This is a genomic window from Paenibacillus sp. plas6 (assembly GCF_057221655.1).
Genome location: NZ_CM170151.1, coordinates 3,179,558 through 3,237,228 on the forward strand (window position 1 = coordinate 3,179,558; position 57,671 = coordinate 3,237,228).

Sequence of the window (57,671 nt, forward strand, 5' to 3'; positions counted from 1 at the left end):
TTGCACAACTTCGACTTGCCAAAAACGTTATTTATTAGCTTTTTAAGTGTAATTGCAGTGCTTATTTTATGGTTTGTTTGCATTCTATTGTTTGGTCTTGCCAATCAGTTTGTAAACTTCCTGCTCGATATTGTAAAAGAATTAAGGCTAAGAGGATAGGAGGACTACGTAATGAAATCATTCAACATTAACTGGAAAAAACTGCTGTTCATGTTACTCCTCGCCGTTGTCCTTCTAGGTCAGTCGTCTGGACTTAATTCATTGGGCGGGATTTCTGCCCAGCAGGCTGACACTGGAGAGACTGTACAGCAAGCAGAGGAGCAAAATGCAGATGCTGCTGCTAACATAGCTAATCCAGAACAAGCAGCCGAAGCAGAAAATAATCTAGAAGCTGAAACAAGCGGAGGAACGGATAGTTCTGCGGAGCAAGCTGAAGCAGATAACCCAACTGCTAACAATGCCTCTGCAGCAAATGGAGCAGCAGGGGGAGAAGCTGAAGTTACACTGTCTGCGATTACTGCGACAACAAAGGTTCTGCAAAACGAGCAATTCACCCTGTATATCGATGAAAAATCGGGAAATGTACGAGTCGTTAGCAATAAAACGGGAACAGAATGGTTAGGGGCACCGCAAGTGCCTTCTACGCTTCCGCCAAATAACAAAAAGTTTGTTGATTCACCGCTGCATCTTCGTTATACGGAGGGGTCAGATGTGACAACTACGTATTCTTTAAAGGATGCAACGACAACGACAAGCTATAAAGTTGATGGAGATCGCGTAGTATTGGATTTTAATTTTGCTGCTGAAGGTATTTCATTGCAAATGATTTATACGTTAACGGAGCGGGGCTTGCAGGTGGATATTCCATTTGAGAGCATTGTGGAAAGCGGTACCGCTCATTTAACAAGTCTAGAGCCGCTGCCATTTTTCAATGGAGCGTTAGAAACGGATGAAGGGGCAATGCTGCTTCCAGATGGTTCAGGTGCGCTGCTTCATTTCCGTACTAATCATGAGCAGTATTTGAAAGGCTATTCCGAGTACATTTATGGTAATGACCCAACCTTTCAAACTCAAACGCATGATATTTTAATGACTGATTATAAACGCGCTAATACAATTCGAGAAAGCATTGCTTTGCCTGTATTTGGGATTTACCGCAATGGAGTAGGAACATTGACAATTGTGAAGGACGGACAGTTTGAAGCAAAAATTAACGGCAACCCGGCAGGGATTCGTGCAGTTCCAATTTACCGTAGCTCAGTAGAATTTATGTATCGTAAAAACGATACGATATTTATTGGCAACTCGGGTCAAATTCCTTATTTCCAAGGGCAAATGATTCAAGGAAATCGCAGTGCAGAATATGTGCTGCTCGAAGGGGATGCAGCAAATTATGTTGGCATGGCTCAAGCCTATCGAGATTATTTACTTAATGTTCAAGGGATAACGCCAGTTGCCGATCAAACGCCTTATTTATCGCTTAGTCTTTTCGGCGGAATTTTACGAGAAGAAATTATCGGGAACACATTTATTAAAATGACGACGTTTAATCAGGCGCAAGAGATTATCGGCAAGCTTAAAGCAAGCGGGGTAAATCACATTGTAACTACTTTTGACGGTTGGACGAAAAATGGGCTTTACGGTAACCAGCCGCAGCATAAAGCAGCTCGCCAGCTCGGCGGCAAGTCAGGGTTAAAAAGCTTAGTTGAATATGCTAATGAACAAAATGTCGCGCTCTATTTGAAGGCGAATTATGTAAAGCCGTTTGAGGAAACAGGCAAATATAATGAGCGTAAGGATGCTGTGCGCGGCTTAGACCGTGAAGTCGTTGTTGGTAATTTATATTGGCCAAGCGATCGCTGGGCGCGTAATGGTTTTACGTTCAACTATTTAAAGCCTGAGCAGGCACTTAACAAATATTTGAAAAAGCAAGTGGATGACTTTGCTGCTTTTGGAGTTAATGGCTTACAACTGCAATATATGGGTGAGCTTATTTATACTGATGAGGATAAAGACTATTTAACTGATCGTTCAGTAGCAGCAAATGCGTGGATTGAAAGCATGAAGCTTGTAAAGGAACAGCTTGGCAGCGTGGCGGTGGAATACGGTAATGCGTATGCGCTTGGCATCGTCGATCGGATTGAAGAAGCCCCGTTAGCACATAGCAATTACACCTACACTGATGAAGCAGTGCCGTTCTACCAGCTGGTATTGCACGGTATTGTGCCTTATTATGCAGCGCCAATTAATTTGCGTGAGGATTCGATTAATGAAAGATTGAAGAGCATTGAATATGGGGCATTGCCAAGTGCACAGCTAACTGGCGAATTAAGCAGTAAGCTGCATCGTACAGCGGCAACGTATTTATTTAGCTCCCATGCAGATGACTGGATTCCGCAAATCGCTAATGAAGTGCAGGAGCTGCAGCCGCTTTATGAAAGCATTGCCGGTGTGCAAATGACTGGACATGAGCAATTGGATAACGGGGTTTATCGCACACTCTATGCAAATGGAACAACCGTTATCGTCAATTATAACTCCTTTGATGTAACGGTAGATGGTACAACGATTAAAGCTCAAAACTATACTTGGAGTAAGGAGTGAAGGAATAAGCATGAAATTCAAATTGAATATTCGATTGAGACATATCCTTGAAGGCTATTCCTTCATTTTAATTTGGATTATTGGCTTTCTTGCTTTTATGGCTATTCCGCTTGGACGTTCGATTTATTTTGCATTCCAAGATTTATCGCCAAGTAAAGATGGATTATTAGCTGAATTTGTCGGCACGAAACATTTTCGTGCAGCATTTACAGTTGATGTACAGTTTTTGCCATTGTTGCGCGACACATTTGCAAATATGCTGACCCATGTGCCGTTAGTATTAATTTTCTCGATGGCAAGTGCGCTGTTGTTAAATCGTACGTTTCGCGGACGCATGTTGTTTAGGGGGATTTTCTTCTTACCGGTTATTATTGCTTCGGGCTCAACATTAAAGAAGCTAATGGAGCAAGGTGCTGCAAATCTACCGATTTTTATGGATTTTGATCTGTATCGGATGCTGAGATTATTTATTCCAAGTGATCTGCTTTTAAATTTATTAGAATATGCAGATGCCTTAACGATGGTTATGTGGGATGCAGGAGTACAGACATTAATTTTCTTAGCAGGGTTACAGACAATATCTCCTCAACTATATGAGGCAGCTAAATGTGATGGCGCAACGAAATGGGAAAGCTTTTGGAAGATCACATTCCCAATGATTATGCCAATGATTTTAGTTAATACATTGTTCACGCTCGTAAGCTCGTTTACTAGAGCAGACAATGGGGTAATGGATTATATTAATCAGCGAGTATTTGCAGAAAATAACTATGGATATGCTTCCGCGCTAGGATGGATTTACTTCGTCTTAATTTTTATTGTCATTGGCTTAGTGTTCCTCTTATTTAGAAGAAGCTTATCCTCGATGGAAGGCAGGTAGCATGATGGCGAATCAAAATCTCTTAGTAGAAAAGCTTAAGATGAGCGATAAAATCGATCCTGCTATTAAATTTTATACCATCAAAAAAAGCAAGGACATTATTAGCAACGTTTTCTATTATTTTGTCTTGCTTAGCATGGCATTTATCTTTTTGTATCCGTTGCTTTATATGGTATCCAAATCGTTAATGCAGGCTTGGGATGTATCTGATGCAACGGTACGCTGGATACCGCATCAATTAGATTTTACAAATTATCGCATTGCCTTCACCGAAATGAAGTACTGGCAAGGTTTTAGCAACAGCGTCATTATTTCGTTAGGCGCAGCGTTGTTGCAAATTGTTTCTTGCTCATTTATCGGCTATGGCTTTGCACGTTATCGTTTTCCGCTTTATGGCTTGTGGTTTGTGCTATTGATTTTTACTTTCCTTGTACCGCCGCAAACGATTGTTGTACCGTTGTATATGTTTTTTAGCGACTTAGGCTGGATCAATACACATTTGCCATTTATTGTTCCGGCAGCGTTTGGGCACGGTTTGCAAGGTTCATTATTCATTTTAATCTTTATTCAGTTTTATCGACGTTTACCTGGTGTGCTAGAGGAAGCAGCGCGTATTGATGGAGCAGGGCCGTTCCGTACGTACTGGCGAATTATGTTCCCGCTAGGTCGACCAGCAATGATTACTGTATTTTTATTCTCTGTTGTTTGGCATTGGAATGATAACTTCCAACCAAGCTTATATTTACGTTTGCCAGTTTATTATAATTTGGCACAGCGGATGAATGGCTTCTACGGTAAAGCAAATATGGCGGCTGAGCAAATGAGCACTAGTGTTTCCTCAGGTGCAATTGGGATGGCGCCAACGGTTATGAATCAAATGATGGCAGGTGTTGTACTGTCGATTATCCCGATTCTTCTGCTCTATTTATTTGTTCAACGCTATTTCGTAGAAAGCATTGAGCGTGCAGGAATTGCCGGAGAATAAAGCATTACGTTTATAGGAGGAATAATGAAAAAATCTTTAGTATATGTGATGAGCTTAACTGCTGCGTTTTTGCTAATTACAGCCTGCTCGAAGGATGAAGCTGCACCTGCAGCTTCACCGACACAGCAAGCGGAGCAGGTTGAAGCTAGCAATCAAGAAGATAGTAAAGTAGAAGAAAGCAATGAGCAAACCGCAGAAAATCGTAACGATGCGGGGCAAGTAGATTCTGCTCCTGCAACTAACGTAGAGGGTGTGCCGGTGTTTACAAATGCTTCTGTGCATGATCCATCAATCATTTATGCTGATGGTATGTTTTATGTTTATGGTTCTCATCTAGCAGCAGCGAAGAGCCCTGATCTAATGAACTGGACACTAATTGGTTCAGGCGTTGTTGATGGCAATCCGCTTATTCCAAATGTTAAGGAAGAAATGGCTGAAGCATTGGAATGGGGACAGACAGATACTTTTTGGGCTGGTGATGTTATTCAACTAGAGGATGGAAAATATTATTTCTACTATAGTGTTTGTAAAGGAGACTCACCACGCGCTGCAATTGGTTTAGCTGTATCAGATTCGCCTGAGGGACCATTTAAAGATTTAGGAATGTTCTTAAAATCTGGAATGTGGGGCCAAAAAAGTCCCGATGGCACAATCTATGATGCTACTGTTCATCCTAATGCAATCGACCCACATGTGTTCTTTGATAAGGAAGGCAAGCTATGGATGGTTTACGGCTCGTATTCTGGCGGAATCTTTATTCTGGAGATGGATAAAGCGACTGGTCTTCCGCTTGAGGGGCAGGGATATGGCAAAAAGCTATTAGGAAAAAACCATGTGCGTATAGAAGGACCATATATCCAATACAGCCCTGAAACCGATTATTATTATTTATTTCTTTCCTTTGGCGGCTTAGATGCGAACGGCGGCTACAATATTCGTATCGCTCGCTCGAAAACACCAGATGGTCCTTATCTTGATTCAATGGGCAACGATTTAATTGATGCTCAAGGACCAGCAGGCTCTTTCTTTGACGATCGGGCAATCGAGCCGTACGGAGTGAAGTTAGTTGGAAACTTTATGTTCCGCCGTGAAGCAGGGGAAAGCGGCGGAGGTGTCGGAGCTGGTTATGTCTCTCCGGGTCATAATTCCACTTATTATGATGAAGCAAGCGGTAAGTACTTTAATATCTTCCATACTCGTTTCCCTTATCGCGGCGAGCAGCATGAAATACGAGTACATCAGATGTTCTTAAATGAGGACGGCTGGTTCGTAATGGCACCGCATCGTTATTCTGGGGAAACGATTGGCACATACAGCAGTGAAGAGATCGCAGGAGCTTATAAGCTAGTCAATCATGGGCGAGAGATTACAGCTGAAATTAAAAACTCGGTTGTTGTTGAGCTTAATGGAGATGGCAGCATTACTGGTGCAGTGAGCGGAAGCTGGGAGCTAGATAGTGAGCATAATGCGACAATCACGATTGATGGAGTTACTTATCGCGGCGTATTTTTACGACAATACGACGAGCTGACCAAACAGGAGGTTATGACGTTCTCCGCCCTATCAGCGGAGCAAGGCGTGTCGATTTGGGGTAGTGCTGTAACGAAAAAAGAGGAGTAAAGCTGGAAATCTATATCGCAATTGACCCGTTTGATGAAAAATTTACAATAGATTATTTCTTATCCCTTCTGAAAGGAAAAAAGACGCAAATAAAATCTTTTTTAATGAATCAGAAAAATGTTAGCGGCATTGGAAATATGTATATGCACGATATTCTGTTCAAGGCGCGTCTTCATCCTCAAAGGAAAATATGTGACATGAGCGAGGAAGAAATTAGCTTGCTTTATAACTCGATCAAAGATGTTTTAAATCTGTCACGAGAAAAAGGTACATTTGCTTATGAAAGTGATTTTTTTGGACTGAAAGGCAACTTTACAACAGATGATTTTCTTGTCGGGTATGAAATGAAACAAGCACAATATGGCTTAGAACCGTCTATATTGTGCTTGTTTTTTTGTGCGCTTGCTACTGTAACAGAAAGCTTAGCGTTTTGTGTCTTATTGATACTTCCAGCAGGAGTGAAACGTTAAGTTTACGTCAATACTAATGCTATAGAGTGACTATTGAGAAAATTACATAAGTTTGTCGGATGATTGATTGCAGAAAGTATTGAGCAGGAATAGTAGTGCTAGAAAGCGAGGGTACATATGAAGCAAAATATTATCGGAATTCATCCTGTACATCGGAAGTTAGCGCATATTTATGAAATGTGTACAGGGATCAATGGTCAGACGATTATTGGTGCAGGGGAGTGGAAGCAAATTATGCCGCTGCTAAAGCAGAACTATGAGCTCGTTAGACAGCTAGATGAGTTGAAGCAACTGTCATTTATTGCCTATGAATTAGGGGATCATGAATGGCTATTGGAAATTAGTGCAAAAATCGAATCGCTTGAGGAAACGATGGAAATTTAACGAGCTACAGCAATATAATGAATAGGGTTAAGCTTAATAAGGACTGAATACAGCAAAGATAGAGATTCAGTCCTTGCAATCATTTACTTCACATATTGTTCATTAAAATTTTTCTGAAGGACGAGAGACTTAGAAGTTAAAATAAAATCGGACCTTGCACGATAATCATTCGCAAGGTCCGCTCAGTTTTTTACTAAGCAAAAAATGGATGAAAGATTGCATAGATTACTGATTAATATATTTTTCAAATACGTAGCCAAAATCTTTAATTTTATATTCCTTATGCTTGGTCGTTAACCAATTAAATACAGCTTCATTGATCGCATTAAATTGCTCTGCAGCATCTGCAGTATTTGTTGTACCGCGACCGATGCTTTCCTTTGCGATATGTACACTTGTGATTGCATAGTCATATAGCTTTTCATTGCTTGCAGTGATTTCAGATATTTTATGAAGAGCTTTATATAAATCTTTCACCTGCTCAATTTGCTTTCTATCTACATCAATGGAAAAGCTAACCCCGCCAATTTGAAACTTAATTTCAACATCCAAATCTACAGTTCCTGCAGTTTCTAGATATACATTGGAAATTTCGTGACTTGCATAGTTATATCGTTTTAACATGCGTTTGCTACTAATCGCGCTTTCCCCATCTAAATGAATAAGTGCGAGATTTGTAAAGCAATACTCATCCTTTTTTGACTTAATAATGAAATAAATCTTTTCTCCATCTTCATGCATAACGTAATCATCGGTATCTACTTTATCGAAGTCACTTGGGGGAATTACTTTGCCAATATCACTTAAGCCAAGAGCCTCTGCTGCGATTTTTTTAAACATCAGCCTCATCCTCTCGATAACAAAAATAAACAAAATTTCCATTTACTTAATTGTAACAGAGCTATAACTAGTCTTACAATAGCCTAATTTTGAAGTTATTTTCTCTATAAGTAATATAAAAAACAACCTTATCTTAAATTTAAAAACTTAGAAAATTAATACATAAAGTGAAAATACCTTTAGTTATTGCCAAATTACCAAAAAATCTCTTGTCTAATTGGGATTTCATAACTATAATGTAGTCAATAAGTCTTAAAATAATACGGGCAAAACTACTGAAAGGTAGTGACGCAAAGTCATGGATCTAAGGTTCATATGAGCTATGATTGCCAGACTGCAAAAAATATGTAGTGATGTTGATTTAAGTGCCCAATAATTTAAGGTTATTGGGCTTTTTTTATTATAGTTGCTTCAATGAAATAAATTGCATTACAGCATGTCATTACATCATGAGGAGGTAAAGAATGTCTACACAGCAAGATGATCCAATTTTGGAAGCGTACGTTACTGAAACCTCTCAGTTAGTTGAACAATTAGAAGATATTATTCTTGTTTGTGAAAGTAATAGCTTTTTTACTAATGAAATGATAAATGAGATCTTCCGCATAATGCATACTATTAAAGGTTCTTCATCTATGATGCACTACCACGACATTGCAACCTTAGCACATGCGATGGAAGATCTCTTTTCTTTTTTGCGGCAACATCCGAATCAAACGTTAGATTGGTCTAAACTGTCTGATTTGCTGTTAGAGGGAGTCGACTTTATTAAGATCGAACTAGAAAAAATTAAAAATGGGGATTCAGTTGACGGGGATGCCTCTGTACTAATTGAAGCAGTGAAAGGTTTGCTGACTACACTAGAAGCGCAGCAAGGTAGCTCCCATATTGCTCAAGAAGAGGCTGAATACATACATTTAAATGACAGCACGTCTCTACTAAACAATGAGCATGCTGAGAGTGTACAAGCTACCGACAGTATGGAATATAAGGTGACCATCTTCTTTACAGAAGATTGTGATATTGAAAGTGTTCGTGCTTATCAGATAATACATACTTTAAAGGATGTCGTTCATGAGCTTGATCATAGCCCTGCAAACTTGGAGGATACTGCTTCGATTGAGCTTATTAAAAATCACGGTTTTCATATTAAGCTGAGAACGCACTGTTCTTATGATGAGCTTCATCATTGCCTAATGCAAACTAGTTTTTTGAAAAGTCTCGATTTACAGCTATTAACTAAGGAAGAGCAAGCTGCTGCTGAGCAAAATAAGCAAGCTAGTTCTTTGCAGACTCCAGTTAATCAAGCAACGGGGAACGAGACGGAAGGAAAAAAAAGTAAACACGCAGGAGGAGCTTATCAAGGCAGCTCGATTAATGTGAATGTACATAAATTAGACGAGCTTATGGATTTGGTTGGCGAGCTAGTTATCGCTGAAGCAATGGTGACGCAAAACAGTGATTTGCTTGGCTTAGAGCTGGAGCAGTTCCATAAAGCAGCCAACCATCTACATAAAATTACGAAAGAAATCCAAGACAAAGTGATGGAAATTCGCATGGTTCCGCTGGCTACAACCTTTCAAAAGATGCATCGTGTTGTAAGAGATATGAGCAAAAAACTCGGGAAAAACGTTCAATTAAAACTGATTGGAGAAGAAACCGAGGTTGATAAAAATATTATTGAGCATATTTCCGATCCGCTAATGCATCTAGTAAGAAATGCGATTGACCACGGGATTGAAGCTCCAGAAGAAAGAGTTGCAAGCAATAAGCCAGCAGTTGGAACATTGACGATTGAAGCGCAGCATGTTGGCGGTGACGTGTTAATCCTAGTTAAGGATGATGGACGCGGTTTAAATAGGGATCAAATTTTGCAAAAAGCAATAGAAAACAAGGTAGCATATGATTATGAATCAATTACGTCAGATAAAGATATTTATAATCTGATTTTCCTTCCCGGCTTTTCCACGAAGGAGAAAATTACAGAATTTAGCGGCAGAGGCGTAGGGATGGATGTCGTCGCACAAAATATAACCGCAGTTGGCGGAATGGTGTCGGTAGATAGCAGCTACGGTCAAGGGACAACGATTATGATAAAGATTCCATTGACACTAGCGATTATTGATGGCATGACAGTTTCTGTTGGCGAAATGAAATATACAATCCCAACAACAGCAATTAAGGAGTCTTTTAAACCCGCAAGTAAAGATATTATTACTGATCCAAATGGCAATGAAATGGTCATGATTCGCGGTGAATGTTATCCAATTGTTCGACTTCATACGTTATTTAATGGTTATACCGAGGTTCAGCAAATCCATGATGGTATTCTCATTATGACAGAGCATGAAAGACATCGAGTATGTCTTTTTGTAGATCAGCTTTTGGGACAACAGCAGGTAGTAGTTAAAGCTTTGCCGCCGTATATTAAGAAGTTTAACAATGTTGAGGGAATCTCTGGATGTACCTTACTTGGTGATGGTGACATTAGTTTAATTTTAGATATTCAAGGAATAATTAAACGATTATAAGGAGGATAGATAAGCATGACCGATGCACTGCAAAAAGAAAATGAAATGCTAGAAGAAGATTCTCAAAGAGATAAGTACTTAACTTTTTTTGTTGATAATGAATGTTATGGCATCGAAATTCGTTATGTAACAGAAATTATCGGTATTCAGAAAATAACGACAGTGCCAGAAATGCCTGATTTTGTTCGCGGAGTCATTAATTTACGCGGAAAAATTATTCCTGTGATGGATGTTAGATTGCGCTTTAAGAAAGCATTTAAAGAGTATCAGGAAAGAACCTGTATTATTGTAATTGATATTAATGATCTGGCAATTGGTTTAATTGTTGATAGTGTTTCAGAGGTAATTACTATACCAAGCAGTGAAGTGGCAGAACCACCTGAGCTTAATAAACGAAGTAATCGCTATGTAATGGGAATTGGCAATGCTGGCAATGAAGTAAAGCTATTGTTAGATTGCGAGAAATTACTGAACGATGACGAGCTAGAATTACTGCAAAACAATTAAATGTTCAAGGGGATGACAGACATGAAATGGTTCACAAATTTAAAAATTTCCTCAAAGTTAATTTCTGCATTTATTGTAATAGCTTTAATTGCAGGGGCAATGGGAACAATTGGTCTTACCAGTATGCAAAAGATTAATAGTAAATACAATGATTTGTGGGTTGATTATGGAATATCCTTTGGAGATCTAGGTTCAATCGGGATTAATATTAACAATCAGCGAGTTCAATTGTTGCGCATGATAATGTCCGTCGATATGGATAGAATAAAAGAGCTAAACGAAGAAATTGAAGCATTAGATAGAAAGGCTGATGCAGGGCTCATTTCCTTTGAAAATTCATTGAAAAGTGAGGAAGCGATTACTGCTTTTGCAGCCTTAGATAAATCTATTGAAGAGTTTAGAGAAGCCCGTGACAAAATGATCCAACTTAAGCTGAATAGTCAGCATGAAGAGGCAGAGAATGAATTGAAACTTGCCACTGTGATTGCAGATGAGCTGCAAAGTAACATTGATGGGATGTTCGATTTACGGAAAACACACGGCAGCAACGTAGCAAGTGATTTGACAAATCAAGTAAAATCAACGATTAGTACAATGATTGTTATTGTAGTCATTACAGTGCTTTTGGCGGTTGTACTAGGAATTTATATTTCGAGATTGATTAGTAATCCAGTGAAAAAGCTAGTTACTGCTGCCGACAAGATTGCAGATGGAGACTTAGATGTCAACATTGATATTCATACGAAAGACGAAATCGGCAAACTTGCTCAAGCGTTTAGAACAATGTCAGACAACCTTAATGATACGATGCAATATATTCAAACGGCTGCTGAGCAGGTTGCTGCGGGTTCAAAGCAAATTTCTATGTCTAGCATTTCATTATCTCAAGGTGCAACTGAGCAAGCAAGCTCAGTAGAGGAATTAACATCATCCATTGAAGAAATTGCATCACAAACGAAGCAAAATGCTAATATTTCTAATGAAGCGAACAGGCTTGCTGAAGCTGCAAAAGAAAATGCGATTCTTGGCAGCAATCGTATGAAAGATATGTTAAATGCGATGGATGACATCAATGTTGCCTCACAAAACATTTCAAAAATTATTAAAGTAATTGATGAAATTGCTTTCCAAACAAATATTTTAGCACTTAATGCTGCGGTAGAAGCTGCTCGTGCAGGACAGCATGGCAAAGGCTTTGCTGTCGTTGCAGAAGAAGTTCGCAACCTAGCGGCTCGTTCTGCTAATGCTGCTAAAGAAACGACTGAAATGATTGAAGGTTCAATTAAAAAGGCTGATTTTGGTACGAAAATTGCTAACGATACAGCTCAAGCTTTGCAAAACATTGTCAATGACGTTGCTAAAGTAGCCGATCTAATCGAGAACATTGCAACAGCTTCAAATGAGCAAGCAATCGGTATTAACCAAATTAATCAAGGAATTATGCAAGTATCTCAAGTTGTACAAGCTAACTCGGCAACTTCTGAGGAGGCAGCAGCGGCAAGCGAGGAGCTGTCCAGCCAAGCTGAACTGCTAAATGAACAAGTAACTCGCTTCAAGCTGCGGAATACAAGCAGTGCTGTCAAACAAGGAATGGAAAGTCTTAGCCCGGAGCTAATGCAGCTTTTCGAAAAAATGTCGCAGAAAAAAGAAAAAGAACAACCAGAATATGAATCTAACAATGCAACTGCATCAAAAATTGTACTAAGTGATAATGAATTTGGTAAATATTAATCTTTGATTAGAGAGAGCATTTGCTCTCTCTGTTTTTAAATAGGAGTGGGATGATATGCTGATTGATATTACAGATGATGAGTTTAGGCGTTTAGCAAACTATGCTAAGCAAAATTTAGGAATCCATTTACGTGAAGAAAAAAAGCTGCTGGTCAGCGGCAGATTAAGCGGAGTATTGCAAGCGTTAAATATAACGAATTTCACCCAATATTTAGAATATATTAGCACAGATAAAAGCGGAGCAGCTGCAACTGTGTTTGCAAATAAATTGACGACCAATCATACCTTTTTTATGCGGGAGGCGGAGCATTTCAGCTTTTTTAGCAATACAGTGCTACCGAAAATTATTCCGAAACTGCAACAAAAAGATTTAAGAGTTTGGTGTGCGGGTTGCTCAACTGGGGAAGAGGCTTACACATTGGCGATGCTGATTGATGAATACCTTGGTGCTGCAAAAATAGAATGGGATGCAAAGCTGCTTGCTACTGATATTTCAGAGAATGTTCTTAATAAAGCAATTCTCGGACGATATAGCAATGAAATGGTTACACCTTTGCCACAAAAATGGCTGAATAATTATTTCACTAAATGCAATGATGAGCAATATGAAGTTAATCGAAGAATAAAAAAAGAGATTATTTTTCGAAGGTTTAATTTGATGAACCCATTTCCATTTAAGGGAAAGTTCCATGTTATCTTTTGCCGAAATGTTATGATTTATTTTGATGCAGAGACAAGAGCGAAACTAGTAGACAAGTTTTATGAAAGCCTTGAGCCTGGCGGATATTTGTTTATTGGTCACTCAGAAACGATTGACCGTAGTAACTCTATGTTTCGTTTTGTTATGCCTGCTGTTTATCAAAAGTAAATGGTGTACAGCAAATGATTATGGAAAAGTCTAGCCTAAATCCTGCGATTTTACTATGAAACAACGAGAAAAATGATATACTGAAATATAACAGTATTAGCCTTCACAATTGATTGTATTAATTTCACAAAAATTAATGTTTTTTAAGAATCACTCTTGTTAAAATGGTATAATATTACTATAATTTGATCATGAGTCCTAATCTAATAACCACAACATGGGTAAAAGCTATTGAAGTGACGCAACTATGGAGTAAAGTTAATTCTAACTATGATTGCCAATCTGCTAATTAAACAATGATTTGTTTATAGAAATGCCCTATATGTTACGGGCATTTTTTCTTTTGTGGACAAATTAGAGTGATACTGAATTACATCATGAGGAGGTAAAGAATGTCCATACAGCAAGACGATCCTATCCTAGAAGCGTACGTTACTGAAACCTCTCAATTAGTTGAACAGCTAGAAGATATTATTCTAATTTGTGAAAGCAGCAATTCTTTTTCAAATGAAATGATTAATGAGATCTTCCGAATAATGCACACGATAAAAGGTTCCTCATCTATGATGCACTACAACAACATTGCAACCTTGGCACATGTGTTGGAAGATCTCTTTTCTTTTTTACGCTCATCAAAAATTCAACTACTTGATTGGACTCAGCTTTCTGACTTAATGCTTGATGGAGTCGATTTCACAAAGATAGAACTAGAAAAAATAAAGAATGGCGATCCAGTCGATGGAGATGCTTCTGCAATTATTGAGGCAGTCAACTTTTTGTTAACGACTCTTGAAAATGAGTGGATAAATGATGAAGGCATGCTAAATGAAACGCAAGACATTCAACTTGCTAATGAGTTCAATAATTTAACTGAAAATGTAAGTTCTAGTGCTGCAGATTGCAATGTATATCGCGCGACGATCTTTTTTACCGAAGAATGCGATATGGAAAATGTTCGCGCTTTTCAAATCGTTCATTCCCTAAAAGATATTGCTGACGAAGTTCAGTATGTCCCAGAGAATTTGGTAGAGAACTCTGATGCGATTGAGCTAATTAAAACGCAAGGATTTCAAATCCTTCTGAAGACTAATCTTACCTACGAAGCTATTCACTATCATCTTCATACCCAAACTAGTTTCTTAAAGGAGTTTGAACTGCAGCTAGTAGATGAAGACGAGTCACAGCAGTTAGATAAACAAGATAAACTAGAGCTGTTTAAGGCGACTGGAGATAAACCAGCTAAGGAACAAGCAGAAAGTAAAAAAATCAAAAATGCAGCGGGTACATATCAAGGAAGTTCAATTAATGTCAACGTCAATAAGTTGGATGAACTGATGGATTTAGTTGGCGAATTAGTCATCGCCGAAGCGATGGTTACGCAAAACAGTGATGTACTTGGCTTAGAGTTAGAGCAATTCCATAAAGCGGCGAATCATCTTCATAAAATAACAAAAGAAAATCAAGATAAAGTGATGGAAATTCGTATGGTTCCGCTGGCTACGACTTTTCAGAAAATGCATCGTGTCGTTAGAGATATGAGCAAAAAACTCGGAAAAAATATTCAATTACAGTTAATTGGGGAAGAAACCGAGGTTGATAAAAATATTATCGAGCACATTTCTGATCCGCTGATGCATTTGGTAAGGAATGCGATTGACCATGGCATTGAAGATCCAGCGGAAAGAGCTGCAAACAATAAGCCGAAAGTTGGAACATTGACGATTGAAGCCCATCATGTTGGCGGGGAAGTATTAATTATTGTTCGAGATGATGGGCGCGGCTTAAATAAAGATCGCATTTTACAACAGGCAATTACAAAGCAAATCATTTATGATGAGGCCGCCGCAGCCGCACTGTCAGATAAAGATATTTATAATCTTATCTTTGTTCCAGGTTTTTCAACAAAGGAAAAGATTACCGAATTCAGCGGAAGAGGCGTCGGGATGGATGTTGTCGCACAAAATATTACGGCAGTTGGCGGTACCGTAACTGTTGATAGTGTATATGGTAAAGGCTCGGCAATTACATTCAAAATACCATTAACACTGGCAATTATAGATGGAATGACAGCATCAGTTGGTGAGATGAAATATACGATACCGACAAATGCAATTAAAGAGTCATTTAAGCCTAGCGACAAAGATATTCTTACTGATCCGAATGGTAATGAGCTAATTATGGTTCGTGGTCAATGTTATCCGATCGTTCGTCTTCATACGCTGTTTAACATTGATACGGAAGTCGAGCAAATCCATGAGGGCATTCTTATTATGGTGGAGCACGATACGCATAGAGTATGTATTTTTGTAGAACAGTTATTAGGTCAGCAACAAATCGTTGTAAAAGCTTTGCCAACTTATATTCGCAAATTTAACAAGATTGAGGGAATCTCAGGCTGTACCTTGTTAGGTGATGGAGATATTAGCTTAATTTTAGATATACAAGGACTGTTAAAGAGAATATAAGGAGGAATGAGCAATGACAGAATTGCAAAAGGAACAGTTGCTGGAAGAAGATTCGCAAAAGGATAAGTATTTAACTTTCGTTGTTGACGATGAATGCTACGGTATTGAAATTCGCTATGTAACGGAAATTATCGGCATTCAAAAAATAACAACAGTGCCAGAGATGCCTGATTTTGTTCGCGGTATTGTAAATTTACGCGGCAAAATTATTCCTGTAATGGATGTAAGGCTTCGCTTTAAAAAGCCATTTAAAGAATATTGGGATAGAACATGTATCGTTGTTATTGAGATCAAAGATTTGGCAATTGGTCTAATCGTTGATAGTGTAACAGAGGTAGTGACGATTCCAAGTAATGAAGTGGCGGAGCCGCCAGATTTTAATAAACGCAGTAATCGCTATGTAATGGGAATTGGTAATGCAGGTAATGAAGTAAAGCTGCTATTAGATTGCGAGAAATTACTGAACGATGACGAGCTAGATTTATTACATCATAATTAAAGTTCAAGGGGACAACAGACATGAAATGGTATACTAACTTAAGAATTTCCTCAAAATTAATTTCTGCTTTTGTAGTATTAGCTTTAGTTGCTGGAGCTATGGGGTTATATGGTATAACCAGTATGAAAAAAGTGGCGAACGAATATGATGGTCTTTGGGTCAATTATGGTATTGCACTTGGAGATTTAGGTTCTGCAGGTATTGATTTTAATAAGTCTCGTGTTATTTTACTTCGTATTCTGGTTTCAGATAACAGAGAGACTATGATTAAGTATCAAAATGAGATTGCAGAACTAGATGTAAGAATTAATGAAAATCTTGTTAAATTTAGAGACTCCATTCAAGTAGAAGAAGTTAAACAGGTTTTTGAGCAATTTCAAGCAAAGGTTAATAGCTTTGAAGAAATTCGTGACAGCTTAATTAACCAAGCTCTTGCTGGTCAGCAGGAAGAGGCACAAGCTAAATTAGCAGCGGAAGGAACACCGCTTGCTGATGAAGCAGAGGTGTTAATGAATGAGCTGTTTGATTTACGAAAAGAAAACGGAAGCAAAATGTCTACAACGTTAATCGCTCAAACAGGCACTACTAGTACAACGATGATTATTGTTGTAGCACTTGTGATGCTGCTATCAATTAGTTTTGGATTTATTATTTCTCGAATGATAAGCAATCCAGTGAAAAAGATTGTAGATTCAGCAAATAGAATCGCAGATGGAGATTTAGATGTAGATATAGATATTTATTCTAAAGACGAGGTTGGACAGCTAGCCCATGCATTTAGAATAATGACGAATAATCTCAACGATACAATGCGCAACATTCAAACTGCGGCTGAACAGGTTGCATCTGGTTCCAAGCAAATATCGATTTCCAGCATTTCTTTATCGCAAGGAGCAACCGAGCAAGCAAGTTCAGTAGAGGAATTAACGACTTCTATTGAAGAAATTGCAACACAAACAAAACAAAATGCTAATACTTCTAATGAAGCGAACAAGCTTGCGGAAGCAGCGAAGGATAACGCTATTCATGGCAGCAATCAAATGAAAGATATGTTAAATGCGATGGATGAAATTAATATGGCATCGCAAAACATTTCGAAGATTATTAAAGTAATTGATGAGATTGCTTTCCAAACAAATATTTTAGCACTAAACGCAGCAGTGGAAGCAGCGCGTGCAGGACAACACGGCAAAGGCTTTGCTGTCGTTGCAGAAGAAGTTCGTAACTTGGCTGCGCGTTCTGCAGATGCTGCAAAAGAAACAACTGAAATGATTGAAGGTTCAATTAAAAAAGCGGAATTTGGTACAAAAATTGCTAATGATACTGCACACGCATTGCAAAATATCGTCAATGATGTCGCAAAAGTTGCCGAGTTAATCGAAGATATTGCTGCTTCATCCAACGAGCAAGCGGTAGGTATTAATCAGATTAATCAAGGAATAATGCAGGTTTCTCAGGTTGTACAAGCTAACTCAGCAACCTCTGAAGAAGCTGCAGCGGCAAGCGAACAGTTGTCTAGTCAAGCTTCATTATTAAATGAGCAAGTAAGCCGCTTTAAGTTGCGCAATTTAAGCTATTCTACTCAGCAAGGAATGGACGGCCTTAGCCCGGAGCTAATTCAACTTTTCGAAAAAATGTCGCAAAAAAAAGAAAAAGAGCATCCAGAACACGAAGCTAGCGGTAAGGCAGAAACTTCAAAAATTGTATTAAGTGATAATGAATTCGGCAAATACTAGGGTTTGACTAGAGAGAGCAAAGCTCTCTCTATTTTTAAACTAGGAGTGAAATGATGATCAAAATTACGGATGAAGAGTTTAGTCGCTTAACAAACTATGCCAAACAGACGTTAGGGATTCATTTACGAGAAGAAAAAAAGCTGCTCGTCAGCGGTAGGTTAAGCGGAGTATTACAGGCGTTAAAGTTAACTAGCTTTACCGAATATTTAGATTATATTGCCTCAGATAAAAGCGGGGCAGCGGCAAGTGTTTTTGCTAATAAATTGACAACGAACCACACTTTTTTTATGCGTGAAGCGGAGCATTTTAGTTTTTTTAGTAATACTGTGCTTCCGCAACTTATGCCGAAATTACACCATAGAGATTTGCGTATATGGAGTGCAGGATGTTCAACAGGTGAAGAAGCTTATACTTTGGCAATGTTAATTGATGATTATCTTGGTTCCGCACGTTCCTTATGGGATACTAAGCTGCTAGCTACCGATATTTCAGAGCATGTTCTTAATAAAGCAGTACTCGGACGATATAGTAATGAAATGGTGGCGCCGTTGCCACGAATGTGGCTGCTTAATTATTTTGATAAATATGATGAAGCTAGTTATCAAGTAAATAATAAGATTAAAAACGAAATTATATTTCGACGGTTTAACTTAATGAGTCAGTTTCCATTCAAGCGAAAGTTCCATGTCATCTTTTGCAGAAATGTTATGATCTATTTTGATGCTGAGACGAAAGCGGAACTAATAGACAAGTTTTATGAAAGTCTTGAGCCTGGTGGTTATCTCTTTATCGGTCATGCGGAAACGATTAATCGAGAAAATTCCAAATTTCGATACGTCATGCCAGCTGTTTATCAGAAATAATAATTAAACTCTGGAGGGTATCATGGTAAACGGTAAAATAAAAGTATTAGTAGTTGATGACTCCCTAGTCTTTCGTAACGTCATTGCAAGAGGAATAACTACGGATCCTAACATAGAGGTTGTAGCAACTGCTGCTGATCCTTTTGAGGCAAGAGATAAACTTTTAGTTTATCATCCGCACATTATGATTTGTGATGTGCATATGCCGAAAATGAATGGGATTGAATTTTTACGCAGGTTGTTGCCGCAATATTCTATCCCTGTGATCATTATTAGTTCAGTTAGTACACTTGTATTTGATGCTTTAAATGCAGGGGCAATCGATTTTATTAAAAAGCCAGATACACAACTAAGCAGCATCGAACTTTTTATCGAAGATTTGATCGCTAAAATCAAAGTTGCTGCAAAAGCAAAAATCGTTCATCATATGAGCCCAGCACATCAAACAAGCCATGTCCATGAAAATGCTCAGCTTAATACGAAGACGAAGCTAATTGCTATCGGAGCCTCCACAGGGGGGACAGAAGCAATTGCTACATTGTTGCAGGGATTGCCTAATGATGTGCCAGGCATCGTTATTGTTCAGCATATCCCGCCTTATTTTTCTAAAATGTTTGCGGAGCGCTTAAATCAGATGTTACCGTTTAAAGTAAAGGAAGCAGAGACAGGGGATCAAGTCGAGCCCGGAACTGTACTGATTGCACCAGGGGATAAGCATCTAAAGGTGATAAGGATGGGTGAGCATTTACAGGTTGAATGCAAATCTGGCAACAAAGTGAACGGTCATTGCCCATCTGTTGATGTATTATACGAGTCTGTTGCTGAGTCAGTTGGCAAGCAAGCTATCGGTATTATTTTAACAGGAATGGGCTATGATGGAGCAAAAGGATTACTTTCTATGAGGCGTAAAGGTGCTCGAACGATCGGACAGGACGAGCAGTCCTCAGTTGTCTATGGTATGCCCAAGGTAGCGTTTGACGTAGGAGCAGTGGAAAAACAAAGCCCGCTCGCCAAAATACCAGACTTGTTAATGAGCTGGTTAAAAGTATGATAAGCCCTGACATTTCGAAAAGTTCATCTGACAATAGTTATATAGATTGGAAAGGTACGGTTTCTGCGTCCAGCAGGAAACGTACCTTTTTTATTATCTTACGTCTTAAATTATTGGGAAGCGGTGAATGTTACGATCGCTTTATATTATAATGAAAACAAGAACTAAAACTGGGAAAAAGTTTATGCTATGGAGGTTGAAATATGGATGTACTGACAGCCATCGAAAAACGAAGAGAGATTACTTCCTTTACTGATCAAGCAATATCAAATGAGCTGCTTGAAAAGTTAATCTTAGCGATGTACTTGTCGCCAAGCGGCAACAATTTGCCATCAAGAGAATTTATCGTTGTAACAGATCGTGCTGTATTACAATTACTTAGTGCAACAACTCCGTATATGAAATGGCTGGAGCAAGCAAGCGCAGCGTTTGTTATCGTTGGTAATGCCGAACTTAGCAAATATTGGCTGCAGGATGCAACGATTGCAGCATCCTATTTATGGCTTACAGCAACCTCCCTCGGTCTAGGCGCAGCATGGGGAGCTGTATATCATTCGGAAGATGCAGAGGAGTCTAACCAACGTGAAAGTTACGTGCGAGAGCAATTAGCTATTCCAGAGCAGCTGCGCGTAGTTGCTATTATTGGTGTGGGTTATGCTGCTGCGGAACCAGCACCTAAGCAGCTTTATCCATTAGATGAAGTTCTGCATAGAGAACGTTTTAATTCCAAAGGACAATAAGTAATGTGAATTATAAGAATGATATATTTGACTTAAAGAAGAGAGGGGGAGGAAGATGGGGAATATTTTAGATTACTTAGATTGGCGTGGCGATCTAACTTTAACACAAGACCCTTTCAATGAAGTTGATAACTTAATTTTAAGTCAGCTTGTTTATATTAATTTTGATTATATCGTTCCTTCGCGCTGGAGTAATGCAAATGTGACGTTGGCAGAGGCGGCAGAGCAGTATTTTGCTAGATACGATGATGAGCAGATTGAGCAGTTTAGTTATGTGATTCGTATAACTGTACCGCTGCTGCGCAAGCTAGCTAGATGCCCGCGTTTTGCTAAAGCAAAACTTAGCAGGTTTGAATCCATTATCGATCTTGATCGGACGAAGCAATTTGCAGCAATGCATATTGAGCTGGAGGATGGTACGCGATATATTGCCTATCGAGGCACGGACAATACGATCGTCGGTTGGAAAGAAAACTTTAATATGAGCATTCATACTCCAGTTGCCGCCCAATATGAGGCTGTGCAGTACTTAGAGGATACAACTGAGGGCGAAGATATGCGCCTAAGATTAGGCGGGCATTCAAAAGGAGGTAATCTTGCGGTTTATGCTGCAACGATGTGCAAGCCTGAAGTGAAGCAACGAATTATTTCAGTGTATAACAATGACGGCCCTGGGTTTAATGAAAACATCTTAAAAAGCGATGCCTATCAGCAAATTCGAGAGCTAGTAATGACGATTGTACCGCAATCATCTATTGTTGGCATGCTGCTGGAGCATGAGGAAGAATATATCGTTGTGCAGAGCCATATGTCGATTTTAATGCAGCATGAGGCATTTTCTTGGGAAGTAATGGGCAACGGATTTGTTAAGGGCAAAAGCTTAGAGAAGAAAAGTGAGCTGCTCGATGTAACGATAAAATCTTGGTTAGGGCAAATGACTAAAGCTCAGCGTGAGCAATTTATTACTGCGCTGTTCCATGTGTTCGAGGCAGGCGATATTCGCACATTTAGCGATTTAAGTCGCGCAAAATGGCAAACGATTAATGATATGATTCGCGCCTTAAATCAATCTCAGGAGTATAAGACGATATTAATTAAGACGTTTCAGCTATTATTAAAGGAAGCGAGAAAGGTGTTTATTACGACTCGAAAAAAGCAAAAGCAGGGAGAAGACATCTATTATTTAGAATAACGAACGGTTAGCCCCGATTTGATGCGGTATGCAGCATTAGATCGGGGCTTTTTATATTTGATGGTATGAAAATTAAAAAATAGGAAATAGTATAGTAATAATTTTACAAATAAGGAGCTGTAATAAATGAGAACATTAGATGCAATTGCTTTAACTTTGCTAATTATCGGCGGGTTAAACTGGTTATTAATAGGTTTGTTTCAGGTAGACTTAGTTGCGTCAATATTTGGTGGACAAGATTCTGTCGTTTCGCGAATCGTCTACACTTTAGTTGGAATTTCAGCGCTTTATTCATTAAAGTTTTTTGGCAAACTAAGAGAAGAAGAAAGAGCAAGCTGATCCAAATTGTATCACAAATTTCAATAATTAAATGATAAGATAGATTGTCAAGCTAAGTGCGACAGCTCTTCCATAATCGCTTCGTGAGAAGTTTTCCAATTCAAACATTTCCGTGGTCTATGATTGATTAAATCCAAGGCACATTCAAGTTCAGCTTGATCAACTGTGGTTAGGTCATACTTCTTAGGAAAGAATTCTCGTAGAAGTCCATTCGCATTTTCGTTACTGCCTCTTTGCCAAGATGAGTAGGGATCAGCAAAATAGACCGTTAAGCCATGCTCTTCTAACAATGCTTGATGGCAAGCGAATTCCTTTCCACGGTCAACGGTAGCTGTAAACATAGGTAAAGCAAGCTCTTCTAGAGCCGTAGCAACAGCTTGCTCCATGGATGCCGCTGAACGATCAGGCATTTTCACAGCGTAGTAATAGCGTGTTTTTCGCTCGACAAACGTAGCCAAACAACCTTTACTTTTACCACGGCTAGAAACGACCGTATCAAGCTCCCAATGACCAAAGGTTTCACGTTGTTTAACTTCTTTTGGACGTTGCCTGATAGATAGCCCAAGATTAAAGCGACCTCTGTTTTCACGCGGCTTTCTACGCTTTCCCTTATGCCGCAAGAAGGTAGTGTTGCCTTGGACAAGCTTACCATGATAAATCCAGCGATAGATGGTTTTGAAAGATACAGCTTGCTCAGGATAGTCTTGTTTCATTCGAGCTTCAATTTGTTCTGGAGACCATGTTGCAGCCAGTGTTTGAGTAAGGTAGTGTGCTCTTTCTTTTGTCCACTTTCCTTTTGGTTTACTTTGCATGCGTTTGTGCTGGTAATCTGCCTGTGCATCGCTAGCCTCATAAGCAGAGGGAAGACTCGTCATGCGATTAAGCTCACGAGATACTGTAGAATGATGACGTTTGATATGCTGAGCTATCGCTCTAGCACTCCATCCTAAATTAAGTAATGTTTCTATTTTTGCACGCTCGTTTATGGTAAGATGTTTATAGCTCATGACGACTTCTCCTTGTAGATGGTGTGTGGTAACTTCATTCTACACGAATTCGTCATGGGTTATTTTTTTAGGTGTCGCACTTCATATTACAATCTATCATAAAGAAAAATATTGATAACAGCAGCTATTGCAACCGACTGGGCTAATTGCCAGTCGGTTGTTTTTGTTCATAAAAAATTAGTTCGATTGAACAAAATGACATAGACTCCCATGTTCATGACATTTACTCGGAACATGCCGCAATAGTATGATGGATGATATAACCAATCCATTTCAGTTGAGAGGAGTATAACAAGATGCAATATACGAAGTTAGGTCGCTCTGGTCTTTATGTTAGCAGACTATGCCTTGGCACTATGAATTTTGGAGTTGATACATCTGAGCAGGAAGCGTTTAAAATTATGGATGCTGCTTTAGATGCTGGAATTAACTTTTTTGATACCGCAAATGTTTACGGTTGGGGAGAAAACTCTGGCCGTACAGAAGAGATTATTGGGAAATGGTTTAAACTAGGCGGTGGACGACGTGAGAAAACAGTGCTTGCCACAAAATTTTATGGAGATATGAGCGATGAGCTTGATGGTCCTAATCGTGAAGCGGGCTTATCTGCCTATAAGCTGCGTCGTCATTTAGAGGGCTCCTTGCGTCGTTTACAAACTGACCATATCGAACTGTATCAAATGCATCATGTTGATCGCTCCGTTTCTTGGGAAGAGCTATGGAGTGGCTTCGAAATCGCACAGCAACAAGGAAAGATTGGCTACGTTGGTTCCAGCAATTTTGCAGGTTGGGATATTGCTGTTGCCCAAGGAGAAGCAAAGGCAAGAGGTCATCTTGGACTAGTTTCAGAGCAGCATAAATATAATTTGCTTTGTCGCTTGCCAGAGCTTGAGGTTCTTCCTGCAGCGCAAGGCTTAGGAGTCGGCATTATTCCGTGGAGTCCGCTAGATTCTGGACTGCTTGGCGGTAATGTGTTAAAAAACATTGGCGTAAGAAGTCAATGGGACAAAGCGCGCATCGAGAAGCTTCGTCCGCAGCTTGAGGCATTTGCTGCGCTAGCTGCTGAGCTTGGTACAACAGAAGATAATTTAGCTCTTGCATGGCTTCTGCATCAGCCTGCAGTAACAAGCCCAATTATCGGCTGTCGCACATTTGAGCAATTTGAGAAAAGCTTAAAGGCAGTTGAATTGAAATTAGATGAAGCAACGTTGCAGCGTCTAGATGAAATATTCCCAGGTCCAGGCGGAGCTGCACCAAAAGCTTATGCTTGGTAATTTTAAGTCATCATTTATATAAACTTTTTGTCATTTGTGAAGTAAAGCGGTAAACAAAAAGCCCTTTGGCTGAACAGGAGATAAGGTGTAGACTGCACTTTATTTGTTTTTGTTTGTGCAAAGGGCTTTTCCATAGCTGTTAATTTCGTTGCTACATTAACTGCTCTTGATCTAGTCCTGCAATTCCTCGAGCAATGCTAGAACTGATTTTGTAGCGAAGGCGCGGGACAAATCTCATAAGAAACATTCCAATCATTTTTCCACTATGCAGCAGCTTGTTCTGAGTAAACACAACAGAGGACATAAAGCTTGAGCGAGCAATAATATTTTCATTAATTGGCTTGCGAATTTGCTCAAATCGTGTGAGCGCATCATCGATAGTAAGTTCATTCTGAAGACTTTTTACAAGCAGAGTGCTTAATACATCAGCATCTTGAATTGCCATATTCATTCCTTGACCAGATGCTGCATGAGTTTGATGAGCAGCATCGCCAATTAATACTGCTTGCTTGGCATGGTACGTACTTGTATGCATTCGAACCATTTTATAAATATGTTCGCCCTCACGATAAAAGTTGCTTGTATTAAGCTGAGGTACACGTTTCCTTAGCTGCTCCATAAGCTCACTATCGCTATATTTTCTCCATTTTGCTGCTTTACCTGCAGGAACGACAACAGTAATCCGCATTTGCTCATTCGGCAAAGGAATAAACACTACAGCCCCATCACGGTGCAATTGCACGACGGTTTTAAGATCATTTTTATAAAATGAAGCGGGGCGAGGCATATGAAGCACGACAAGCTCATGGTTATAGACGTTGCGCTGAGCTTCAATATTAAGCTGCTTTCGCACAAAAGATTGACCGCCATCCGCAGCAACAACTACTTTCGCATGACAAATGACGTTTTTATCCCCTTGTTTAATAACAACGCCGCGTACATTGCCTTGTTCATTATAAAGTAACTGCTCTACTGAACAGCCGCGCAGCAGTTGAATATGATCAAATTGCATAGCCCAATCCAGCAAGCCTTGTTCAATATAACGATGCGGGATATTCAAAATATAATTAAACTTATTGCTGTTTAACGGCTTAAGATCAATATTAAGCAGCCGCTTAAATATGCTGTGGCGGAGCTCTATTCCGTAGGATTTTATATGCGGTAGCTTTTGCAAGTGCTGCAAAACACCCCACTGCTGCAATATTTCTAAGGTTCGCGGCTGTAATCCGTCGCCACGATTCATGCTTCCCACTTCTTTGCGACGATCAATGACTATAACTTTATAGTTATATTTTGCTAAGGCACAAGCAAGAGCTGCTCCAGCTACTGCGCCTCCTACAATGACAATATCTGCTTCTAACATCGGATTCGTTTGTTGACTACTATCATTTACTGCCATATTGCTTTTCTCCATCCTGTTAATTCCCCTCCTTTTACGATTTGCGGCAAACGTAGATTAACCGTTAATTTATCTTTCTGGCTAATTTTTTATTGCTTGCATACGGCTTGGAAAATATCGATTCGATTACGTAGTTATTTTTCGAATGATGTTATCCGCTAATGGGGGGAAGAGGCGAATAAGGGTACTAAGTCGTTTGTTTTGCTTTCCGATAACAACGCGATTACGTTTATTATCCACTGCATGAATGATTTCTTCAGCAACATCATCAACAGCAAGTGAACCGGATTTTCCATACCAATGCGGAATTTGCTCTAGATGAGCACTAAGCCCAGTTGTCATATGACCAGGTGAGGCTAAAGTTACATGTACACCTTTACCACTTACCTCTCGCTGCAAACCACGAGCAAAACTAGAAATGGCTGCTTTCGTTGCGCCGTACGATACCATTTGCGGAAACGCTGCTTCGCCCATAATGGAAGAAATAAAGACAAGATGTCCGCTGCTTCGCTGCAACATATGCGGCAGCAATTGGCGCGTGCAGCGAATGATCCCAATTACATTGGTCTGAAACATTGATTCTACTTCGTTCATATCAAGTTGATCAACGGAATCGATATATTGTACAGCAGAACATAAGTAAGCAGCATCAATGCAGGAGTATTGCTTTATTATTTGATCAACAAGGTTTTTCACCTCTTGCTCAGAGTTAATATTACATGGAAGAACATGACAGCTCCCGCCTATTTTATCGATCTCCATTTTTAACTTGGTCAATGCTTCTTTTGAGCGAGAGGAGAGTATAATATTTGCTCCCTGCTTAGCAAGCTTTAATGCTAAAGCTTTGCCTAAACCGCTTGATGCGCCGACAATTAGAATATTTTTTCGATTCATTAATAGCTCCCACCTTATATCGTTGTTATTGGCCTGAATCCTTGCGCAATATGCCGTCAAGCAAAATGCTGTTAATTAACTGCAATGACTCGGAATATGAAAGTCCATGTTTAGCTATAAAGCTTTCCTTCGTAAAAAATTCGATCGTTATAAGATAATGCTCCACTAGAATCTTCGGAGAAATGTCGATAATTATCCCCTGTGTTTGTGCTGTACGAAATAGTTCCTCATAGCGAGCAATTTTCTGTGAGCGAAGTTCCATCACTTTTTGCCACAGCTCTGGGAAAGAGCGTTGAAGATCAATAACTTGCTCAGAAGTAAAAAACTGCAGATGCTTCGCTACAATTGCTGGCAGCATTTTAAGCTTCTCTAGGATAGATAAAGTAGAAGATGTCATAACTGGCATAATTTCTTTATCGATCTGCTCGAATACATCATCAATACATGCAGAAATGATTTCTTCTTTGCCTGTAAAATATTTATACAGCGTCTTTTTGCTGATTGACAGCTCGGAAGCGACTTGATCAAGCAACACTTTGCTAAATCCTTGTACGGTTCCTAATTGAAAATACATTTGTTTAATTTTGGACTTTAAATCGGTTGCCTCAAAGCCAGGCTCTATCAATTACGTTCACTCCTTATTAATTTTGAAACAAGGAAACTCAAAATTTATTTTCAGTTTCCGTAATCAATATAGCAGTATATACCATGAAATGTCAACAATAGAAATGCAAGAAAAAGAAATAAATAATAAGGGAGGGGATAAATGCTGAAAAAATGAAGAGAGCAAGTGAAGAGGAGAGGGAAAAAAGATAATAAAAAATTTCCAACGATATAGTGCAAATAATGCTTGATAATAATTATCGTTATTGCTACAATAATAAAAGAAAAAGGAATACACGGGGTATTCCTTCATCCTTGGAACATTATTTAGATTCAAAAGTTTTGCAGTCTGTTTCTGCGGAAGTTTTTGCCTCTTTCTTAGATACAATGTAAATTCTTTCCGCACCACATTTATTGCCGTTGTCCCAGTAACGGCATGTGTTAACTTCGCAAAGTACATCTTTTGCCATGTTAAACACCTCCTTAATATGAAGTTGGTGGGCAAACAAATAGCATATAACTTTATTCAAGTTGCAGCTTGAATAGAGCGCTTGTCCTTACTTTGGTAAAAGTAAGGCTATTTGTGCTTATTTATATGATACACCTTGATCCATAAATTGTGCAAGTACAGAAGAGATTCAAAGATTGTTTTTTCAGAAAATTCAATTATTTTATAAGGTTATATTTTTAAAAATCATTATTATTAGGCATAAAATAAGCTCGATCTCCACACAACTAAAGGTAACTAACGGTTGTTATGGAAGGAGATTGAGCGATGACCAGCTTACTATTTAAGTTAATAACATTTCCATTAGGAATGGTGCTTGCTGCTTGGCTATTGCCTAATGTCAGCTTTGAACACTACTATGAACCGATACTAGTTGGTTTATTAGCCGCAGTTGTTGGAGTATTGGTCGAGTACGTCATTTTGCGCCGTGGCACGTTATGGATTAGCACCTTTTCTGATGTCATTATCAATTGGGTGTTTCTCTATGGCGTTGCCAATATGTTTGATGGTGCATATGTTACCGTCTGGGGAGCATTATTTACAAGCATCTTAATTGGTGTCGTCGATTATTTTATTCACTACTATTTAATTAAAAAGAATTTAGTAAAAAAGCATGCCTAGGGGGGAGGAACTGACCCCCGTTTTTGAGACAGGGATCAAAACACCTTCTAAGAAGCCAGTTCTCGATACTCGATCGGGGACTGGTTTCTTAGTTTCGCTTGAATGCGAAACTTGTTATAATAATCAATGTAATCTCTGACTGTCTGCTCTACGATGGCGGTCGTAGTACAGGTTAAATGGTCAAGATAGAATGTTTCACACTTTAGGGTTGCGTGAAACGATTCGATGGGGGCATTATCAGCGGGTGTACCTTTACGGGACATACTCATGATCATGCCTCTTCGTTTAACAGCCTCCTGATATGCTGCAGACGTATAGACAGATCCTTGATCGCTGTGTAATAGGCAGCCAGGCGGAAGAGCTGGTAGTTGTTCTAACGTATCTAGCACGCAGTGTACATCTTGTCGATGACTAAGCGTGTAGGCTAGAATCTCCCCGTTATACAAATCCTGAATACTGGAAAGATACAACATTTGACCACCAAAGGGCAAGTAAGTAATGTCCGTTACAAGTTTTTGCAAAGGAGATTTCGCCTTGAAATCTCGTTTTAATATATGCTCTGCCACTTGAGCTGGTTGTCCTATACGGTGACGTTTCTTTGGCTTTACACGACATTGTAAGCCATACTGTTGCATGATCCGCTGTACCACTTTATGGTTCACACGTTTGGTGCGATTGACGAGTGCTGTGATCTTTCGATAACCTAATCTAAATTTATGAGAGATGCAATACTCACGAATGAGTGCAACAAGTTCATCGTCTTTTTTACAGATGGGACGCTTTTTCCATCGATAATAGGTTGCTCTCGATATGTTTAAGGTTTCACAAACCAGCCTAACCGATAACTCAGGATGTTCGTTGATAAATGAGATAGCTACTTCTTTGTCCACCTCCTTTCCCACGCCTTGAACTTTTTTAGCACCTCTAGTTGTTGTTGAAGAAATCTAATTTCGGCTTGTAATTTTTCTACTTCAGAAGCATATTCCGCTCCTTTTCCATACGAATATTGTTTACCAACAGGCTGTTCCAAGCGATGTAATTCACCGTTACGATACCACTTCATCCATGTCTCAACTTGTGAGTCGTTGCGTATATTCAATTCATCTAGTACCACTTTCATAGGTATTCCTTGTAATCTCATTTCAATAGCTTTCATCTTAATTTCGATTGGATAACTCACTCTAGTTCTCAAAACAAAAACACCTCCAAGTTGTATTCATATCTTACGACATGATTTACATTTCTTAAAGGTGTTTTGATTTTGTCTCACTTTATGGGGTCAGTTCCGGGATTCACTGCCCCAAGCATGCTTTTTTAGGTTATATCATAAAGTACACGGACTTGTATATCTTGCCGATAGTTGCCAAAGTGTTTTCCAAATAAGGTTAATCCGCCCTTATGAGCTGAATGTGGCGGAACAGCAATTTTTAGAACAAGCTCACTTTTATAGTCTAGTCCGATTGTTTGCAAAGAAACATCTGAAATAAGCTGCCCATCAATATAGCTTCCCTGCTCATTTACCCGCAGCAATTTAATCATCCCGTACTGATTAAGAAAAGGCGGCCACCAGTCAGGATTCATGCTGCCGCGCACATCCCCAAAATCTCCAGGGCTTGTCCAACAGCCGAGCTCAACATCATTTAAATAAAAGTAAATATCAGAAGGATAGTTATTGCTATAGCCTGGCGCTTCCGAGCTTAGCTCCAGCGAAATTTGAATTTCTTTAAACTGTTGATTCACTTTTAAATAGTTTGGAATGCGGTATTCTATAAATCCCTCCGCTAGCCAAATAATGCTTGCCTGGAATCGTTCAGGTGCAGCAAAGTATCGTGGATCGTCGAATTCTCCAATAATACTGTCCTTTGTTGCTAAGCCGCAGGTCGGAATAGCAGAGTAATTGCTATAATGCCCTATTTGTACTTCAAGTTCATAAAGATTGGCTTGCTCATTTCCGTTAAGCTCAATTAGCAGCTTATCCTCGTTTAAGTAGCATATCTTTTGAATGCCATGCTTGCCGACGGTTGTATTGATGCCGATAAGTCCACTTTCCTCTAGCTTTTTAATATGCATCGTGATCGCAGCATTGCTTAATTGCAGTTGATTAGCGAGATCATTTAGATTCATTGCTGGATTAGACATTAACAGCTCAATAATTTGAATACGCACCTCTGAACTTAATGCTTTAAATAACGGCAATCCGCTTTTTAGATCTTTGATATGGATCATAAAGCAACCCCTTAGCGTTCTTTTATTTTAATAATATATGAAACAAAAGGAAAAATAAAGCTGTAATATTGAACTATTGTGATTTTATTTAATGTTTTTATTAATTGATTTATATTTATATATTTACAATGTGGGGCAGATGTGCTATTTTAAATTTGTAAACGAAAACATTAATGAATAACCAAAATGTGAACATATGAGAGGAGATGGGCTTAATGTCATCATCTGAATTAAAAGCTAAAATGATCGTTGATAAAGCCTTCAAAATCGATGAGGTAGATCCAAGAATTTATGGTTCCTTTATAGAGCATCTTGGACGTGCAGTTTATGGCGGAATTTATGATCCTGAGCATCCAACTGCTGATGCTGACGGTTTTCGTGGCGATGTAAAGGAGCTTATTAAAGAGCTGCAAGTACCGATTATCCGCTATCCTGGCGGTAACTTTGTATCTAGCTATAATTGGGAGGATGGCGTTGGCCCAGTTGAAGAAAGACCTAGACGTTTGGAGCTAGCATGGCGTGTAATTGAACCAAACTATGTTGGAACGAATGAATTTGCTAAATGGGCAAAAGGGATTGGTTCCGAAGTAATGATGGCAGTAAACCTCGGAACAAGAGGTGTTGAAGCTGCATGCAATTTGCTTGAATACTGTAATCATCCAGGCGGTACATATTGGAGCGACTTACGGATTAAGCATGGTTATAAAGAGCCGCATAAAATCAAAACATGGTGCTTAGGTAATGAAATGGACGGTCCTTGGCAAGTTGGACAAAAAACAGCAGAAGAGTATGGTCGTTTAGCTTACGAAACAGCTAAGGCGATGCGTCTTATCGATCCTGATATTCAGCTTGTATCCTGTGGCAGCTCTAATACAGGCATGCCAACTTTCCCGCAATGGGAGGCAACGACATTAGAGCATACGTATGAAGTTAGTGATTTTGTATCGCTTCATCAATATTATGGTAACCGCGATAATGATTCAGCGAACTTCTTAGCAAGAACGATGGATATGGATCATTTTATTCATACAGTAGCTTCAACTTGCGATTATATTAAAGCGAAAAAACGCAGTAAGAAAAAAATGTACTTAAGCTTTGATGAATGGAATGTTTGGTATCATTCCAACGAGCAAGATCGTAAAATCGAGCCTTGGAGTATTGCTCCTCATCAGCTTGAAGATATTTATAATTTCGAGGATGCGTTGCTTGTAGGCGGCATGCTTATTACGTTGCTGCGTCATGCAGATCGCGTGAAAATGGCTTGCCTAGCACAGCTTGTTAATGTTATTGCGCCAATTATGACTGAAGAAGGCGGTAAGGCTTGGAAGCAAACAATCTTCTATCCGTACCTGCATGCATCAATTTATGGCAGAGGCGTTTCCTTGTTGCCGATAGTTGATTCTCCAAAATATGATGCACAAGATTATACGGATGTTCCATATTTGGATAGCGCAGTCGTATACAATGAGGAGAAAGAAGAAGTAACGATTTTTGCTCTAAACCGTCATTTAACTGAAAATATGCTGTTAACATGTGATGTTCGCAGCTTCGAGGGCTACGGTATTGTAGAGCATATCGTGTTAGCGCATGATGATCTAAAAGCATCAAACTCTGCGCAAGAGGAAAAGGTTAGACCTCATTCTAACGGTGCATCTGAGCTTAAAGACGGCATTGTTAGTGCGAATTTAAGCAAAGCTTCTTGGAATGTAATTCGTTTGAAAAAGATTTCATAATCATTCAATCAATTAGGGGTGTTAGAGCATCATTACTGATGCTGCTAACACCCCTTTAATTATGGTATGGTTTTCTCTAAGCAGATTAACGGAAGCTGCAATCAGATAAGCCGATTAGCGATTCATCCATCCGCCGTCAACGCATAAAATATGTCCGTTTACATAGTCAGAAGCGCTTGATGAAAGGAAAATCGCTGCTCCTTTAAGATCATCATTTGATCCCCAGCGGCCTGCTGGAATTCGCTCTAAAATTTGCTTATTACGCACTTCATCAGCACGTAATGCCGCAGTATTGTCTGTAGCCATATAGCCGGGAGCAATTCCATTGACTTGAACGTTTTTTGCTGCCCACTCATTTGCTAATGCCTTAGTTAAGCCAGCAACTGCATGTTTACTTGCTGTATAAGCAGGAACATTAATGCCGCCCTGGAAAGAAAGCATTGAAGCAATATTAATAATTTTACCGCTGCCTTGAGCGATCATTTCACGACCAGCAAGCTGACTAAGTGTAAAGACAGCATCTAAATTAATGTTTAGCACCGCTTGCCAATCTTCAAAGGAATACTCTGCAGCAGGTGTGCGGCGAATAATACCGGCGTTATTTACAAGAATATCAATCCGTCCAAAAGCTTGCTTTGTTTGCTCGATAATGCCAGGGAGCTGAGCTTGATCGCCTACATCAGCTTTAATAATGATTGCTTTTTTACCAAGCGTCTCGATGACTTTCTTTGTTTCCTCGGCTGGTGTTGTATTTGTGACAAGCGCAACGTTAGCACCAGCTTCTGCTAAACCAATTGCGATAGCTTGACCAAGACCACGCGCCGCTCCCGTTACAACCGCAATTTTTCCATCTAAATTAAACAGATTCATGTTAATCCTTCCTTACTCTGTAGTTTTAGAGGAAATGATTAGTGTTGCACCTGCCTGCTTCATTTCTTGTATTCTTTCTTCGGAAATTCCCTTATCTGTAATAAAGCAGTTAATTTGCTCTAATTGAGCAAAGGTATGCAGCGCGCCGCGACCAAATTTGCTATGATCGGCGACACAAATCACTTCCTTGGAAGCCTGAATTAGCGTTTTTTTAATCGCAAGCTGCTCGTAGGAAAAAATAGACAGTCCAAAGTTAGGATGGACACCTGAAGTTGAAAGAAACAGCTTATATATGTTCAGTTCATTTACCCACTCGATCGGACTAGAAGGAATTAGTAAGTTATGTCTGCTGTAGCCGCCAGGCACAACAAGTTTAATTTGATCCTTCGTCATCACTTCGCGAATAATGAGCAAGTCGTTTGTAATTATCGTAAGCGGAATATTGCTTAATTGCTTCGCAATTTCGAGAGTCGTACTGCCGCTGTCTAGAGCAATAATGTCATGAGCCTCGACAATATGCTTTACTGCGAAGCTGGCAATACACTGCTTTTCATTTTGGTTAACAGTGTTAGGCAGCTTTAAGGCAAAGTCGGGCTGTTCAGATGACTCAACGAATACGGCACCTCCATGAATCCTTTTTAGCCATTGTTGCTTTTCCAGCTTAATAAGATCCTCACGAATCGTTTTTTCCGTAACGTTGAACTGCTGACTTAGCTCGGAAACCTTTACAAAGCCATTGTTTTGTAATTGCTCCAATATTAATTTATGCCTTGTTGCTGCTAACACACTTTAACCTCCCAAAATCATTGTAAGCACCGCTTTAGATATTTAGCCTAATGTGCTGTCCCACTGCTTTCGATTAACGAAGCTCATTCATTGGAACGACGTCCATGTCTTTAAATGTATAGTTTTCTCCAGCCATTGCCCAGATGAAGGAGTAGTTACTTGTACCAGCACCTGAGTGAATCGACCAGTTTGGAGAAATAACGGCTTGTTCGTTAGAAATAACGAGGTGACGAGTTTCATTAGGCTCGCCCATAAAATGGAATACGCGAGCATCGTCCTTCAAATCAAAGTATAGATAAGCCTCCATACGACGGTCATGGATATGTGCAGGCATTGTATTCCAAATGCTTCCCTCTTTCAATATAGTAACTCCAAGCATTAGCTGACAACTTTGCACTGCACCTTCATGAATATATTGATAAATAGTACGTTCGTTACATGCTTCTTTCGAGCCAAGATGATTAGGCGTTGCTTTAGCCAGCTCGATTTTTGTAGTAGGGAATACAGCATGGGCCAGTGCCGAAGTGAAATAAACCTTAGCAGGATTAGCTGCATCCTTACTGGAGATAACTACCTTTTTCGTACCTTTTCCAACATAAAGTGCATCAAGCTTTAATAGTTCAAAGCTTTCACCATCAGCTTCAATAATAGCAGGACCGCCGATATTTATAAAGCCAACTTCTCTACGCTCTAAGAAATATTCGGTTTTAAGTGTTGCTGCTGCTTCAAGCTCTAGCTTCTCATTAATAGGATGAGCACCGCCAATAACTAAACGATCATGATGGCTGTATACCATGTTAATTTTGTCTGCTTCAAATAAATTTTCAATTAAAAAGCGTTCGCGAAGTTCTGTAGTATTCAAACGTTGTACATCAATTGGATTTGTAGCGTGTCTAATTTCCATAAATCACACCTCACAAAATGTTCATTTTTGTACGTTTACACGTTCATTATAGTTTGTTTGGTTTCTTTTGTAAACAATAAAACGGTTACAATTCTTTTGGAATACGTTTGTTAATATTTTTTCAGAATGGATAATCTAAGTAGAAAAAGTAATTGAGCAGATCGGGTTGCGAAACAATCATTTCTTTTCTAAGAAACTTCTGTTATTCTTATCAATGGTCGTTTGCTTGTTTAGAATTTGGGAAAGATGCTAGGAGATGAGACCCGCGGTTCGTGACCATCCCGCGTAACCAAAACTAAGGAGGAATATGATGTTTAATTTAGGCTGGGGAATTTTATTTATTGCAGTCAACTTTGCCTTATTTTTAGCATGTTATCGTTTTTTTGGACGAGTTGGCCTATATGCGTGGATCGGGTTTGCTACGGTAATAGCGAACATTCAAGTAACAAAAACAATCGAGCTGTCGCTGTTATCTTTTGGCATCATTATGACGCTTGGTAATACGATGTATACAACGATTTCCATGAGCACTGACATGCTTAATGAAAAATATGGTCCGCAAGTAGCGCGCAAAGCAGTTTGGTTTGGTTTTTTTACGTTAATTGCTTCAACGGTTATTATGCAAATGGTATTGAAATTTGAGCCGCAAGAAACAGATTTTGCCCAAGAACATTTGCAAGCGATTTTTGGACTTATGCCGCGTCTTGCAGCGGGAAGTCTGCTTGCTTATTTAATCAGTCAATTTTTAGATGTTCGAGTTTATGGTTACTTGCGTCGCAAGTTTGGTGCAAAAAATCAATTTTGGATTCGCACGAATGTAAGTACAGGCATAAGCCAGTTAGTCGATTCCATAGTTTTCTGTACGGTAGCGTTCGCTGGAACAGGCCTGTATACGATGAATGAATTTCTTCAAATCGTCTTTACAACATATATTTTTAAATTCATTATCTCTGTCATTTCAACACCAGTTCTATACTGGGCACGTAGCTTTAACATAAAGGAAGAGTTTTAATCGTTATAACGGTCAGTCTTTAGAGGACTGACCGTTTTTAATTTTTTCAGTTTCGATATGGCGGGCTAAGGTGCATTTAAAATGTTCTATGGTTCATTTGCTTTCCAAGATTCGTTAGCCTTTACTTGCTTATAATATTGGGCAGGTGATAGCCCAGTAAACTGTTTAAACATTTTGCTAAAATAATAAGGATCATTCAAGCCAACTAAATAACTAATTTCATTAAAATTCATATGCGTTGCTCTGATTAGTTCTTGGGCATGTCCGATTCTCACTTTATTTACATATCTAGTAATTGTATAGCCTGTCAGCTCTTTAAAGATTCGATTTAAGTAGTCATAGTTAGAATCAAATTCCTTTGTAATAATCGAGCTGTTTATATTTTCTGAATAATGATGATGAATATACTCTAATAATGCCTGAACTTTAATAACAACCTTTGACCTTTTATTACTGCTTTGCTGTAACGTTTGCACAAAAAAGAGACGAGACAATTCAATTAACATTTCTAATAAATGAATTGGAGCAATACAAGAAGCGAAATGTTGTTTTCTTAAATAAAGATTACAAAGTTCATTAGAGGTATGTAATAGATGACTAATAGTGCTTTTGTCGGACGCAGTATAATATTTTGGAATGTAACAGTGTCTTTGGTGTTCGTTCTCTAACTGTTCAAATAGCATACTTCTAGCTAAGGCAATAGTATCGTTTATTGCTACTTTATTCATTGCAGGATGTTTAAAGTGAAAGTAATAGTAATCACAGGTCGATTTTTTTGTTCCTTCCAAATCTAATCCAGGTTCCAGTAACAGGACATCTCCTCGTTTTAAATGATAATTCACCTTATTCTCGCGTAAATGCAACTCACCATTTTTAATAATATAAAGCACAAATTCATCTGTATTGCGGTAAAAATGAATCCACGGTGTTTTATAAGAAATATAGCCTATTAGAGTTACTGATGGCACTTGTTCGACATCTATTTTTAACATAGTCATCACCTCAATCGTTGTGAAAAGTCGGTTTTATACAAGAACTGTCATTATTATGCATGTTGTCTTTGGGCAAAGCAACCTATAATTTGAGTGAAATGAATTCATGTCCAAGGAGGCAAATTGGTGAAAAAGCTGAAGATAGGCTTAATTGGTATTGGCGATATAGCAAACTTTTATATTTCTAGCTTAAACAATCATAGAGAGGCTGAGTTATGGGCAATTTGCGACAGTAATCATGAGCGATTACAACAGCGAGGGCAGCAACTTAATATTCCCGAAGCTAGACGTTATCTTAATTACAGTGAAATATTGCAAAATCAAGAGCTAGATGCAGTAATGATTGGTACTCCAAACGTTAATCATATAGCAATTGCTAGGGAAGCGTTGAAGTACCGCAAGCCATTTGCTTTAGAAAAGCCGATAGCGCTGTCTGCGGAGGAAGCAGTTGGGATATGTGAAGAGCTGAAAACTTCACCGCTTCCTCATATGGTTTGTTTCTCCTATCGCTATAAAGCAGCAACACGGTATGCAAGAGATTTAATCCAGCAAGGCAAGCTGGGCAAAATATATCATGTGTACAGTCAATATTTGCAGAGTTGGGCAAATAATGAGCAGGTTCCTTTATTTTGGCGTTTCAATAAATCGTTGTCTGGTTCAGGCGCTCTTGGGGATTTAGGATCACATATTTTAGATTTGCATCGTTTTTTAGTAGGAGATACACATCGTGTTGTTGCACATGCAGATACAATTATTCAACAAAGAAAGCTGCTAGTAGGGGATGGTTATGGTGCGGTTGATGTGGATGATTATTGTCATGTGCTAGCAAAAATGGATAACGGAGTTTCAGCTTCAATGCAAATTTCTCGCTTTGCAAACGGACGCGGTAATTATCAGCGTATTGAAATATATGGCTCAAAAGGCTCTCTCGTTTACCATTTAGAAGAACAAGATTCACTCGAAGTTTGCTTTATTGAAGATGGAGATACACAGTTTAGAAAAATTGAAATTCCAGAGCAATATAAAGTAGATCAAGTCCAGTCGTTTATTAATATTGTGAATGGAAAAAGTGACGGTTTGGATGCGACGGTTGAAGATGGTTTTATTAACCAAAAAACATTGGATGCAATTGTGAAATCGTTTGAACAGGAATGCTGGATTACTGTATAAAATTCGGAGGTAATATGATGAAAACAATTAATGTTACGATATGGAATGAATACCGTCATGAACGAAACAATGAACAGGTGGCAAGCATTTATCCAAAAGGGATTCATCATACGATTGCTAGCCATCTCCAAAAACAGGAAGGAATGGCTGTGAAAACTGCGACATTAGACGAGCCAGATCATGGATTGACTGATGAGGTGCTTATGCAAACTGATGTCTTGATTTGGTGGGGACATCTTGCTCATCATGAAGTAAGAGATGATATTGTAGAAAAAGTTCAAAATCGCGTACTGGATGGTATGGGATTAATCGTGCTCCATTCTGGTCATGGATCGAAAATTTTTGAGCGTCTGTTAGGGACGAAAACTGGAACATTGAAGTGGAGAGAAGTAGGTGAGAAGGAGCGGATATGGGTAATTGAACCTGGTCATCCGATTGCTGAAGGCCTAAACGATTACTTTGAAATTCCAAAAGAAGAAATGTACGGGGAGCGCTTCGAAATTCCTGCTCCTGACGAGCTAATCTTTATTTCTTGGTTTGAAGGAGGGGAAGTGTTCCGCAGTGGATGCTGCTATCGGCGTGGCAGAGGGAAAATATTCTATTTCCGTCCTGGACATGAAACTTTTCCAGTTTATCATCAGCCAGAGGTGCTAAAAGTTATAAGCAATGCCGTACGCTGGGCCGTCCCAACAGTTGGCGCATCAAGTGTAGCGGGACGAATAGATGTTCCATTAGAACCAATTGGCAAATAGAGTTAATGTGGGAATGACGCCGTTCTTATATGAACGGCTTCTAGATCCTTTTATTTGGTTGAGAAAAGGTGTCTTATATTACGTTATTGCCGATTATATTACGTTTCCTGGTTAATAGATGTTAACCATACTATAAATATGATTTTATTTGTAGGAGTGATAATATGAAAAAGGCATTTTGGAAGGAAGCTGTAGTTTATCAAATATATCCTCGAAGCTTTATGGATTCTAATGGGGATGGAATCGGTGACTTGCAAGGCATTATCTCGAAGCTCGATTATTTGAAGCAATTAGGAGTCGATGTTATATGGCTTAGTCCTGTTTATAAATCACCTAATGATGATAACGGCTATGATATTAGTGATTATCGAGATATTATGGACGAGTTTGGCACGATGGAAGATTGGGAGCAACTTTTAGCAGCTATCCATGAACGTGGTATGAAGCTGTTGATGGACCTTGTTGTTAATCATTGCTCAGATGAACATAAATGGTTCGTTGAAGCACGCTCATCAAAATCAAATCAATATCGTGATTTCTTTATTTGGCGACCTGGCAGTGCAGACAGAAAAGAGCCGAATAACTGGGTTTCGTTTTTCGGAGGATCAGCATGGCAATTCGATGAGCAAACAGGTGAATACTATCTTCATTTATTCTCGAAAAAGCAGCCTGACTTGAATTGGGAAAACCCAGTTTTGCGTAATGAAGTATATGACATGATGAATTTTTGGCTTGAAAAAGGTGTAGATGGTTTCCGCATGGATGTAATTAACTGTATATCCAAGCATCCTGAACTGCCAAGTGTAGGTAACGAGCGTTATGCATGGGGAGGAGAGTATTTTTTAAATGGTCCTCGTATTCATGAATATTTGCAAGAAATGAACGAGAAGGTTCTAGCAAACAGAGAAATTATGACCGTTGGCGAAATGCCAGGTGTAACGGTAGAGCAAGCTATGCTTTATACGGATGAGCGTAGAAATGAGTTGAATATGGTTTTTCAATTTGAGCATATGGATGTAGATTCCGGCTCAGGAGGTAAATGGGATATTAAGCCATGGACGCTAAAAGATTTACGTAATGTTTTGCATAAATGGCAGGTTGGACTTAGCGAAGTTGGCTGGAACAGTTTGTATCTAAACAATCACGATCAGCCACGCATGGTATCACGTTTTGGGGATGATGGGCAATACCGTCTGGAATCAGCAAAAATGTTAGCGACGTTACTGCATACGCTAAAGGGTACACCATTCATTTATCAGGGCGAAGAATTAGGTATGACTAATGTACGCTTTGAATCGATAAATGATTATCGTGATATTGAAACATTAAATATGTACCGTGAATATTACTTAGAGCAAGGAAAGTCAGAGGATGAAGTAATGGCAGCGATATATGCCAAAGGTAGAGACAATGCTCGTACTCCAATGCAATGGAGTACTGCTCCAAATGCAGGCTTTACGACCGGTACACCGTGGATTGGAATTAATCCAAATTATGCTGAGATTAATGCCGAACAAGCAGTCGCTGATCCGAACTCTATCTTTAATTATTATCGCAAACTAATCTCCTTGCGTAAAAAACATGACATTATAGTTTATGGCAGCTATAAACTGCTGTTAGAAGATCATGACAGCCTATATTGCTATATACGTGAGCTAAATAATGAGAAGTGGATTATTATACTTAATTTCTTTGCCAACATAGAGTTATTTACGATGCCTAGCGAGATTGCAGAGCGGTCAGGAACATTAATGATTAGCAATTATAACGATGCAGAAGAATATACCGATTTAAGCAGTTTAAAGTTACGTCCATATGAAGCAAGAGTATATCGTTTACAATAAGTAGATTTAGTCAATACGATGGGGGAATATATTCACCTCATCGTATTTTTTTGCTCTATTATGCTGCACCTTGATAACTAAAGAGATGAATATTAGACACCAACAGCGTATTGCAAGCGGTTACCATTACGTGCTGATACAGGCATAATTAAACTGAAATTACTCAAAGGGGGAACTGAAGCAAATGACAGGTTTCAAAAAGAAATGTATTGCAGTACTAGCTTTAACCTTGACTGTTATGATGACTGCATGCAGTAGTAATGGTGGCAGCAATACGGTTAGTAATGGAGGAAAAAGTGCTAACCAGAGTAACGCAGGAGCTAATTCAGAAAAAGTTACAATTGAATATTGGCATACGTACAGCGATGCAGAAGAAGTTGTTCTAATAGAAAAAATTAAACCGTTGTTTGAAGCAGAGTATCCTAACATTGAACTTAAGCTTACACGGATGCCATATGAAGGTTTAAAGCAGCAAGTTATTGCTGGGGTAGCTGGAGAAGCAGCGCCAGACTTAATGCGAATGGATATTATTTGGGTTCCTGAGTTTGCAGCGCAAAATGCTTTGATGGATGTAAGTGAGCTAGAAGGATTTGAACAATTAAAATCTGACGTGTTTGAAGCTTCGTTAGCTACGAATTACTACAATGAGAAGTATTATGGGGTACCAGTTAATACGAATACAAAAGTTGCCATCTATAATAAGTCGACATTGGCAGAGGCTGGTTTGACAGAAGCTCCAAAAACGATGGATGAGCTTGTGGCTGCAGCGAGAGTACTAAAAGAAAAAGGCAAATACGGTATAGGAGTATCTGGTATTCATGCATGGGGGCTAGGTCCTTGGTTCTGGAGTTTGGGCGGTTCAATTACAAATGAAGACTATACAGAGGTCGATGGTTATTTGAATAGTGATGCAAGTGTAGAAGCACTTGAAACGATCGTTGAATGGAATAATGAAGGATTAGTACTGCCTGTAATGCTTGGAGGCGAACCTGGTACATGGGATGGCATCATCAGCGGTGAATATTTAATGTCTGATGATGGTCCTTGGTTCTACAGTACAAAAATTGCTGAGAAGGAAGCAACTGGGTTTGATCCGCTAGAGGAAACAGTCAGAGCATTAATGCCAGCAGGCGATGGAGGAAGCCGTTCAATTATTGGTGGAGAAAATCTTGTGATCTTCGCTAATTCTAAACATCCTGAAGAAGCATGGACTTTTGCAAAATGGATGCTAACAGAAGAACCGCAAAAGCTTATGGCTGAAATAGGCTTGATTCCTGCCAATAAAGCGGCAGCAGAAGCGATGAAAGAAATGGATATTCCATTTGTTGATACATTTGTAGCGCAACTTGAAACAGCATTGCCACGTACACCAATTCCGCAATGGGGAGAAGTAGAGTCTATTTTTAATCTAGCATTCGAAAAAGCAATTCGTGGTGAGCAAAGTGCTAAAGAAGCATTAGACGAAGCAGTTAGTCAAATTAGCACAATTTTGAAATAGGCTGCCACGGTATTGAAAATGGGCGTTTGATGAGACATTTGCTCTAAGAAAGCGCCCATTTTTCTCGACCTTTCATTTGAAAATTAATTAACACCGACAGATTATTCATGAATGGAGGACTAGACGAATGTCCAATTCCTTATTAACTTCAGAATTAAAATCGGTTAGACCTTCTAATAAAAATCGATTTAAAACTGGACTTAAGCAGTGGATGGCAGTATTTCCATATGTAATTATCGGATTTATTGGTGTTGCAGTATTTGTTATATATCCGATGATCCGCAATATTATGATTAGTTTCCAAGATTTCAGTATTATGCCCAATGCAGAAAACCCGTGGGTAGGTTTTGATAATTATGCGAAAGCATTTCAAGATCCTAATGATCGCTTTTTAATAGCATTGCGCAATACTTTTTTAAACGTAATTGCGACTGTGCCAGTAAACTGGTTTTTTGCAGTTTTTTTTGCTGTGCTTATTAATGCTAAGTTTGTTAAGTTTAAAATTGCTTTTCGTACGATATATTATTTGCCTATTGTAACATCATGGATTATTATCGCACTTTTGTTCAAATATTTATTTGCGGACGGAGACGGAGGATTAATTAACTTTATTCTTCATAAGCAACTCGGTATTTTGCCTGAGGCGATTTCATGGCGAAGCAACTATTGGTCGGCAATGGTGATGATTTGGCTTTTTCATATTTGGAAAACAGTTGGCTGGGGCGTTGTTATATATCTTGCAGCACTGCAAGGAATACCAAAAGATTTATACGAAGCCGCAGATATTGATGGAGCTAATGAGTATCAAAAATTTTGGAGAATTACGATTCCGTTACTAGGTCCAACTACATTATTTGTTTTAATTAATCTAATAAATGGTGCTTTTGGATTCTTCCCGCAAGTCTATTTCATTACTCAAGGCGGACCGATGAACCAAACCCATGTTATTCCTAGTTTAATTTACATTGAGGCATTCCAAAATCTTAAGTTTGGACCAGCATCAGCGATGGGTGTCATGATGGGAATACTTGTCTTTATATTAACATATACACAAATGAAAAAAATTGGCAGACAGCGAATGTTTTAAGGAGGGGAAATAATGAAAACGCCATTGCTTCAAAAAGTTGTCGTATATGCCATTATTATAGCGGGCGCTCTTTTGTTTGTTTTCCCGTTTATTTACATGATTTTAACATCTTTTTTTCTAGGTACAAATACATTGCCAAAACCTGAGCAAGTATTATCAGTAAAAGTTAATTTTTCAAACTACATCACTGTATGGAACAAAAATAACTTTGTGAACTATTTTATGAACAGCGTCATCGTGACTACTGTTGCGATGATCGGTTCGCTCTTTTTCGGTGCGCTTACTGCTTATGGTTTTGCTAGATTTACGTTTCCGGGAAAAGAGCTTGTGTTTCGAATTTTCTTATTAACCTTGTTTATCCCTGGAGTTATTAATATAATTCCTCAGTTTATTGTGATTAAAGATATGGGGTTAGTTAACACATACAGCGGATTATGGCTTATATATATTGCTGGCGGAGTTATTGGAAATGTCTTTTTCTTAAGAGGGTTTTTCGAGAGTATTCCAAAGGAACTTGAGGAATCTGTACTGATAGATGGCGGAGGAAATTGGCGAATTTTTTGGAATATATATTTACCACAGTCACTGCCTGCGCTAGGAACGTTAGCAATTTTAATCTTTCAAGGTACATGGGAAGAATATTTCCTTGCTTTAACCATTATTAAAAGTGAGGCTATGCGTACATTACCGATTGCGATTCTTATGTTTAACGACAAATATTCTACAAATTATGGTCAAGTGTTTGCTGCTTCAGTCATTGCCTTACTGCCGGTTATTTTGCTGTATATCACATTCCAGAAAAAATTTGTTCAATCTGGTTACAATGAAGGCGGCATTAAGGGGTAAGATTTTCTTTATAGATCATGCAGTGAAAAGGAGATTATGATGAATCTGCGACATAAGAAAACGATATTTACAGGTACAAGTGCATTGCTATTAACAGGTTTATTAACAAGTTGTACAAGTAAGCCTCAACCGATTGATTTAACGACTATAGCCAATTCGGATGTGTTACAGTTCGTTACGACAGATAAAAGCCGTTACAATCCAAAAGAGCAGGTTAAATTTAAATTGCTGCTTAATGAAAGTGATAAAGCAGGAGAAATTATTGTACGTTATAAGCATTTAGATGAAACGGTAGAAGAAGATATATTAGCTTGGGATGGGGAAACGTATGAGGTGACATGGGATTGGTTACCGCCAAGCGAAGATTTTCAGGGCTATTTGGCAGAGATCCTTCTGCGACAAGAAAAACAGCTTGTTGATCAACTGAATATTGCGATCGATGTATCATCCGATTGGGGAAAGTTTCCGCGTTATGGCTATTTAGCTGATTTTATGGAAATGGATGTAACTGAACAACAATCTATTATTGAAAAACTTAATCGTTATCGAATTAATGGAATTCAATTTTATGATTGGCAATGGAAGCATCATCAGCCGTTAAAGATGGATGGAGATCAGCCTGCGGAGAAATGGACTGAAATTGCTAATCGGCTTGTATCATATGACACTGTAAAAAGTTATATTGACTTGGCACATGAGAAAAATATGAACGTAATGAACTATAATCTATTATTTGGCGCGTATGAAGATGCTGAACAAGATGGAGTGAAAAAAGAATGGGGCTTATTTAAAGATCCTCTGCTAAAAAATCAAGATAAGCACCCACTCCCTGATAGCTGGGCAAGTGATATTGTGTTATACAATCCTGCAAATAACGAATGGCAACAGTTTTTATTGAATGAAGAAAAAAAGGTATTTCAATATTTACCTTTTGATGGCTGGCATGTAGATCAATTAGGTGATCGAGGAGTGCTGTACGATGGCAATTCGCAAAAAGTGAATCTTGCTGAAACATATAAACCATTTTTAGAAAGGGCAAAACAAGAGCTTGGGATTGACTTAGTCATGAACGCAGTATCACAGTACGGGCAACCGTATATTGCAAACTCTCCAGTAACATTTTTGTATACTGAGGTTTGGGATGGGCACCCACAATATCGTCATTTAAAGGAGATTGTGGACCAAAATCTAAAACTGAGCAATGGGCAGTTAAATACCGTACTTGCTGCTTATATGAATTATGATCATGCCGATTCTAAAGGAGAGTTCAATACACCAGGTGTATTGCTAACAAATGCAGTTATATTTGCTTCAGGCGGGGCGCACTTAGAGCTTGGGGAAAATATGCTGGCGAAAGAATACTTTCCTAATAAAAACTTAGCGATGACAAAAGAATTGGAGCAAGCACTTATTCATTATTATGATTTCTTAACTGCCTATCAAAATTTGCTTCGCGATAAAACGAGAGATATCGAACTGCAAGTTAGTTCAATAGAAGGAGCAAATTTAACTAAAGTGCCACAGTTAGGTGCGGTTTGGATGTTCTCTAAGCAAAGGGGAAACAGTACGATGCTGCACTTAATCAACTTTACCAATGCGAAAAGCATGAACTGGAATGATGCTGCTGCAACACAGACAGAGCCGCTTGAAATGGAAAATATCACAATTTCTATCGAGACCGAAAAAACTGTAAATAAAGTGTGGATGGCTTCTCCAGACTATTATCAAGCCTCTGCTATAGAACTGCAATTTGAGCAGAAAAATGAGGAACTGATCGTTACAGTTCCAAAGCTTAAGTATTACACGATGCTTGTGCTTGAATATTAGATGAATATTAGAAATGAAAGACGCTTATAGAAGCGTCTTTCTGCCGTTGTGTTTAGTATTTTAAATATATTGTTAATGTTACAATAAGTGATGTAGTTTTAAATAACCTAGTTAAAAAAAGGAGAGCGTTGTTATGTTGGAACGATGGAAAAAGACTAGTCGGGTATCCTTTACTGCAAAGATGATAGGTGCTTTTGTAATTGTTATCCTATTATCAACTTTATTTACCAGTTTCTCTTTTTATATCGTCTCCAACAGAACGGTAAAGCAAAATGTTAGAGAAAGCTCAATTCAAATTGCTAAGCAAGGGGCAGATTCACTTTCCTTTATTTTAAATGCCGGCAGCGATGTGGCTGATATGATTTACATTGATTTGCGTGTTCGCAACGTTCTTGAAGGAGAGCCGGAAAATAAAAATGATCTCGTAAAATGGCGTGAGAATGAAGATTACATGAGCAGCTTTCTAAACAATATTGTGTATTCGAGCTCATTTATTAATATCGTATATGTATTAAAGGACAATAAAACAGGTTGGGGAAGCGGAACATTTTCACGAATAAAGTTAGCGCGTTATTACGTTGAGCAGGAGCCGTGGGGAAAGGAAGCTGCCAAATTAAGAGGCGGACTAGTTTGGGGAGAAATTCAAGCAGATAAGCTCAGCAATGGTGGGGACAATACAGAAATGGTGCTGCCAATTGGCAGGGCAATTCATGATTTTAATAGTAATGAACTGCTTGGGTATATTCTAGTAAATCTGAATGGCAGAAAGATTATTGATAAAATTAATGAGATGAAGCTCGGAGAGACGGGCAAGTTTTTTGTTGTCAATCAAGAAGGAGTTATTATGGTAGCCTCAGATTTTGAGACTATCGGAAAACCAGTTGAAAATCCAAAGTTACTTGCAAATATTGTAGAACAGCCGGATGTTGAATTTGAATTTGAGCAACAGCAAACAGCATATTATGGTGTGAAACAGCAGCTTAGCAACGGTTGGCTCCTTGTAGGGATAGTGCCCGTCTATGAAATAACAGATAAGTTAGCAACGTTACATCGCAATATTCTTTATTCATTTGGGATATTTACGTTGCTCGGCATAGGAATCGGTCTAGTAATTGCAAATCTTGTTACAAAGCCTGTAAAAAAGCTTACTAGAGGAATGAAAAAGGCACAAAAAGGAGATTTGTCAGTGCGAATTGATGTTAATACAAGCGATGAATTCGGGTTAATGAGTCATCAATTCAATAAAATGATCTCGGATATTGATAATTTAATGAACCAGGTGAAAGAAGAGCAAAAACAGAAGCAGGAGGCTGCATTAAGAGCAGCATTGCATCGCATTAATCCGCACTTTCTTTTTAATACGCTAGGAACATTACGCTGGCTTATCAAATATGGACAAGCAGATCGAGCCTATGAAGGAATATCAGCGCTTACTCGTTTATTAGAAGCGAATATGGGAAAAAAAGGTACTTTTGTGACGATTGCTGAAGAAATAGACATTATTGAAAAATATTTAGTTATTTTAGAGCTGCGCTACAATAAGCATTTCAATCTAGTCGTACGTAAAGACCAGCTAGCTGCTGAACAGTTGATTCCAAGAATGTTAATCCAGCCGCTAGTTGAAAATTCGATATTTCATGGAATTGTACCTAAAGGAACTGATGGCACGATTGAAATAGATGTTATTAGTGATGGTAACGCGATTACGATTACTGTAGCAGATGATGGTATTGGAATATTACCTGATCGTATCGAGCTTCTTGACTCACTTGAACAAGAAATTCATGCAGGGCATACAGGCATAGGATTGATGCATGTTTATGATGGGATAAGACTTTACTATGATTTTAGTTCATCATTCACACTTGAACGGCGTCCTCAAGGCGGTACGCTTGCACGAATCGTACTGTATCCAAAAAAAGGGGGAAATAACTGACATGATGTGGCGAGCAATTATCGTCGATGATGAGCCAATCATACGATTTGGGATTAAAGCTTCAATTGATTGGCATCAAGAGGGGATTGAAATTGTGGCAGACTGTGCTAATGGCGCAGAAGCTTGGCAATTGATTCAACAGAATACGATCGATATTTTAATTACGGATATTAAGATGCCGGTAATGGATGGGCTTACCTTATCACGTCTTGCTTTAGATCATAATTCATCCATACAAGTTATCCTTGTAAGTAGTTATAACGATTTTGATTATGTTAGAGAAGGGTTGAAATTAGGAGTTGTTGATTACATTTTAAAGCATACGTTAGAGCCTGAAGAACTATTAACAATTATTCGACACTGCAAAAATCAATTAGAGCAAGAAAAAAGAGGACTAAAACAATTACCTGTTATGGATGAAAATGAATTTTTAGATCAACGTCGTCATTTTGAAAGCAAACTTAAACGGTATATTATTCAAAGTGGGGTAAAATTAGCAGATTCTGACTATCCAGCATGGCTAAAAAGCCGCTACATTGCATTTTGCATTCGTTTAAATGCAGTTTCTGCTATTGAGGAGAAACATGGATACTTGTATAGAGCGATATTGCTAGAACAGTTTGCCGATATTCTCTATCGTGAGGTCCCGCATGGACTTGTTATTCAAACAGCGGAAAATGAGCTGTTCGTTTTAATCCCTTCAACTATGGATCACAAGCTTCCTAATGGAGTGATTGAACGCGTAAAAATGCAATTGTTGGAGGAGGATGGCACATTAAGCGTCATTGTTGGCTATGCTGAAAGTGATGAGGGAATTGATGTCCGTCACATGTTCGAGTACAGCAGGAAAGCATGCAAACGTGGATTTTTTGAAGGAAGCGGGATTTATCGTTATTATGCTGAAACAATTGGTCAGCGGGATGGGGTGAATTTGCCAGAGTTAATTCAATCCGAGACTGCGCACAGTGAAAGTACTATTAACAGTCTAATTGATAAATGGTATTCTGATTGGTCAAATGGTGGATGTGAGCCGCGTGCTCTCAAAGAACAAGCTTGTCGAGTTATTTCAATGAAATTTAAGCATAATCTAGATCCTCACGCTTTAGTTGAGATGTTCGATAGATTGTTTAAGACAGAAACTTTTATTGAGCTATGTGAATCATTGAAGCAAAGTATTGCGGAGTTAAGAAAAACTCACTTGGAAAGCATGGAGATTGGATCTACACATCATCCAATTGAGCAGGCCGTTGATTATATTAATAAAAATTATTTGAATATGATTACCCTTCAGCAAGTTGCTGATGCTGTTCATGTAAGTAAAAATTATTTGTCGCTTTTATTTAAGAAAGTGACAGGACAAAACTTTATAGATTATTTGATTATGCTGCGCATTCAAAAAGCAAAAGAAATGCTAACTGAAACGAACTTAAAAGTTTATGAAGTAGCAGAAAAATCAGGCTTCAACGATGTTAAATATTTCAGCAAATTGTTTAAGAAAATGACTGGCTATAGTCCAATTGATTATCGTGATCATCACATGGATGTTAATGATGATTCCAATGAAATAGGAGGCTAGGTCGAATGCTCAAGTTGGATGATTCATCGATTATGAGATTATGCAGGCTTCTAACATGTTGTCTATTACTCATATGTGCAGGTTGTTCAAGCAGTTCAATTATCGAAGATAAGCGTAATGTTAGAAAAATTGGAGATGAAGAAGAGAAAAAGGTAGTTATATGGCATACGTATAGCGATGAGGAAACGATTATTTTTGAGAAGGAAGTTATTCCTGCATTTGAAGCAGCTTATCCTAATATTAAAATCGAATCAGTTAGACAAAATCATAATCAGGAGTATCACGCAGCATTAATTGCTCGCGCTACCGCAGGCAAGACACCTGATATTATCCGAATGGATTACACATGGATCCCCCTGTTTGTGGAACGAGATTTACTGCAATCGCTTAATCAATTTACTGAGTTTCATAATGTGACGACTGGCTTACAGGAACATATGGTAGAAAGGAATACGTTTCATGGTGAAACTTTTGGACTGCCGCTTAATATAACGACTAAAGCAGCAATATATAACTCGAAATTACTAAAAAAATCTGGTTTAAGTCAACCTCCAGAAACATTTGCTGAATTAGTAGAGCTTGCAAAAAATAATAGTTATATTATTGGAATGAGCGGAACAGAGCTATGGAATAGCTTACCGTATTTTATGGCATTAGGTGGTACAATTACGAATGACTCTTTTACACGCTCAACTGGCTTTTTTGACAGCAGGGAAAGTATCAACGCGATGAAACAACTGTTAGAACTTTATCAGCAAGGAATTATTAATCCATACTTACTAAATGGAAATATTGATTTATGGAAGGAAGTTTACAGCCAAGGGAAAGTGATTATGATTGATGATGGTCCATGGTATTACAGCATTTTGCTTAATTCGTCCAGTGTTGATGTTGATTTACTAAAAAGTACGATTCCAATGCCATTTCCAAGCGAAGCTGGTTCAATTATCGGCGGCGAAAGTCTTGTAATGACTAAACATGCGAGAAATAAGGATGAGGCATGGACATTTATGAGCTGGATGACTTCCTATCAAACTCAGTTAAATCTTTTTAAAGCGGGATTAATTCCTGCAAATGTGTCAGCATTAGAAGCAGGGAAAGCGCAAAATAATGTTACAAATCGTTATTTAAACGCTTACATTGAAGGGGTTAATCGCGCTTTTTACCGTCCTTCAATTTCCCAGTGGACAGAAATTGAAAATATCTACAATGAAACAATTCTAAACATTTTTATAAGCGGACATGAAATTGATCAAACATTAAAACATGCTGCCGAGCGTATAGATATGCTGCTTGAAGAACAAGCTATTTAGCAGGTTAAAATTTTGTATTCTCTCACTAAAACTGATCCTTTGCAATGGCTTTTCGATTTGCTTTTAAAGCAGATGCAACATAATTGGCATCTGCTTTAAACAGCGAAGGAAAGTTCATTCCTCAAGTAAAAGCTTATTTTATTTGCGGATCAAATCGTGCTACAAACCTTTGCGCTGCCGTAGACAGCGGTACATTTCGCAAATTCATAATGCCGACGCGTGATGGCGGAATCGGAACGTCCAATTTAAGCTCAAACAAAGAGCCTTCTTCTAACTCTTTAGAGACAAATTCGCGCGTCACATAAGAGATCCCTGTACCTCGACGCGCCAGCTCAATCAATAAATCAACACTTCCAACCTCAATTACTGGTTTAAGTTCAATATCGTATTTTTGAGCTAACTCGTTAATAGTCATACGAGCACGACTGTTTCGAGAAAATAAAATAATGGGATAGTTATTTGCCAGCTCTTTGAACGTAAGCTCCACACCATTTAATTCTTTATAACGCTCCCCAGCAACAAAGCAATCCTGCAATGTAATTCCTTCACGAAACTCTAGCTGAGGATCTGTAATTGGCAAACGTACGACGCCAAGATCAATTTTGCCTTCTTTCAAATAATTAATAATTTCAGGAGTCGTACCATGAATTAGTTGCAGCTTAATCGAAGGATATTCATAGTGGAATTCCTCCAAATGTGATAGCACATAGTGTTTAAACAAGGAATCACTTCCGCCTATACGCAGCTCGCCGCTTGTTAAATTTTTTAAGGCAGCCATTTTTTCTTCAGCCATCGTAATTAACACTTGCGATTGCTCGATATATGAAAATAGGACATGCCCTTCCTCCGTCAATGCGACTCCCTTCGGTGTACGATAAAACAGTTTCATCTGGAAATGATCTTCCAGCTGCTTAATCGCATAGCTGACGCTCGGCTGGGTTAAATATAGTGTTTTTGCTGCTTTTGTAAGGCTTCCCGTCTTTGCAGCCCAGTAGAAAACTTTGTAAAGCTCATAATTAGTCATAGACATGGTCTATATCTCCTGTCAAATGTATTAATTACTTGTATAGAGGTTATTAGTATTATAGTAGAACTATATGGAATTTAGCTAGTATCTAATTTTCGATATGCCAAAATTGTCGATTTATATATCGTAATTTGAAGGGAAGATGAACATGGAGGCAACAACTTTTGTATTGTTTGGAGCTACAGGAGATTTAGCTAAACGCAAAATTTATCCTGCGCTATATAATTTGTTTATTGATGGTAAGCTTCCTAAGCAATTTCGCGTAATTGGCTTAGGAAGAACACCAAATACTGATGAAAGCTTTCAAGCTAATGTAGAAAGCTCTGTAAAAACATTTTCAAGAAGACCTGCCGAGCCAGTACAACAGTTGAAAGAATTTATCTCTGCTTTTTCTTATTGCCCGCTAAATATTGATCATAAAGAGGACTATAAAAAATTGCTGCAGCTTGTTGAACATTATGAAGCAAGTATGACAGGTAAACCAAATCGCATGTTTTACCTATCTGTTGGTCCTGAGTTTTTTGCTACGATTGCAAACAACATTAAAGAAAGTGGACTTGGTGATGCAAAAGGCTGGAAACGTCTTGTCATCGAAAAGCCATTTGGTCATGACCTTGAGTCAGCAAGACAGCTTAATGCCGAGCTAAGTCAATCGTTCACTGAAGATGAGGTTTATCGTATTGACCATTATTTAGGTAAACCGATGATTCAAAAGCTGGAAATTTTGCAGCAAAGCAATCCAGTACTGCAAGCTTTATGGTCTAACCGTTATATCGCTAATGTGCAAATCACTGCAAGTGAAACTGTAGGGGTTGAGGAGCGTGCTGGTTACTACGACCATACCGGTGCAATTCGCGATATGTTCCAAAACCATATGCTGCAAATTTTGATGATGCTTACGCTTCATTTGCCTGAAAACAGTACTCCAGAGGTTGTCCGCTTTAAGAAAAAGAAAATTCTTGAAGCGTTAGAGCCATTGCATCGCGAAAATATTGCGAAGCATATTGTGCGAGCACAATATTCGGCGGGTTCAATAAACGGCAAGCCAGTTGTCGGATATTTAGATGAGCCAGGTATTCCAAAAGATTCGCAAAATGATACCTATATCGCAGCGAAATTGGAAATTGATGATCCATTCTGGCGCGGTGTACCGTTTTATATTCGTACTGGCAAACGTATGGCAGAAAAATCTACTCGCATTATTGTTGAGTTTAAAGAAGCATTGCGTAATAATAACCAAGCTTTGAATAATAGCAATCAGGTTGCAAACCTGCTTATTTTTGAAATTAGTCCGAATGAGGGCATTACATTCCAGCTTAATTCTAGAGATCCGCAAAATAAAGAGCAATTTAAACCGATTTTTATTGATTTCCATTCAAATGGAGATGAAGTTCCTGAAGCCTATGAAAGCTTAATATATGATGCTTGGAACGGCGACCCAACCTTCTTTGCTCACTGGGATGAAGTTGAGCTGTCTTGGAAATGGGTGCAGCCGATTTTAGATGCCTTCGCTGAAGGTTCAATTCCGCTTCATTATTATCCAGCTGGCTCTAATGGTCCTGCTGCAGCTGATGAACTGCTTGCACAACATGGCCATCACTGGTGGCTGGACGCTAAGCCAGAAACTATAAAACAAGAACAAGGAGAGCAACAATATGTCTACTCAAGCAATTGATCAATTATCGATTACAACGCTGCGCACATTATCTATCGATGCCATTAACGCAGCAAATTCAGGTCATCCTGGGCTTCCAATGGGAGCAGCCCCTATGGCTTACACATTATGGGCAAAGCAACTAAATCACAATCCAGGAAATGCAAAATGGTTTAACCGTGATCGCTTTATTCTTTCTGCAGGTCATGGTTCTGCTTTGCTTTATAGCTTACTTCATGTATCTGGCTACAATGTAACGATTGAAGACTTAAAACAATTCCGTCAGTTAAACAGTAAAACACCTGGTCATCCTGAGTTTGGTCATACAGACGGTGTTGACGCAACAACAGGACCGCTTGGCCAAGGTATCGGTATGGCTGTTGGTATGGCAATGGCTGAGGCGCATTTAGCAGCCGTATTTAACAAAGAGAATTTCCCTGTAGTTGATCACTACACATATGCACTGGCTGGTGATGGCTGTTTAATGGAAGGTGTTGCTTATGAGGCAATGTCCATGGCAGGTCATATGAAGCTAGGTAAACTAATCGTTCTTTATGATAGCAATGATATTTCGCTTGATGGAGAGTTAAATCTTTCCTTTAGTGAGGATATTAAAAAACGTGCTGAATCTGTAAATTGGCAATATATTCGCGTTGAGGATGGCAACGACATTGCAGCAATTAATGCTGCGATTGAGCAAGCTAAAGCCAATAAAGAACAACCATCGCTAATTGAAGTTCGCACAATTATTGGCTACGGCAGCCCGAAAGTGCAAGGTACTAACAAAGCGCACGGGGCTCCGCTTGGCAAAGAAGAAGCCATCGCAACTAAAGCTCAATATGGCTGGGAATATGATGACTTTACTGTACCAGCAGAAGTAAAAGCTCATTTCGAAGAGCTTAAAAAACAAGGTGCAGCTAAGGAGCAAGCGTGGAATGAATTAGTTAGTGCATATAAAGCGCAACATCCAGAGCTTGCTGCTAAGTTTGAACAAGCGGTTGCTGGTAAAGTAGAGCTTAGCGCAGCTGATGTGTTAACATTCGATACTTCAAAGGCAATTTCTACCCGTGTTGCTAGCGGTCAAGCAATTAATCATTTTATTAAATCTGTACCTGCGATTTTTGGCGGCAGTGCCGACCTTTCCGGTTCTACAATGACTGATATTAATGGTGAGCCTAAATTTGCAATCGATACTTATGCTGGCCGTAACGTATACTTTGGGGTACGTGAGCATGCAATGGGTGCAGCAGGAAACGGTATGGCATTGCATGGCGGAGTTAAACCATTTGTAAGTACATTCTTCGTATTTAGCGATTATTTGCGTCCAGCGATTCGTCTTGCTGCATTGCAAAAATTACCGCTAATTTACGTATTTACACATGATTCAATTGCCGTTGGTGAGGATGGTCCAACGCATGAGCCAATCGAGCAGCTTGCAGCTCTTCGTACAATTCCAGGTCTAACTGTTATTCGTCCAAGTGATGCAAATGAAACGGCAAGCGCATGGGCATATGCGTTAAATCATAATGAAGGACCTGTGGCGCTAGTACTAAGCCGTCAAAACTTGCCAGTGCTAGAAGAAACAAAAGGCAACTTAGCAAATGTGGCGAAAGGCGGATACGTGCTTACAGAAACTAACGATTCACCAGAGCTTATTTTAATTGCAACCGGCTCTGAAGTTTCTCTAGCTGTTCAAGCGAAAGCAAAACTAGAGGAAGCAGGACGTTCTGTTCGTGTTGTTGCAATGCCTTCACGTGAGCTATTCAAAAAACAGGATGAAGCTTATCAACAAGCTGTATTACCTGCTAATGTAGAGGCGCGTGTTGTAATTGAAGCAGGGATTTCACTTGGTTGGGATTCCTTTGCAGGAGTTAACGGAAAAGTGATTTCTATTGAAACGTATGGTGCTTCTGGTCCTGGATCACAAGTTCAAGAATACTTTGGCTTCTCAGTTGACAATGTTGTCGCAACAGCAGAACAATTGTTGAAATAATAATTTAATAATTGTAAACAAATAAGTTTGTAACGCTGTATTTAGATAAACTCTAGTACGTCGTCTCCTCAGTTAATGAGGCAGACGACGTTTTTATTTAAACAGACAACAAGCACAGAATCTTAGCATAAAAAATAAGCATATCTCTTACCAGCACTTATTGCTATAGAAGAGATATGCTTATTTCGCTTTTAATAGTTTTTTTGCTCCATATCATCCCAATGATAAGCACCAGTAGGATTGTTCAACACCCATTCCAGTATTTCTGCTTGTGCCCTGATGATGCTGCTACGTTGTTCATCTTGAGTGTTGCTAAGTAATTGGTTTAACTCATACAGCTTACGTTTAATTTGATCCTCTGTTCTCATCTTTGCACTCCTTACAGTTTGATTACGTACCTGTTATAACATATGGAAAAGGGGAATGCAAAGTCATCCAGCTCTTTGCTTTGCCGACAAGAAGGGAAACAGCTTCAAAGGATAACAATCCAACTCCAGCGGAGGAGCAAAGCCTCCTGTTAACGAAGTGTGTCGCTTTTAAAGCCAGTTGCCACCATAAAGTAAGTGACAGCAACTGGCTTTAAACCGCGACAAAAAGGAGGCTTTGTCCCGGAGCTTTATACAACAAGATGCTGACGAACGACAGAATCATCAAACGTATCAATGGAGCCTTCTGCAACAACTGCGCCTTTTTCAATAATGTAGTAATAGTCTGCTACGCTTTTCACAAAATCAATACTTTGCTCTACAAGTAAAATTGCAGTATCAGCTTGCTGTTTAATGCCGCGAATGACTTCTTGAATATCATAGACGATGGAAGGTTGAATCCCTTCAGTAGGTTCATCAAGTAGAAGAAGCTTAGGTTTTGAGGCAAGCGCTCTGGCAAATGCTAGTTGTTGCTGTTGTCCGCCGCTTAAATCGCCGCCTTTACGTTGATACATTGAAGGAAGGACAGGAAATTTATCAATGGCAGAAGCGGGAACACCAGCTTTACGATTTTTGCTAGCCTCTAAGCCAAGCAGCAAATTTTCTTGAACAGTTAGTTGGGCAAAAATTTGTCTGCCTTGTGGGACATAACCAATTCCTAATTTTGCTCGTTCATAGGGGGGCAGTTTTGTAATATCCCGATCCTCATAGACAATGCTTCCTTTTTTTGCTTTAATTGAGCCCATAATCGTTTTCGTAAGTGTTGTTTTTCCTACACCATTACGTCCCATCAAGCAAACGACTTGCCCAGGCTCTACCTTAATTGAAATATCTCGCAAAATGATACTTTCGCCGTAGCCTGCTTCTACATTTTTAACTGACAGCACGGGCATCCCTCCCATGGCCTAAATATACTTCGGATACAACTTCATCTGCTTGAATTTCTTGCATTGAACCTTCTTTAAGCAGTTTGCCTTCATGCATAACAGTAACCTTGGTCGCAAAGCTGCGAACGAAATCCATATCATGCTCAACAACGACAACGGTACGTTCCTTAATAATTTCTTGCAGCAGTTCACCTGTTTTTTCGGTTTCTGTATCGGTCATTCCGGCAACTGGCTCATCAAGCAAAAGGAGAGTTGGCTCCTGCATAAGCATCATGCCAATTTCCAGCCATTGCTTTTCGCCATGAGATAAGCTGCCTGCTAACACATCCCTACGATGACTTAATCCGATCATATCAAGCTGACGAGTAATTCGGATATGATCCTCACGTGAGAGGGAGGCACGTAACGTAGCCCATACGCTGCGGCTTTGACTCATTGCCAGCTCTAAATTTTCATAGACGGTTAAGCCAACGAAAATTGATGGTGCTTGGAACTTACGACCAATGCCTAGCTCAGCAATTTCATACTCCTTTTTACGGCTAATATCATACTGCTCTTTAAAGCGCAAGGTTCCAGATGAGGCTTTAACTTTACCGCAAATTACGTCGAGCATCGTTGTTTTTCCTGCTCCGTTAGGTCCTATAAGGAAGCGCAGCTCACCAGGCATTAGCTGAAGATTCATCCCATTCACAGCTTTGAAGC

The 57,671-nt window shown here is 39.0% G+C and carries 51 protein-coding genes and 1 riboswitch (2 of these 52 running past the window's edge); of the genes, 35 read left to right on the plus strand and 16 right to left on the minus strand.

Annotation, left to right across the window (positions count from 1 at the left end):
- The 7 genes from AC2TDL_RS14075 to AC2TDL_RS14105 form a co-directional block, all read left to right on the plus strand.
- Positions 1–159: the 3' portion of a Yip1 family protein gene (locus AC2TDL_RS14075; protein WP_484696720.1), read on the plus strand. It extends 456 nt beyond the left edge of the window; only the last 159 of its 615 coding nucleotides appear in the window; its start codon lies off the left edge, out of view; the stop codon is at positions 157–159.
- A gap of 12 nt (positions 160–171) precedes the next feature.
- Positions 172–2,604, plus strand: coding sequence for a DUF5696 domain-containing protein (locus AC2TDL_RS14080; RefSeq protein ID WP_484696721.1), 2,433 nt, complete (start codon positions 172–174; stop codon positions 2,602–2,604).
- Between the two features lie 10 nt (positions 2,605–2,614).
- Positions 2,615–3,484, plus strand: a complete 870-nt coding sequence (locus tag AC2TDL_RS14085; protein ID WP_484696722.1) for a carbohydrate ABC transporter permease — start codon at positions 2,615–2,617, stop codon at positions 3,482–3,484.
- Position 3,485: 1 nt separating this feature from the next.
- Positions 3,486–4,469 carry a carbohydrate ABC transporter permease gene (locus AC2TDL_RS14090; RefSeq protein WP_484696723.1) on the plus strand — a complete coding sequence of 328 codons (984 nt, stop codon included), beginning with the start codon at positions 3,486–3,488 and terminating at the stop codon, positions 4,467–4,469.
- A 24-nt stretch (positions 4,470–4,493) separates the two neighbouring features.
- Positions 4,494–6,089, plus strand: a complete 1,596-nt coding sequence (gene abnB, locus AC2TDL_RS14095; RefSeq protein ID WP_484696724.1) for an arabinan endo-1,5-alpha-L-arabinosidase AbnB — start codon at positions 4,494–4,496, stop codon at positions 6,087–6,089.
- 20 nt (positions 6,090–6,109) lie between these two features.
- Positions 6,110–6,559, plus strand: a complete 450-nt coding sequence (locus AC2TDL_RS14100) for a hypothetical protein (protein WP_484701195.1) — start codon at positions 6,110–6,112, stop codon at positions 6,557–6,559.
- A gap of 117 nt (positions 6,560–6,676) precedes the next feature.
- Positions 6,677–6,943, plus strand: a complete 267-nt coding sequence (locus AC2TDL_RS14105; RefSeq protein ID WP_484696725.1) for a DUF7667 family protein — start codon at positions 6,677–6,679, stop codon at positions 6,941–6,943.
- A gap of 225 nt (positions 6,944–7,168) precedes the next feature.
- Here the strand turns inward: AC2TDL_RS14105 and AC2TDL_RS14110 are convergent, their stop codons facing one another.
- Positions 7,169–7,783 (minus strand): PH domain-containing protein, encoded by a 615-nt coding sequence (locus AC2TDL_RS14110; RefSeq protein WP_484696726.1) that lies wholly within the window; start codon positions 7,781–7,783, stop codon positions 7,169–7,171.
- Positions 7,784–8,038: 255 nt separating this feature from the next.
- Positions 8,039–8,125: riboswitch (cyclic di-GMP riboswitch) on the plus strand.
- A gap of 122 nt (positions 8,126–8,247) precedes the next feature.
- Between AC2TDL_RS14110 and AC2TDL_RS14115 the strand changes: the two genes are divergently transcribed.
- From AC2TDL_RS14115 to AC2TDL_RS14170, 12 genes are all read left to right on the plus strand, one after another.
- Positions 8,248–10,314 carry a chemotaxis protein CheW gene (locus AC2TDL_RS14115; RefSeq protein WP_484696727.1) on the plus strand — a complete coding sequence of 689 codons (2,067 nt, stop codon included), beginning with the start codon at positions 8,248–8,250 and terminating at the stop codon, positions 10,312–10,314.
- 15 nt (positions 10,315–10,329) lie between these two features.
- On the plus strand, positions 10,330–10,821 hold the full coding sequence (locus AC2TDL_RS14120; RefSeq protein ID WP_484696728.1) for a chemotaxis protein CheW: 492 nt from the start codon (positions 10,330–10,332) through the stop codon (positions 10,819–10,821).
- A 21-nt stretch (positions 10,822–10,842) separates the two neighbouring features.
- Entirely contained in the window at positions 10,843–12,552 is a 1,710-nt protein-coding gene (locus AC2TDL_RS14125) for a methyl-accepting chemotaxis protein (RefSeq protein ID WP_484696729.1), read from the plus strand.
- Positions 12,553–12,607: 55 nt separating this feature from the next.
- Complete coding sequence (locus AC2TDL_RS14130; protein ID WP_484696730.1) at positions 12,608–13,420, plus strand: CheR family methyltransferase; 813 nt, start codon at positions 12,608–12,610, stop codon at positions 13,418–13,420.
- Between the two features lie 392 nt (positions 13,421–13,812).
- A complete protein-coding gene (locus AC2TDL_RS14135) occupies positions 13,813–15,885 on the plus strand; it encodes a chemotaxis protein CheW (RefSeq protein ID WP_484696731.1) in 2,073 nt (690 codons plus the stop codon).
- Positions 15,886–15,898: 13 nt separating this feature from the next.
- Positions 15,899–16,384 (plus strand): chemotaxis protein CheW, encoded by a 486-nt coding sequence (locus AC2TDL_RS14140; RefSeq protein ID WP_484696732.1) that lies wholly within the window; start codon positions 15,899–15,901, stop codon positions 16,382–16,384.
- 20 nt (positions 16,385–16,404) lie between these two features.
- Positions 16,405–18,120 (plus strand): methyl-accepting chemotaxis protein, encoded by a 1,716-nt coding sequence (locus AC2TDL_RS14145; RefSeq protein ID WP_484696733.1) that lies wholly within the window; start codon positions 16,405–16,407, stop codon positions 18,118–18,120.
- 50 nt (positions 18,121–18,170) lie between these two features.
- The gene (locus AC2TDL_RS14150; protein WP_484696734.1) at positions 18,171–18,983 is read left to right on the plus strand and encodes a CheR family methyltransferase; all 813 of its coding nucleotides are present in this window, start codon (positions 18,171–18,173) and stop codon (positions 18,981–18,983) included.
- A 22-nt stretch (positions 18,984–19,005) separates the two neighbouring features.
- Positions 19,006–20,034, plus strand: a complete 1,029-nt coding sequence (cheB, locus tag AC2TDL_RS14155) for a chemotaxis-specific protein-glutamate methyltransferase CheB (protein WP_484696735.1) — start codon at positions 19,006–19,008, stop codon at positions 20,032–20,034.
- Positions 20,035–20,237: 203 nt separating this feature from the next.
- The gene (locus tag AC2TDL_RS14160; protein WP_484696736.1) at positions 20,238–20,774 is read left to right on the plus strand and encodes a nitroreductase family protein; all 537 of its coding nucleotides are present in this window, start codon (positions 20,238–20,240) and stop codon (positions 20,772–20,774) included.
- Positions 20,775–20,829: 55 nt separating this feature from the next.
- Complete coding sequence (locus AC2TDL_RS14165) at positions 20,830–21,966, plus strand: Mbeg1-like protein (protein WP_484696737.1); 1,137 nt, start codon at positions 20,830–20,832, stop codon at positions 21,964–21,966.
- A 126-nt stretch (positions 21,967–22,092) separates the two neighbouring features.
- On the plus strand, positions 22,093–22,305 hold the full coding sequence (locus tag AC2TDL_RS14170) for a DUF378 domain-containing protein (RefSeq protein WP_484696738.1): 213 nt from the start codon (positions 22,093–22,095) through the stop codon (positions 22,303–22,305).
- A gap of 47 nt (positions 22,306–22,352) precedes the next feature.
- Here the strand turns inward: AC2TDL_RS14170 and AC2TDL_RS14175 are convergent, their stop codons facing one another.
- Complete coding sequence (locus AC2TDL_RS14175; protein ID WP_484696739.1) at positions 22,353–23,312, minus strand: IS30 family transposase; 960 nt, start codon at positions 23,310–23,312, stop codon at positions 22,353–22,355.
- Positions 23,313–23,608: 296 nt separating this feature from the next.
- Here AC2TDL_RS14175 and AC2TDL_RS14180 point away from each other — a divergent pair, with 296 nt between their 5' ends.
- Positions 23,609–24,586: an aldo/keto reductase gene (locus AC2TDL_RS14180; RefSeq protein ID WP_484696740.1), complete on the plus strand. Its 978-nt coding sequence runs from the start codon at positions 23,609–23,611 to the stop codon at positions 24,584–24,586.
- A 151-nt stretch (positions 24,587–24,737) separates the two neighbouring features.
- On the opposite strand, the gene AC2TDL_RS14185 is transcribed toward AC2TDL_RS14180, so the two are convergent.
- The 4 genes from AC2TDL_RS14185 to AC2TDL_RS14200 all read right to left on the minus strand — a co-directional run bounded on the left by AC2TDL_RS14185 (position 24,738) and on the right by AC2TDL_RS14200 (position 27,952).
- The gene (locus AC2TDL_RS14185; RefSeq protein WP_484696741.1) at positions 24,738–26,000 is read right to left on the minus strand and encodes an FAD-dependent oxidoreductase; all 1,263 of its coding nucleotides are present in this window, start codon (positions 25,998–26,000) and stop codon (positions 24,738–24,740) included.
- 111 nt (positions 26,001–26,111) lie between these two features.
- On the minus strand, positions 26,112–26,879 hold the full coding sequence (locus tag AC2TDL_RS14190) for an SDR family NAD(P)-dependent oxidoreductase (RefSeq protein ID WP_484696742.1): 768 nt from the start codon (positions 26,877–26,879) through the stop codon (positions 26,112–26,114).
- Between the two features lie 25 nt (positions 26,880–26,904).
- The gene (locus AC2TDL_RS14195; RefSeq protein ID WP_484696743.1) at positions 26,905–27,504 is read right to left on the minus strand and encodes a TetR/AcrR family transcriptional regulator; all 600 of its coding nucleotides are present in this window, start codon (positions 27,502–27,504) and stop codon (positions 26,905–26,907) included.
- A gap of 301 nt (positions 27,505–27,805) precedes the next feature.
- Positions 27,806–27,952, minus strand: a complete 147-nt coding sequence (locus AC2TDL_RS14200) for a DUF1540 domain-containing protein (protein WP_484696744.1) — start codon at positions 27,950–27,952, stop codon at positions 27,806–27,808.
- Between the two features lie 305 nt (positions 27,953–28,257).
- On the opposite strand from AC2TDL_RS14200, the gene AC2TDL_RS14205 reads away from it, so the two are divergent.
- Positions 28,258–28,611: a DUF2512 family protein gene (locus tag AC2TDL_RS14205; RefSeq protein WP_484696745.1), complete on the plus strand. Its 354-nt coding sequence runs from the start codon at positions 28,258–28,260 to the stop codon at positions 28,609–28,611.
- 47 nt (positions 28,612–28,658) lie between these two features.
- Here AC2TDL_RS14205 and AC2TDL_RS14210 read toward each other — a convergent pair.
- Both AC2TDL_RS14210 and AC2TDL_RS14215 read right to left on the minus strand, forming a co-directional pair.
- Positions 28,659–29,803, minus strand: a protein-coding gene (locus AC2TDL_RS14210) for an IS3 family transposase (RefSeq protein WP_484696278.1) whose coding sequence is annotated in 2 segments (ribosomal slippage) — positions 28,659–29,530 and positions 29,530–29,803 — 1,146 coding nt in all. Because the reading frame shifts where the segments join, the coding sequence is not laid out codon by codon here.
- 122 nt (positions 29,804–29,925) lie between these two features.
- Positions 29,926–30,837: an ArsR/SmtB family transcription factor gene (locus AC2TDL_RS14215; protein ID WP_484696746.1), complete on the minus strand. Its 912-nt coding sequence runs from the start codon at positions 30,835–30,837 to the stop codon at positions 29,926–29,928.
- Positions 30,838–31,052: 215 nt separating this feature from the next.
- On the opposite strand from AC2TDL_RS14215, the gene arfA reads away from it, so the two are divergent.
- Complete coding sequence (arfA, locus tag AC2TDL_RS14220) at positions 31,053–32,570, plus strand: arabinosylfuranosidase ArfA (protein WP_484696747.1); 1,518 nt, start codon at positions 31,053–31,055, stop codon at positions 32,568–32,570.
- A gap of 114 nt (positions 32,571–32,684) precedes the next feature.
- On the opposite strand, the gene kduD is transcribed toward arfA, so the two are convergent.
- The 3 genes from kduD to kduI form a co-directional block, all read right to left on the minus strand.
- Positions 32,685–33,440 (minus strand): 2-dehydro-3-deoxy-D-gluconate 5-dehydrogenase KduD, encoded by a 756-nt coding sequence (gene kduD, locus AC2TDL_RS14225; protein ID WP_484696748.1) that lies wholly within the window; start codon positions 33,438–33,440, stop codon positions 32,685–32,687.
- A gap of 12 nt (positions 33,441–33,452) precedes the next feature.
- Complete coding sequence (locus tag AC2TDL_RS14230; protein WP_484696749.1) at positions 33,453–34,226, minus strand: DeoR/GlpR family DNA-binding transcription regulator; 774 nt, start codon at positions 34,224–34,226, stop codon at positions 33,453–33,455.
- A 73-nt stretch (positions 34,227–34,299) separates the two neighbouring features.
- On the minus strand, positions 34,300–35,130 hold the full coding sequence (gene kduI / locus AC2TDL_RS14235; protein ID WP_484696750.1) for a 5-dehydro-4-deoxy-D-glucuronate isomerase: 831 nt from the start codon (positions 35,128–35,130) through the stop codon (positions 34,300–34,302).
- A gap of 310 nt (positions 35,131–35,440) precedes the next feature.
- Here kduI and AC2TDL_RS14240 point away from each other — a divergent pair, with 310 nt between their 5' ends.
- The gene (locus AC2TDL_RS14240; protein ID WP_484701197.1) at positions 35,441–36,142 is read left to right on the plus strand and encodes a queuosine precursor transporter; all 702 of its coding nucleotides are present in this window, start codon (positions 35,441–35,443) and stop codon (positions 36,140–36,142) included.
- A gap of 86 nt (positions 36,143–36,228) precedes the next feature.
- On the opposite strand, the gene AC2TDL_RS14245 is transcribed toward AC2TDL_RS14240, so the two are convergent.
- On the minus strand, positions 36,229–37,134 hold the full coding sequence (locus tag AC2TDL_RS14245; RefSeq protein WP_484696751.1) for a helix-turn-helix domain-containing protein: 906 nt from the start codon (positions 37,132–37,134) through the stop codon (positions 36,229–36,231).
- Positions 37,135–37,260: 126 nt separating this feature from the next.
- Here AC2TDL_RS14245 and AC2TDL_RS14250 point away from each other — a divergent pair, with 126 nt between their 5' ends.
- The 10 genes from AC2TDL_RS14250 to AC2TDL_RS14295 all read left to right on the plus strand — a co-directional run bounded on the left by AC2TDL_RS14250 (position 37,261) and on the right by AC2TDL_RS14295 (position 50,983).
- Entirely contained in the window at positions 37,261–38,304 is a 1,044-nt protein-coding gene (locus tag AC2TDL_RS14250; RefSeq protein ID WP_484696752.1) for a Gfo/Idh/MocA family protein, read from the plus strand.
- 17 nt (positions 38,305–38,321) lie between these two features.
- Positions 38,322–39,056 carry a ThuA domain-containing protein gene (locus tag AC2TDL_RS14255; RefSeq protein ID WP_484701199.1) on the plus strand — a complete coding sequence of 245 codons (735 nt, stop codon included), beginning with the start codon at positions 38,322–38,324 and terminating at the stop codon, positions 39,054–39,056.
- A 164-nt stretch (positions 39,057–39,220) separates the two neighbouring features.
- On the plus strand, positions 39,221–40,900 hold the full coding sequence (locus tag AC2TDL_RS14260) for a glycoside hydrolase family 13 protein (protein ID WP_484696753.1): 1,680 nt from the start codon (positions 39,221–39,223) through the stop codon (positions 40,898–40,900).
- 184 nt (positions 40,901–41,084) lie between these two features.
- Positions 41,085–42,398, plus strand: coding sequence for an extracellular solute-binding protein (locus AC2TDL_RS14265; RefSeq protein WP_484696754.1), 1,314 nt, complete (start codon positions 41,085–41,087; stop codon positions 42,396–42,398).
- A 127-nt stretch (positions 42,399–42,525) separates the two neighbouring features.
- Positions 42,526–43,485: a carbohydrate ABC transporter permease gene (locus AC2TDL_RS14270; RefSeq protein WP_484696755.1), complete on the plus strand. Its 960-nt coding sequence runs from the start codon at positions 42,526–42,528 to the stop codon at positions 43,483–43,485.
- Between the two features lie 12 nt (positions 43,486–43,497).
- A complete protein-coding gene (locus AC2TDL_RS14275) occupies positions 43,498–44,331 on the plus strand; it encodes a carbohydrate ABC transporter permease (protein ID WP_484696756.1) in 834 nt (277 codons plus the stop codon).
- A gap of 36 nt (positions 44,332–44,367) precedes the next feature.
- Positions 44,368–46,158: a glycoside hydrolase family 66 protein gene (locus AC2TDL_RS14280; protein ID WP_484696757.1), complete on the plus strand. Its 1,791-nt coding sequence runs from the start codon at positions 44,368–44,370 to the stop codon at positions 46,156–46,158.
- 133 nt (positions 46,159–46,291) lie between these two features.
- Entirely contained in the window at positions 46,292–48,094 is a 1,803-nt protein-coding gene (locus AC2TDL_RS14285; protein WP_484696758.1) for a cache domain-containing sensor histidine kinase, read from the plus strand.
- Between the two features lies 1 nt (position 48,095).
- Positions 48,096–49,670 carry a response regulator transcription factor gene (locus AC2TDL_RS14290; protein WP_484696759.1) on the plus strand — a complete coding sequence of 525 codons (1,575 nt, stop codon included), beginning with the start codon at positions 48,096–48,098 and terminating at the stop codon, positions 49,668–49,670.
- A gap of 5 nt (positions 49,671–49,675) precedes the next feature.
- On the plus strand, positions 49,676–50,983 hold the full coding sequence (locus AC2TDL_RS14295; protein WP_484696760.1) for an extracellular solute-binding protein: 1,308 nt from the start codon (positions 49,676–49,678) through the stop codon (positions 50,981–50,983).
- 133 nt (positions 50,984–51,116) lie between these two features.
- Here the strand turns inward: AC2TDL_RS14295 and AC2TDL_RS14300 are convergent, their stop codons facing one another.
- The gene (locus tag AC2TDL_RS14300) at positions 51,117–52,013 is read right to left on the minus strand and encodes a LysR family transcriptional regulator (protein WP_484696761.1); all 897 of its coding nucleotides are present in this window, start codon (positions 52,011–52,013) and stop codon (positions 51,117–51,119) included.
- 145 nt (positions 52,014–52,158) lie between these two features.
- On the opposite strand from AC2TDL_RS14300, the gene zwf reads away from it, so the two are divergent.
- Together zwf and tkt are read left to right on the plus strand one after the other, a co-directional pair.
- Positions 52,159–53,685: a glucose-6-phosphate dehydrogenase gene (gene zwf / locus AC2TDL_RS14305; RefSeq protein ID WP_484696762.1), complete on the plus strand. Its 1,527-nt coding sequence runs from the start codon at positions 52,159–52,161 to the stop codon at positions 53,683–53,685.
- A complete protein-coding gene (tkt, locus tag AC2TDL_RS14310; RefSeq protein ID WP_484696763.1) occupies positions 53,666–55,657 on the plus strand; it encodes a transketolase in 1,992 nt (663 codons plus the stop codon). Before zwf ends, tkt begins: the two co-directional genes overlap by 20 nt.
- Positions 55,658–55,848: 191 nt before the next feature.
- On the opposite strand, the gene AC2TDL_RS14315 is transcribed toward tkt, so the two are convergent.
- From AC2TDL_RS14315 to urtD, 3 genes are all read right to left on the minus strand, one after another.
- Entirely contained in the window at positions 55,849–56,025 is a 177-nt protein-coding gene (locus AC2TDL_RS14315; protein ID WP_484696764.1) for a hypothetical protein, read from the minus strand.
- 248 nt (positions 56,026–56,273) lie between these two features.
- Positions 56,274–56,969 (minus strand): urea ABC transporter ATP-binding subunit UrtE, encoded by a 696-nt coding sequence (gene urtE, locus AC2TDL_RS14320; protein ID WP_484696765.1) that lies wholly within the window; start codon positions 56,967–56,969, stop codon positions 56,274–56,276.
- Positions 56,956–57,671, minus strand: partial view of an urea ABC transporter ATP-binding protein UrtD gene (gene urtD, locus AC2TDL_RS14325; protein WP_484696766.1) — the 3' portion only. Its footprint extends 52 nt past the window's final position; only the last 716 of its 768 coding nucleotides appear in the window; the start codon falls outside the window, past its right edge; it ends in the stop codon at positions 56,956–56,958. The genes urtE and urtD overlap by 14 nt, the downstream gene beginning before the upstream one ends.

What these genes read in the sequence shown, in the direction of transcription:
- AC2TDL_RS14080 (WP_484696721.1), top strand. Translation starts at nt 172, where the DNA reads ATGAAATCATTCAACATTAACTGGAAAAAACTGCTGTTCATGTTACTC.
- AC2TDL_RS14085 (WP_484696722.1), top strand. Translation starts at nt 2,615, where the DNA reads ATGAAATTCAAATTGAATATTCGATTGAGACATATCCTTGAAGGCTAT.
- AC2TDL_RS14090 (WP_484696723.1), top strand. Translation starts at nt 3,486, where the DNA reads ATGATGGCGAATCAAAATCTCTTAGTAGAAAAGCTTAAGATGAGCGAT.
- abnB (WP_484696724.1), top strand. Translation starts at nt 4,494, where the DNA reads ATGAAAAAATCTTTAGTATATGTGATGAGCTTAACTGCTGCGTTTTTG.
- AC2TDL_RS14105 (WP_484696725.1), top strand. Translation starts at nt 6,677, where the DNA reads ATGAAGCAAAATATTATCGGAATTCATCCTGTACATCGGAAGTTAGCG.
- AC2TDL_RS14110 (WP_484696726.1), bottom strand. Translation starts at nt 7,783, where the DNA reads ATGTTTAAAAAAATCGCAGCAGAGGCTCTTGGCTTAAGTGATATTGGC.
- AC2TDL_RS14115 (WP_484696727.1), top strand. Translation starts at nt 8,248, where the DNA reads ATGTCTACACAGCAAGATGATCCAATTTTGGAAGCGTACGTTACTGAA.
- AC2TDL_RS14120 (WP_484696728.1), top strand. Translation starts at nt 10,330, where the DNA reads ATGACCGATGCACTGCAAAAAGAAAATGAAATGCTAGAAGAAGATTCT.
- AC2TDL_RS14125 (WP_484696729.1), top strand. Translation starts at nt 10,843, where the DNA reads ATGAAATGGTTCACAAATTTAAAAATTTCCTCAAAGTTAATTTCTGCA.
- AC2TDL_RS14130 (WP_484696730.1), top strand. Translation starts at nt 12,608, where the DNA reads ATGCTGATTGATATTACAGATGATGAGTTTAGGCGTTTAGCAAACTAT.
- AC2TDL_RS14135 (WP_484696731.1), top strand. Translation starts at nt 13,813, where the DNA reads ATGTCCATACAGCAAGACGATCCTATCCTAGAAGCGTACGTTACTGAA.
- AC2TDL_RS14140 (WP_484696732.1), top strand. Translation starts at nt 15,899, where the DNA reads ATGACAGAATTGCAAAAGGAACAGTTGCTGGAAGAAGATTCGCAAAAG.
- AC2TDL_RS14145 (WP_484696733.1), top strand. Translation starts at nt 16,405, where the DNA reads ATGAAATGGTATACTAACTTAAGAATTTCCTCAAAATTAATTTCTGCT.
- AC2TDL_RS14150 (WP_484696734.1), top strand. Translation starts at nt 18,171, where the DNA reads ATGATGATCAAAATTACGGATGAAGAGTTTAGTCGCTTAACAAACTAT.
- cheB (WP_484696735.1), top strand. Translation starts at nt 19,006, where the DNA reads ATGGTAAACGGTAAAATAAAAGTATTAGTAGTTGATGACTCCCTAGTC.
- AC2TDL_RS14160 (WP_484696736.1), top strand. Translation starts at nt 20,238, where the DNA reads ATGGATGTACTGACAGCCATCGAAAAACGAAGAGAGATTACTTCCTTT.
- AC2TDL_RS14165 (WP_484696737.1), top strand. Translation starts at nt 20,830, where the DNA reads ATGGGGAATATTTTAGATTACTTAGATTGGCGTGGCGATCTAACTTTA.
- AC2TDL_RS14170 (WP_484696738.1), top strand. Translation starts at nt 22,093, where the DNA reads ATGAGAACATTAGATGCAATTGCTTTAACTTTGCTAATTATCGGCGGG.
- AC2TDL_RS14175 (WP_484696739.1), bottom strand. Translation starts at nt 23,312, where the DNA reads ATGAGCTATAAACATCTTACCATAAACGAGCGTGCAAAAATAGAAACA.
- AC2TDL_RS14180 (WP_484696740.1), top strand. Translation starts at nt 23,609, where the DNA reads ATGCAATATACGAAGTTAGGTCGCTCTGGTCTTTATGTTAGCAGACTA.
- AC2TDL_RS14185 (WP_484696741.1), bottom strand. Translation starts at nt 26,000, where the DNA reads ATGGAGAAAAGCAATATGGCAGTAAATGATAGTAGTCAACAAACGAAT.
- AC2TDL_RS14190 (WP_484696742.1), bottom strand. Translation starts at nt 26,879, where the DNA reads ATGAATCGAAAAAATATTCTAATTGTCGGCGCATCAAGCGGTTTAGGC.
- AC2TDL_RS14200 (WP_484696744.1), bottom strand. Translation starts at nt 27,952, where the DNA reads ATGGCAAAAGATGTACTTTGCGAAGTTAACACATGCCGTTACTGGGAC.
- AC2TDL_RS14205 (WP_484696745.1), top strand. Translation starts at nt 28,258, where the DNA reads ATGACCAGCTTACTATTTAAGTTAATAACATTTCCATTAGGAATGGTG.
- AC2TDL_RS14215 (WP_484696746.1), bottom strand. Translation starts at nt 30,837, where the DNA reads ATGATCCATATCAAAGATCTAAAAAGCGGATTGCCGTTATTTAAAGCA.
- arfA (WP_484696747.1), top strand. Translation starts at nt 31,053, where the DNA reads ATGTCATCATCTGAATTAAAAGCTAAAATGATCGTTGATAAAGCCTTC.
- kduD (WP_484696748.1), bottom strand. Translation starts at nt 33,440, where the DNA reads ATGAATCTGTTTAATTTAGATGGAAAAATTGCGGTTGTAACGGGAGCG.
- kduI (WP_484696750.1), bottom strand. Translation starts at nt 35,130, where the DNA reads ATGGAAATTAGACACGCTACAAATCCAATTGATGTACAACGTTTGAAT.
- AC2TDL_RS14240 (WP_484701197.1), top strand. Translation starts at nt 35,441, where the DNA reads ATGTTTAATTTAGGCTGGGGAATTTTATTTATTGCAGTCAACTTTGCC.
- AC2TDL_RS14245 (WP_484696751.1), bottom strand. Translation starts at nt 37,134, where the DNA reads ATGTTAAAAATAGATGTCGAACAAGTGCCATCAGTAACTCTAATAGGC.
- AC2TDL_RS14255 (WP_484701199.1), top strand. Translation starts at nt 38,322, where the DNA reads ATGAAAACAATTAATGTTACGATATGGAATGAATACCGTCATGAACGA.
- AC2TDL_RS14260 (WP_484696753.1), top strand. Translation starts at nt 39,221, where the DNA reads ATGAAAAAGGCATTTTGGAAGGAAGCTGTAGTTTATCAAATATATCCT.
- AC2TDL_RS14265 (WP_484696754.1), top strand. Translation starts at nt 41,085, where the DNA reads ATGACAGGTTTCAAAAAGAAATGTATTGCAGTACTAGCTTTAACCTTG.
- AC2TDL_RS14270 (WP_484696755.1), top strand. Translation starts at nt 42,526, where the DNA reads ATGTCCAATTCCTTATTAACTTCAGAATTAAAATCGGTTAGACCTTCT.
- AC2TDL_RS14275 (WP_484696756.1), top strand. Translation starts at nt 43,498, where the DNA reads ATGAAAACGCCATTGCTTCAAAAAGTTGTCGTATATGCCATTATTATA.
- AC2TDL_RS14280 (WP_484696757.1), top strand. Translation starts at nt 44,368, where the DNA reads ATGATGAATCTGCGACATAAGAAAACGATATTTACAGGTACAAGTGCA.
- AC2TDL_RS14285 (WP_484696758.1), top strand. Translation starts at nt 46,292, where the DNA reads ATGTTGGAACGATGGAAAAAGACTAGTCGGGTATCCTTTACTGCAAAG.
- AC2TDL_RS14290 (WP_484696759.1), top strand. Translation starts at nt 48,096, where the DNA reads ATGATGTGGCGAGCAATTATCGTCGATGATGAGCCAATCATACGATTT.
- AC2TDL_RS14295 (WP_484696760.1), top strand. Translation starts at nt 49,676, where the DNA reads ATGCTCAAGTTGGATGATTCATCGATTATGAGATTATGCAGGCTTCTA.
- AC2TDL_RS14300 (WP_484696761.1), bottom strand. Translation starts at nt 52,013, where the DNA reads ATGTCTATGACTAATTATGAGCTTTACAAAGTTTTCTACTGGGCTGCA.
- zwf (WP_484696762.1), top strand. Translation starts at nt 52,159, where the DNA reads ATGGAGGCAACAACTTTTGTATTGTTTGGAGCTACAGGAGATTTAGCT.
- tkt (WP_484696763.1), top strand. Translation starts at nt 53,666, where the DNA reads ATGTCTACTCAAGCAATTGATCAATTATCGATTACAACGCTGCGCACA.
- AC2TDL_RS14315 (WP_484696764.1), bottom strand. Translation starts at nt 56,025, where the DNA reads ATGAGAACAGAGGATCAAATTAAACGTAAGCTGTATGAGTTAAACCAA.